This window comes from Acidovorax sp. LjRoot117 (assembly GCF_964252695.1).
Lineage (GTDB): Bacteria > Pseudomonadota > Gammaproteobacteria > Burkholderiales > Burkholderiaceae_C > Acidovorax.
This window is the reverse complement of the sequence record NZ_CAXUPO020000012.1, coordinates 54474-109179: the sequence shown is the minus strand read 5'-3', so window position 1 is coordinate 109179 and position 54706 is coordinate 54474. Positions and strand designations below refer to the sequence as shown.

The window sequence follows — 54706 nt, the reverse complement described above, 5'->3', positions numbered from 1 at the left end:
CGGTGACGATGAGCACGGGGGTGGCCGGGTCGGGCAACACGCTTGGTGAAGCGGCGCTCGCTGCCGGGCTCAGCCGCAGCCGCCGCAGCAGCTCGCTGCCGTCCCCGTCCACGAGGCCCAGATCCAGCAGCACGGCATCGAAACGTTCGGCCCGCAGCGCACTCCAGGCACTGGCCACGCCGTCGCTGACATCCACCGCGTAGCCCCGCTGCTGCAGGTTGCTGCGCAGGCCGGTGGCAATGCCTGCATCGTCTTCGACCACGAGTATTCGCATGCGGGCATTGTCGCAGCGCCCATCGACTTGCGCCCCATTAAGACGACGTTAAGTGCGGCGCCCTATCGTGCCGGCCATGCTCTCCAGACCGGCTCCTTCACCTGCGACACCCCCGCGCCCGCACCACCATCTCTTGTTCTGGACCCTCGCCGCGCTGGCAGGCGTGGTGGCCTGGGATGCAGGCGGGCGCGACCTGGCCTGGGCCCAGGCCTTCGGCTCGTCGGCGGGTTTTCCGATGCGGGACCATTGGTTCTTCGTCCAGGTGCTCCATGAAGACGCACGCCGCCTGGGATGGCTGCTGGTGCTCTTGCTGGCCCTGAGCGTGTGGTGGCCCAAGGGCATCCTGCGGCGCATCGACGCCAGGGAGCGGCTGCAGATGGCCGTGAGTGCCCTGTTGGCACTGGCGCTGATCAGCATCGTCAAGAACCTGAGCGCCACCAGTTGCCCCTGGGATCTGGCGCAGTTCGGCGGCGTGGCCCGCCACGTCTCCCACTGGGCGCTCGGAGTGCTCGACGGTGGCAGCGGACGCTGTTTTCCCGCAGGCCACGCGTCCGCGGGTTTTGCATTCCTGGGCGGCTACTTCGCGCTGCGCCACAAGGCACCCGCGGTCGCACGCTGGTGGCTGGCGGGTTCGCTGCTGGCGGGGTTCGTGCTGGGCGCGGCGCAGCAGGTGCGCGGCGCGCATTTCATGAGCCACACGCTGTGGACGGGCTGGTTGTGCTGGACCACCGGCTGGCTGTGCGACCTGGCGGCCGCTGCGTTGCGCCCCCGTTTCCCGTCCTTTGCGTGCAGCACGCCCCCCGAAGAGGCGCCCCATGCTTCCGCTTGACCTGGCCCTGTTCCACGCGGTCAATGCAGACGCGTCGACCTGGCCTGCGGTGGTCACCGCCGCGCGGTGGGCGTCCCAGGAGCTGCCCATCGCCATGGGGGGAGTGCTGGCTGGCGGCCTTGTGGTCGGCAGCCCTGCCCAGCGGCGTGACCTGGTGCTGGCGCTGCTCTCGATGGCACTGGCCTGGGTGGGCGTGCAGCTGCTCAGGCACGCCATCGCGGCGCCGCGACCCGCCCAGCTGGGGATAGGGGTGCAGTGGATCGAGCATGCGGCGCGCGCCGGGTTTCCCAGCATGCACACGGCCGCGGCCTGTGCCCTGGCGGCCAGCTTGCAGGCCTCGCGCCCCGCACGCTGGCTCGCCGCACTGTGCTGGGTGGCAGCGCTGGCCATCGCGTGGAGCCGCGTGTGCCTGGGCGTGCACTTTCCGTTCGACGTGCTCGCGGGCATGCTCACCGGCGCACTCAGCGCAGGGGCCGTGCACGCGCTGCGTGCAGCCCCGCGGCCTGCTAACCGGCCACGCAGATTTTCAGCATATTGGTCCCGCCAGGAGCGCCCATCGGCTCGCCACAGGTGATCGCGTACACATCGCCCTTTTGCACGATGTTGCGGTTCTTCAGGTGGCGCTCGGCCTGCTCCAGCGCGGTGTCGCGGTCTGCGCTCGTGTCCATGAGCAGCGGGCGCACGTTGCGGTACATGGCCATCTTGCGCTGCGTGGCCACCTTGGGCGTCAGTGCGTAGATCGGGATGTCGATGCTGTGGCGGCTCATCCACAGTGCCGTGGCACCGCTGTCGGTCATGGCCACGATGGCCTTGGCGCCCAGGTGGTGCGCGGTGAACAGCGCACCCATGGCGATGGACTGGTCGATCCGGCCAAAGGTCTGGCCCGTGAAGTCGGCATCGAGCTGGTGGTCTTCGGCCGCTTCGGCGGCGGCGCAGATGGTGGCCATTTCTTCCACGGTCTCGAGCGGGTAACGGCCGGCAGCCGTTTCGGCGCTCAGCATCACGGCGTCGGTGCCGTCCAGCACCGCATTGGCCACGTCGCTCACCTCGGCGCGCGTGGGCACGGGGTTGGTGATCATGCTCTCCATCATCTGCGTGGCGGTGATCACGACCTTGTCCAGCTCGCGCGCCATGCGGATCATCTTCTTTTGCAGCGCCGGCACGGCCGCGTTGCCCACTTCCACGGCCAGGTCGCCGCGGGCCACCATGATGCCGTCGCTCACGCGCAGGATGGACTCCAGGTGCGGGATGGCCTCGGCACGCTCGATCTTGGCGATCAGGCCCGGCTTGTGGCGGTACTCGGACGCGGCCACGTTGCACAGCTGGCGCGCCATCTCCATGTCGGTCGCGTTCTTCGGAAAGCTCACGGCCACGTAGTCGGCCTGAAAGCTCATCGCCGTGCGGATGTCCTCCATGTCCTTGGCCGTGAGGGCCGGCGCCGTGAGGCCCCCGCCCTTCTTGTTGATGCCCTTGTTGTTGGACAGCTCGCCGCCCACCTTCACGGTGGTGTGGACTTCTTCGCCGCGCACCGCATCCACCGTGAGGACGATGAGGCCGTCGTTGAGCAGCAGCAGGTCACCCGCCTTCACATCGCGCGGCAGCTCCTTGTAGTCGAGGCCCACGCCTTCGATGTCGCCCGGCTCGGTGCGCGATGCATCGAGCACGAACTTGGCGCCGTGCTCGAGCTGCACCTTGCCCTCGGCGAACTTGCCCACGCGGATCTTGGGGCCCTGCAGGTCGGCCATGATGGCGACCTCGCGGCCGGCGCGCTGGGCGGCGGCGCGCACCGTGGCGGCGCGGTCGATGTGGTCCTGCGCCTTGCCGTGGCTGAAGTTCAGCCGCACCACGTTCACGCCCGCGCGGATCATGGCCTCCAGCAGTGCCGGGTCGCTCGATGCGGGGCCCAGGGTGGCAACAATCTTGGTGGCGCGGCGGGTACTGGGCATGGGCTTGTCTCTTTCTTGGTGTGGCGGATGTAATCGAATTTCAATTCTCACACGAAGCGGTTACAGGCCGGTTACCTCTCGGCAACCCCCGCCGGGCCGTGCGGAGTTACAGCAGCGGGTGCGAGAGCAGATGGGCCAGCACGTGCGCGATGACCGCAGCCTCCAGGCCTCGGCGCGCAAAGAGCCAGCCCGCCACCAGCCCGAACGCCGTGTTGCCGACCAGCACGAAGGCGATGACCGGCACGGTCAGCGCCCCCGCCATGGCCTGCGCTGCGGGCAGGTGGCCCATGGCAAACAGCAGTGCGCTGACAACCACCGCAACACCCACCACGCCGGCGCCCGGCCGGCCCTGTCCGCGCTGCGCCAGGCGCCAGCCCAGCCACAGCAGCAGCGTCATCACGCCCCAGCGCACCAGCAGCTCTTCGGTCACACCGCCGTACAGCAGCTTGACCACCAGGGGCATCGCGCTGCCCGGGTCCGACGGTTTGAGCGCTTCCGGCGCCAGCCGCGACAGCGCCCAGAGCCAGGCGGCGCCGGCCACACCGCCCAGCACGCCCGGCAGCCACTGCGCGCGCAGCACCGGGCCCACGGATTGCCCGGCCAGCCATGCCGATACCGCCGGTGCCTTGAGCCCGACACGCGGCGCCAGCCACACGCCCACGCCCACGGCCAACGCCAGCAGCACCGCGGTCTGCAGCCCGCTGAGCAGCACGATGGCCCACAGCGGCAGCGGAAACATCGCCGCGTTGGCGGCCAGGGGCGGCAGCAGCGCCCACACCACGGCCACTACGCCGGGTAGGCCCAGCAGCCACAGGGCCCCGGCCAGCCGCCACCTGGAGGCTTTCGAAGACGGCTCCGGCGGCCCCGCCGGCACGTCGTCGCGCGCGGTACTGCCGAGCGGTTGCGGGTTCACGCGCTGTCGCGCATCAGCGCTTCGATCTCGTCGGCCTTCACGGGCACGCCGCGGGTGATCAGCTCGCAGCCCGCGTCATTGACGATCGCATCGTCCTCGATGCGGATGCCGATGTTGTGGAACTGCGCGGGCACCCCGTCGGCCGGGCGCACGTAGATGCCGGGCTCGATGGTGAGCACCATGCCCGGGCGCAGCACGCGGCTCGGGCGATTGGTGATGGTCTCGCCGGACAGCGGGTCCCTGCGCTCACTCACCTGGCCCACCTCGCCGGGCTCCACGTAGCTGCCGCAGTCGTGCACGTCCATGCCCAGCCAGTGGCCGGTGCGGTGCATGTAGAACTGGAAGTACGCACGCGTGTCGATCACGTCCTGCGCACTGCCCACCTTGTTGCGGTCCAGCAGGCCCAGGTCCAGCATGCCCTGCGCCAGCACGGACACGGTGGCGTCGTGCGGGTCGTTGAAGCGTGCGCCCGCCTTGGTGGCCGCCACGGCCGCGTCCTGGCTGGCCAGCACCAGGTCGTACAGCGCGCGCTGCGGCCCGGTGAAGCGGCCATTGGCCGGGAAAGTGCGGGTGATGTCGCTGGCGTAGCCGTCGAGCTCGCAGCCCGCGTCGATGAGCACCAGCTCGCCGTCGCGCACCGGGGCGGCATCAGCGCGGTAGTGCAGCACGCAGGCGTTGGCCCCGGCCGCCACGATGGAGCTGTACGCCGGGTACTGCGAGCCCTCGTCGCGGAACGCGTGCAGCAGCTCGGCATCCAGGTGGTATTCGCGCACGTCCTGCCCGGCACGCAGCATGCGGGCCGAGCGCTGCATCGCGCGGATGTGCGCCCGGGCACTGATGTCACTGGCGCGGCGCATGATGTCCTGCTCGTGCGCATCCTTGATGAGCCGCATCTCGTCGAGCAGCGTGCACACATCGTTCTGCTCGGCCGGGCACAGCGCGCCGTAGCGCACCCGCGCCCGCACCGCGTTCAGCCAGCCTTCCACCCGCGCCGCCAGGCCGGCGTGCGTGGCAAAGGGGTACCACACGCAACTGCGGTTTTCCAGAAGCCGGGGCAGCTTGGCATCGAGCTCGGCAATGGAATGCGCCGCATCCACGCCCAGTGCACCGGGTGCCGCCGCAGGGCCCAGCCGGTAGCCGTCCCAGATCTCACGCTCCAGGTCCTTGGGTTGGCAAAACAGCGTGCTGCGGCCATCCGCCGCCACCACGAGGCAGGCGCCGGGCTCGATGAAACCGGTCAGGTAATAAAAGTAGCTGTCGTGCCGGAACAGGAAGTCCGTGTCCCGGTTGCGCGGCCGCTCGGGCGCCGTGGGGATGATGGCGATGCCCCCGGCGCCCAACTGGGCAGCAAGGCGCGCGCGGCGCTGGGCGTAGATGGAATGCGAGGACGTTGAGCTCATCCGCTATTTTTATCGCGAAACCATGGCCGGACGCGGGGCAGTGACATCCGCCCATCCAACAATTCCAAAAATCCGTCCGCACCTCCTGCCTGTTGACAAACGAATTCAAATGAATACCATCGCATTCAATACTGCCTGAGGTCCACACATGTCCGCCACGCCCACCACCACCATGGAGCCCCTCTCCGCCCGGATACCGAGCGACCTTTACCTGTGGCTGGCCCAACTGCAGGTCGAGGGCGCCACCACCAACAGCGACAAGCTGCGCGTGCTGCTGGGCCAGCTCAAGCGCCACCACGACGGTGCGCTGGACTATGTCGCCGCCCATGCCTGGGCGCGGGATATCACGGGGCGGCTGCGCGAGTCGCTGGTCCGCACCGAAGGCCAGACGGGGCGGCATTCCGATGTGCTCAACGCCATGCTGGACCATGTCACCACCTGCCTGGCGATCATCGTGAGCAACGCCCCGGCCTCCGAGCAGGAAGCCGCCCGGCTGGAAGACCTGCTGGTGCGCCGGGGGTTCGCGCTCAGTGAGATGCTGCTGCGCCAGGCGACCACGAGCCAGGCCAGCGCCTACGATCCAGCCGTCGTGCAGCGGCATGCGGCTGCGACACTGGAGCTGGCCCACACCATTCACCCCCCTGTTTCAAAAGGAGCTTGAGATGGCAGATTCCCTGAAGACCCGCGTTGGACGCGTGATCACCGGCAGCGTCCACGCACTGGTGGACCACCTGGAGAACCAGGCCCCCGTGGCCGTGATGGAGCAGTCGCTGCGCGAGGCCGATGCCGTCATCGGCGATGTCCGCCACGAGCTGGGCCTGGCCAGCGCCAACCGGCACCTGGCCCAGCAGCAACACGCCAATCTCAATGGCCAGCACGGCAAGCTCGGCGAGCAGATCGAGCAGGCCCTGGCCGCCGGCCGCGAGGATCTGGCGCGCGCTGCGGTGGCTCGGCAGCTCGACATCGAGGCGCAGATCCCCGTGCTGGAGACCACGCTGGCAGAACTTGCGCGGCAGGAGAGCGAGCTCACCGGCTACGTGGCCGCGCTGCTGGCCAAGCAGCGCGAGATGATGGAAGCGCTCGAAGCGTTCCGCAAGAGCCGCGCCAGCGCCGTGCCATCCGCGGCTGCACAGCCCGGCGGTGCCAACCCGGCGCAGCGCATGGACGCCGTGGCTGGCGCGTTCGACCGCGTCTACGCCCGCCAGACCGGCCTGTCGGGCACGGACCGCAGCAACACGCTGGACCAGGCGGCCAAGCTCAAGGAGCTCGATGACCTGGTGCGCGACAACAAGATCGCCGAGCGCATGGCACAGCTGAGGGCCGTCAAGCCGTGATCGTCGGCCTGTTCACCGCCCCGGAGACCTGGCCCTTCGGCGTGGCGTTTGCGCTCATCGTCGGCATTGCGCTGATTGAGGGCCTGGGCATGCTGATCTCGCTGAGCCCCAGCAACTGGATCGACGACCTGCTGCCCGACGTGCATGGAGAAAGCGGCCTGGACCGGGTGCTGGGCTGGCTGCACCTGGGCAAGGTGCCTTCGCTGGTGCTGATGGTGCTGTTCCTTGCGGGCTACGCCGTGTTCGGCTACAGCCTGCAGAAGGTCGCGCACGGCCTGCTGGGGTTTTACCTGCCGGTGTGGGTCGCAGGCCTTGCGGCCGTGGCCCCGGGCATGGCCACGGTGCGCAGCCTGGGCGCGCTCATCGCCCACATCATCCCGCGCGACGAGACCTCGGCCGTGAGCGAGATGTCGCTCATCGGCCGCCCTGGCGTCGTCTCCGCGGGTGCGGCGCGCCGCGGCCTGGCCGCGCAGGCCCGCGTGCGCGACACGCATGGCCGCACCCACTACCTGATGGTGGAGCCCGATGTGGATGACGAGGTCTTCGACGAAGGCGCGCAGATCCTCATCGTGCGCAAGGTGGGCGCGTTCTACCGCTGCATCGCCAACCCGCATCCGGCGCTGATGTAGACCCGCCGATACACCCAAATCCAACAGACATCCAAAGAGGGAGAACCTAGAAAATGACCAACCTGATCGAAATGGGCACCATCGCAGGCATTGCCTTGCTGGCCCTGCTGACCATCGGCATCGTTTTTTCGCGCCTGTACAAGCGCTCCACCAAAGAGACGGCCTTCGTGCGCACGGGCCTGGGCGGCCAGAAGGTCATCATGGACGGCGGCGCCATCCTGCTGCCGGTGTTTCACGAGCGCGTGCTGGTGAACATGAACACCCTGAAGCTCGAAGTGGTGCGCCGCGCCAAGGAAAGCCTGATCACCAAGGACCGCATGCGCGTGGACGTGACCGCCGCCTTCTTCGTGCGTGTCAAGCAGACCGAAGAGGCCGTGAGCATCGCCGCCCAGACGCTGGGCGCCCGCACCATGAGCCCCGAGGAGCTCAAGGCGCTGGTGGAAGACAAGTTCGTCGACTCGCTGCGCGCCACCGCCGCCACCATGACCATCCAGGAGCTGCAGGACAAGCGCCGCGACTTCGTGCAGGCCGTGCAGAACGCCGTGGCCGAAGACCTGGAGAAGAACGGCCTGGAGCTTGAATCCGTCTCGCTGACCAGCCTGGACCAGACCGAAAAGCAGTTCTTCAACCCCAACAACGCCTTCGACGCCGAGGGCCTGACGCGCCTGACCGAGCAGACCGAGGCGCGCCGCAAGCAGCGCAACGACGTGGAGCAGGACACCGAGGTGCAGGTGCGTACCAAGGACCTGGAAGCCACGCGCCAGAAGCTCACCATCGAGAAGGACCAGGAGTTCGCCTCGCTGTCGCAAAAACGCGAGATCGAAAACTCCCGCGCCGAGCAGGCCGCACTCATCGCCACGCAACAGGCCGAGCGCAACCGCGAGGCCGAGGCCGCCAAGATCGAAGCCGAGCGCCAGGTGAGCCAAAAGCGCATCGAGGCCGAGCGCGAGATCAAGGCCGCCGAGATCGAGAAGAACCTGGTCATCCAGACGCGCGAGATCGAACTGGAGCGCCACACCGAGACCAAGCGCGCCGAGCAGCGCAAGCAGGTGGAAATCGCCCGCCAGGACACACAGATCGCCATTGCCACCAAGTCGCGCGAACAGTCGGACGCGGACGCCGCCGCCAACCTGGCCCGCGCCGAGGCCGTGAAAGCCGAAGAAGCCGTGAACACCGCGCGCCAGGTGGCCGTGGCCGAGCGTGACAAGAGCATCCAGCTGATCGAGGCGTCGAAAGATGCCGAGCAGAACGCCATTTCCGTTCGCGTGTCCGCGTCGGCCGAAAAGGAAGCGGCGATGGACCGCGCCGAAGCGATCACCATCGAGGCCCGCGCGCGCCAGGCGGCGGCCCTGGCCGAGGCCGAAGGCAAGCGCGCGCTGAACGAAGCGCTCAACACCTTGTCTGCAGCGCAGGTGGACCTGCAGGTGCGCAGCCTGCTGCTGCAGCAACTGCCGCAGATCATCGAGCAGGCCGTGCGCCCCATGGAGAAGATCGACTCGATCCGCATCGTTCAGGTGGGCGGCATGCCCGGCAGCCAAGGCGGCCAGGGCCCAGCGGCAGGCGGCAATGGCGCGCAGGGCACCTTCCCTGAGCAGGTCATGAACTCGGCCCTGCAGTACCAGATCGCCAAGCCCATCGTCGATGCGGTGATGAAGGACGCGGGCTTGTCCAACGAAGGCATCACCGGCATGGCGCAGAGCCTGGCAGGCATGCTGGGCGGACAGCCGACGGCCGAGCGCGCTGCCGCCCGGCCCGCAGAGTAAGCGGCAAGGTCAGAAGCCGCGGACGCTGCCCGCCGCCGACCGAGCAGGCCGGGCGGCCCGCGGCTCATGGCAGACTCGACGCCTCACGATGCGCCGCCGCCCCGGGCGATGGTCTCGAAGGCGCCCTGCTCTGCCACTTTCCCTGCAACCATGCTCAACCTGCTCAATGCCCTGCTGCACCTCATCGTGGCCGTCCTGCTGCCGCTGCTCGGCCTGCTGCTGACGAGTGCGCTGCTGATCTATGCGATGTATGTGCGCTGGGTCGACATCCCGAACAAGTGGCTGCTCACCCGCCGGGGCCTGGTGATCGCCTGCGCGGTGGCGGCAGCCTGCAACCTGCTGCTGATAGCACAGCTCTTCCTGTCGCACAGCGCCAAGCAGGCGCGGCAGGATGGCGCGGTGGTGCGTGCGAGCCGGGAGAAGTTCGTGCTGCCGCAGGACTTTCAGTATGGCGAACTGCTGATCCCTGCGGGCAGCCTCATCAACCGCAACGACCCGTTCGACAAGGGCGCACCGGGCCGTCCTTTGGCGCTCTACGGGCTGGAGGCCGTGCGGTTCGCGGAACCGGTGCAGGTGGCCTCGGTCTGGGCCAGCGCGCTGCAGGTGGTGCCGATGCGCGTGGAGCTGGCCCAGGACCAGCAGATCGGGCCGCTGTACCGGTACGACAACGCGAGCCAGGCATGGGTGCCCCACAAGCTGATTCCGGCCATGGCGTGCAAGAAGGGCCAACTGGCCCTGTTCCAGGTGCCGCACATCCCCTACGACGTGCAGGCGGAGGTGGGCAAGCCCGCGCCCGACGGCCCGGATGCGCGCTTCATTCCCAGCCAGTGGCTGTTTCGCGGGTGTGAAAATGGCCCTGCCATTGCGGTGCAGCCTGCCTACTCCGGCCCCGCCACGGCCACGCAGTGACCGCGCCTGCGCCGCCGCGTCAGCGGTTGAGCTCTGCCAGCCGCTCGGGCGTGCCCACGTCCGTCCAGCGGCCGGGGTAGATCTCTGCGCTGACACGGCCCTGGTCCATGGCGCGGCGCAGCAGCGGGGCCAGCGGCGCCTGAATGCCCTGCGGGTTGCCGGCCGGAATGTCGCACCAAGGCAGCGCGAACAGCTCTGCGCGCAGCAGGGCGATGGTGCTGTAGGTGTAGCGGGGCGCAGGATCGCCGGGTGCGAGGTTCAGCGCCAGCCCCTCTGGCGACAAGCCGAAGTCGCCCCGCGGATTGTGCGCCGGGTTAGGCACCAGCCACAGGTGCGCCAGGCGGTCGCTGGCGGCAAAAGCCTGCACTGCGCCGCTGTCGAACACGAAGTCGGGCGCAAAGACATCGCCCGCCGCCAGCCAGAACACCGGCCCCAGCTGGGGCAGCGCGCGGGCGATGCCGCCGGCGGTTTCAAGCGCACCACCGAAGTCCACACCCTCGTGGGAGTATGAAATTGATAGCGGCTTGCGCCCGTCCAGCAAGCGGTGGAGGCCAAAAACATCCGTAAACCGCTCGCTGATCTGCGACCCGAGCCAGGCGGTGTTGATGACGGCCCGCTGCACGCCCGCATCCTGCAACGCCTGCAGATGCCACTCCAGCAGCGGCAGCCCTTGCACCGCGAGCAGCGGCTTGGGGGTGCTGTCGGTCAGCGGGCGCATGCGCTCGCCGCGGCCGGCGGCCAGCAGCAGCGCGGGGACCTGGGAAGGGACGGCCGGGTTCATCGCGCTCATGCCGCCAGCTCCGGCACGGCGCCCCGTTGCAGCGCGTGGCGCTGCACCGAAGACGGCTCGAACAACGCCAGCAGCGCATCCATCAGCGCCCGCGCCTTGTCCGAATGGTCGGCGCCGAAATTGCACACGTAGACATCGAGCGTGACGGCGCGCTGCTCGGGCCAGGTGTGCACGCACAGGTGCGACTCAGCTAGCAAAATCGTAGCTGTCACCCCGCCCGGGCCGTGCGCTGTGGCCGGGAATTCATGAAACACCTGGCCCACGGGCTGCAGCCCGGCGTGGCGCACGGCGTCGGCGCAGGCCTGGCCCAGCGCGGCGGCGTCCAGCAGCCACACGGGGGCACAGCGGCAGTCCCGGAGATCGGCGGTGAGGTGCAGTCCTTGCATGGCCCGCACTGTAGTGCATCGCAGCGCCGGCGCTGCTTCGCCAAGGGTTCGGCCCTGCCGGTTCGGGCGCGGGAAAGCAGGGCCGGTAAAATGCCGGGTTTCCCCCTGAAATCCCACCCCTCCCACCCGAACCCGCACACCCCATGGCCCATACCCCGCAGCAATCCCAACAGATGGCAAATGCAATCCGCGCATTGGCCATGGACGCAGTTCAACAAGCCAACTCCGGCCACCCCGGCGCCCCCATGGGCATGGCCGACATGGCAGCGGCACTGTGGGGCCGCCACCTCAAGCACAACCCCGCCAACCCCCAGTGGTTCGACCGCGACCGCTTCGTGCTCTCCAACGGCCACGGTTCCATGCTGCTGTACGCGCTGCTGCACCTCACCGGCTACGACCTGCCGATCGAAGAACTCAAGAACTTCCGCCAGCTGCACAGCAAGACCCCCGGCCACCCCGAAGTGGGCTACACCGCCGGCGTCGAGACCACCACCGGCCCGCTGGGCCAGGGCATCACCAACGCCGTGGGCTTTGCGCTGGCTGAAAAGCTGCTGGCCAGCGAGTTCAACCGCGAAGGCCACGCGGTGGTGGACCACAACACCTACGTCTTCCTGGGCGACGGCTGCCTGATGGAAGGTATCAGCCACGAGGCCGTGTCCCTGGCCGGCGCCTGGAAGCTCAACAAGCTGATCGCCCTGTACGACGACAACGGCATCAGCATCGACGGCCAGGTCGCCCCCTGGTTTGCCGACAACACCCCCCTGCGCTTTGTGGCCAGCGGCTGGAACGTGATCGGCCCCATCGACGGCCACGACGCCGACAAGGTGGCCGCCGCGATTGCCGAGGCCAAGAAGCAGACAGAGCGCCCCACCCTCATCGTGTGCAAGACGCACATCGGCAAGGGCAGCCCCAACCGCGCCAACACCGCCAAGGCCCACGGCGAGCCGCTGGGCGCCGAGGAAATCAAGCTCACGCGCGAAGCCCTGGGCTGGAGCAGCGAGCCCTTCGTGGTGCCTGAAGACGTGTACGCCGACTGGGACGGCAAGGCCAACGGCCAGAACGTCGAAGCCGCCTGGAACGAGCGCTTTGCCGCCTACACCGCGGCCTTCCCCGAGCTGTCGGCAGAACTGACGCGCCGCATGGAAGGCAACCTGCCCGCCAACTTCGCGCAAGTGGCCGTGGACACCGTGGTCGCTGCCCACACCAAGGGCGAAACCGTGGCCAGCCGCAAGGCGAGCCAGCTGGCGCTGGAAGCCTTCACCGCGGCCCTGCCCGAGCTGCTGGGCGGCAGCGCCGACCTGACCGGCTCCAACCTCACCAACACCAAGAGCACCCCCAACCTGCGCTTTGACATGCAGGGCAACGTGGTGCAGACCGAAGTCGAAGGCGGCCAGAAGATCGGTGGCCGCCACATCAACTACGGCGTGCGCGAATTCGGCATGGCCGCGATCATGAACGGCATCGCGCTGCACGGCGGCTTCATCCCCTACGGCGGCACGTTCCTGACCTTCAGCGACTACAGCCGCAACGCCATCCGCATGGCCGCGCTGATGAAGCAGCGCGTGATCCACGTGTTCACGCACGACTCCATCGGCCTGGGCGAAGACGGCCCCACCCACCAGTCCATCGAACACGCCGCCAGCCTGCGCCTGATCCCCAACCTGGATGTGTGGCGCCCCGGTGACACGGCCGAAACCGCCGTGGCCTGGAGCGTGGCCCTGTCCAACCGCAACAAGCCCACCGCCCTGCTGCTGTCGCGCCAGAACCTGCCCTACGCCCCCAAGCGCGACCTGGGCGACATCAGCCGCGGCGCGTATGTGCTGTCCGAACCCGCCGACGTGGGCCTGAACAAGAAGGCCGTGGCCGTGATCATCGCCACCGGCTCCGAAGTGCAACTGGCCCTGAAGGCCCAGCGCCTGCTGGCCGACAAGAAAGTGGCTGTGCGCGTGGTCTCCATGCCCAGCACGACCACGTTCGACCGCGAAGATGCCAAGTACAAGAGCAGCGTGCTGCCCGCCGGCGTGCCCCGCGTGGCCGTGGAAATGGGCGTGACCGACGGCTGGTGGAAGTACGGCTGCGCCGCTGTCGTCGGCATCGACACCTATGGCGAATCGGCTCCCGCGCCCGTGCTGTTCAAGCACTTCGGCTTTACCGAAGAGAACGTCGCCGACGCGGTGCTGGTTGCCGTCGGCGCCGCACGGCTCAAGCCCGCCAAGAATGCACGCTGACCCGTCCAGCCCGCTGCGCGCCCTGCCGCCGGGGGGCGCGTTGCGGCAGATTCCTGATTTTTCGACTTTGCAACCTTGGAGAGATGACAAGCTATGACGATCAAGATTGGTATCAACGGCTTCGGCCGCATCGGCCGCAACGTGCTGCGCTCCGCCGTCCAGAACTTCAGCGACATCGAAGTCGTGGGCATCAACGACCTGCTGGAGCCTGACTACCTGGCGTACATGCTGCAGTACGACTCGGTGCACGGCCGCTTTCAGGGCACCGTGTCGGTCGAGGGCAATACCCTGATCGTCAACGGCAAGAAGATCCGCCTGACGCAAGAGCGCGACCCTGCCAACCTCAAGTGGAACGAAGTCGGCGCCGATGTGGTGATCGAATCCACCGGCCTGTTCCTGGACAAGGTCACCGCGCAAAAGCACATCGATGCCGGCGCCAAGAAGGTCATCCTGTCGGCCCCGTCCAAGGACGACACGCCGATGTTCGTGTTCGGCGTGAACCACGACACCTACGCCGGCCAGGCCATCGTGTCCAACGCCTCGTGCACCACCAACTGCCTGGCCCCCGTGGCCAAGGTGCTCAACGACAAGTGGGGCATCAAGCGCGGCCTGATGACCACGGTGCACGCCGCCACCGCCACGCAAAAGACCGTGGACGGCCCGTCCAACAAGGACTGGCGCGGCGGCCGCGGGATCCTGGAGAACATCATCCCTTCGAGCACCGGCGCTGCCAAGGCCGTGGGCGTGGTGATCCCTGCCCTGAACAAGAAGCTGACCGGCATGTCCTTCCGCGTGCCCACCTCCGACGTGTCGGTGGTGGACCTGACCGTGGAGCTGGACAAGGCCGCCACGTACGATGAGATCAAGGCCGAGATGAAGGCCCAGTCCGAAGGCGCGCTCAAGGGCGTGCTGGGCTACACCGAAGACAAGGTGGTGGCCACCGACTTCCGCGGCGACACCCGCACGTCGATCTTCGACGCGGATGCCGGCATTGCGCTCGATGGCACCTTCGTGAAGATCGTGTCCTGGTACGACAACGAATGGGGCTACTCGAACAAGTGCCTGGAGATGGTGCGCGTCGTCGCCAAGTGATGGCAAACGGACACAGCCGGTTGAGAAAGAAGCGCTAAGTCTGCAACTACCCGTTCAGGCCGGCTATCCGCAAGGGTCGCCGGCCTTTTTTTGGAACCCTGCAGCTGCTCGTGCCCCGTAATGAATGACCCAACACCGAAGCTGCCAGGATGGGTGAAGGGCCTTGTTCTCGCGTGCCTGATCCTGCCGCCGACTGCCCTGCTGGGCCTGTGGATGCTGTTCGAAGTCAGCGACGTCAGGCCAGGATGGCCGCTGTACTACGTCGGCGTGCCTGAAAGCGTCCGCGATGCCACGCCCACCTTTGCAGAATGCCGCCCCGCGCGCTTTCACTGGAAGGGGCGCGATGGCGAAGGCGTGCCGTATGTCGCCATGGACTACGGCAGCTACATGGACCCCGATGTCGCGTTGCTAAAGCACGCTGCCGCCATGGCGCCACTGGCTTGCAGTGGAGACCCGGCCCAGGTTGCGGGCGCCGGGTCTCACTTTCGCCACATGCGCTGCGAGCACCCCGATGTGTGGAGCGCCGATATCAGCGTGGAAGCACACGGCCCCTGTCGCGAGGTCAGGATCGGTTTTGTGTTGAACGACTGAGGACCTCGCCGGCCCCTCCCGGCTCCACATGCTCTACCTGTTCCGCCTGCCGCGCTTCTGCCGCCACGCTCGCGGCAGCCGCAGGCCGGTCTCGCGCAATGTGGACCGTGCTCGTCGGAAACGCAAACGCCACCCCCATGGCCTTGAACTCCCGCATCAGCGCCAGGTTGATGGACTGCTGCAGGTCCATGTACAGGTTGAACGCCGGGTCCTGCACGATGTAGACCACTTCGTATTGCAGAGAACTCTCGCCGAACGACTTGAAGTGCACGCGGTCCAGCCGCAGCTCAGGGTGCGCCTCGATGAGCCTGCGCACCACGCCGGGGATCGCCTCGGCCTGCTCGGGCGTGGTCGCGTACGACACGCCGAACTGGAAGACGATGCGCCGCTTCTCCAGCATGCGGTAGTTGCTGATGGTCTGCTTGAGCAGGTCGGTGTTGGACATCACGATCTGCTCGCCCTGCAGGCTGCGGATGCGCGTGGTCTTGAGGCCGATGACCTGCACCGTGCCCGACACATTGCCCACCACGATGAAGTCGCCCACCTCGAAGGGCTTGTCCACCGCGATGGCCAGCGATGCGAACAAGTCGCCCAGGATGTTCTGCACCGCCAGCGCCACCGCAATGCCGCCCACACCCAGGCTGGCGATGAAGGCAGTGATGTTGACCCCCAGGTTGGACAGGATGGCCAGCGCCACCACGCTCCACAGCAGCGTGCGCAGGCCCCAGGACAGCAGCGTGGCCGACGCGCTGACCTGCGTCATGCCGCTGGAGCTGTGCCGCTGCACGTAGCGGCCCACACCCAAGCCAATGGCGCGCATGCCCCACAGGCCCAGCTGCAGCGCCACCGCTACGAACCACAGCTGGCTCAGCCGCGTTTCCCAGCGCAGGGGCAGGTCCAGAAAGTTGGCCCCCACCAGCAGTGCGACCAGCAACACCAGAAGCCGGCTGGTGCCGGCGAGCACATCGGCCACCGTGTGCGCGGTGGCGCTACCTGAGCGGCTGGCCCAGCTGCGGGCACGCCGCGTGAGCAGGTGCAGCACCACCATGATCGCAAAGTAGGTGGTGACGGCTGCGGCCAGTGCCAGCAGCAGGCTCCACAACGGAATGCCGATGACGGTGGTCTCGCGGACCCAGGTCATGAAGGGGAAATCTTGCATGCTCAACGCTGCTCCTTGCATTGGATCGGCACAGGGCCCGCGCTGCACGCGCTGCAAGCGCTGCAAGCGCTGCAAGCGCTGCACCTGGCCGATGTTCACGAAAAGCGAAGAGCGCCCGCAACTGCCAGCACCACCACCAGACACCGCACACGGCGCCATCGCAGGCTGGCTCAGCCGACCTACAGGCATGGTCCAGCAAGAAAGCCCGGCCGAGACGTCAGGTGCTGGCGTGCAGAACAAGCCCGTTTGACAAACAGTGTCAACGGTCTTTCGAGCCCACTGGCACGGCTTTCAGCATGGTCCGCGCACGATTGGGCGCGGCACATCGCTGGCCGCCCGCAGCACACCTTCGCTACCAAGTGACTAGCGTGCCATGTTGATGCCCGTCAAGCCGTAGGACTCAGCCGCGCACTCCTGCGCCACCCATCAACGCAAAGCCGCAAATGCAAATGTGAATGTGAATGTGAATGCAGCAGCGCATGCAATTGCAAGAGTTCGTAAGACTTCGCCCACAGGAATACAGAGGCAGTACCTACGCCCCCTCCACGGCCCGCCGCCAACAATGCAGGCACACCAGGGCCACCCCTGGTCTCCGGTGCCAGCACCGCACAACGTGCCCTCGCGGCACAGCCGCTGGCCACCGTCACTACACCACTTCCAGCAGGAGTTCACTACACCATGCACTCGACCGCACTCATCCGAACCACCGCTGCAGCCCTTGCGCTGGGCGCCCTGGCGGCATGCTCTTCCACCCCCGCCCCCACCGAGCAGATGGCCGTGACCCGCACCACGGTCAACCGTGTCGCGGCAGCGCCCACCGTGGCCGCCAATGCACCGGTCGACCTGCAGCGTGCGCAGGAAAAGCTCATCCAGGCCGAGAAGTCCATGACCCAGGGCGACTACAAGAACGCCCGCCGCCTGGCAGCCGAAGCAGAAGTCGATGCCCGCGTGGCCGAGACCCGTGCCGATGCGGCCCGCAACGCGACCAACCTGGCCCAGGTGCAGGACAGCATCCGTGCGCTGCAGGAAGAAATCAACCGCCGGTCTCCCCGCTGAGCGCCGTCGCACGCCTTGCGCCGCGCCTCGCCACTGACCGCCTGAACGACATTTGAAGGGACATCCCACCATGCGCCAATTGATCCACCGTACCACCGCCCTGTGCTCCAGCCTGATCGCCGTGGGCCTGCTCGCCGCCTGCGCCAGCACCGCACCCCTGCCCGCCCTGGAGCAAGCCCGCTCTGCCGTCACCGCCGCTGCGGGCGACCCCGCCGTGAACCAGTACGCCGCCGTGGAGCTCAAGCAAGCCACCGAAGCCCTGGCCCGCGCCGACCGTGAATGGGCCGACGACCACGACGAATCGGAAACCAACCACCTGGCCTACATCGCCCGCCAGCGTGCCGAGATCGCGACCAACACCGCCCGCGCACGCCAGCTCGATGCCAACATCCAGCAAGCCGGCAGCGAGGCCGACCGCATCCGCCTGCAGGCCCGCACCCAGGAGGCCGACCAGGCCCGCCTGCGCGCCCAGCAGGCCCAGGCCCAGGCCATGAGCGCCGAGCAACGCGCCGCCCAGCAGCAGGCCAATGCCACCGCCGCCATGGCCCAGGCCAATGCCGCCCAGGACCGCGTGCGCGCGCTGGAAGCCCAGCTGCGCGACATGGAAGCGCAGCAGACCGAACGCGGTCTGCTGGTCACGCTGGGCGACGTGCTGTTCGCCTTCAACAAGGCCGAGCTCTCACCCCAGGCCGCACCGCGCCTGGAAAAGCTGGCCAACTTCTTGAAGCAGTTCCCGGACCGCAAGCTGCTGATCGAGGGCTACACCGACAGCGTGGGCTCCGACAGCTACAACCAGGACCTGTCCGACCGTCGCGCCCAGGCCGTGCGCGACGCTCTGGTGGTGCGCGGCGTGGACACCAGCCGCATCACGGCCCGCGGCTACGGCAAGGCCCACCCCGTGGCCGACAACGCATCGCCGGAGGGCCGCGCGATGAATCGTCGCGTGGAGATCGTGATTGCGGATGACAAGGGGAATCTGCGCGGACGTTGAGGTTTTCAACAACCCAAAGGCAAGGGCCCGGAGCAGTGATGCTCCGGGCCCTTGTCTTTTCAGCACCCGCTACGCCGCGCGGCTTTCGAATGTCTCGGTATCCACCTCACCCGCACTCTGCGCGCTGTACCGCGGGCCCACCACCGTGCGCTCATTGATCAGCGCATCGAGCCGTGCGATCACCGCCGCATCCAGCTGCACGCCGGCCGCGCCCACATCGTCCAGCAGGTGCTCCACGCTCGTCGTTCCGGGGATGGGGATGATTTGCTCGCCCCGGTGCAGCAACCACGCCAGCGCCAGTTGCGCGGGGGTGCAGCCCACCTCGCGCGCGATGGCCTGGTAGCCGGTCAGCAGTTGCAGGTTGGCAGCATAGGCATCGGGTGCAAAACGCGGCATGGCGCGGCGGATGTCCTTGGCGTCCAGCGTGCTCACGTCCGTGAGTTCGCCGCAGAGGAAACCCCGCGCCACGGGGCTGAAGGCGACGAAGGCGGTGCCCAGCTCGCGGCAGGCGTCGAGCACGGCGATCTCGGGGTTGCGGGTCCACAGCGAATACTCGGTCTGCACCGCCGCGATGGGGTGCACCGCGTGCGCGCGGCGCAGGGTGGCGGCAGACACTTCGGACAGGCCGATGCTGCGGATCTTGCCCGCGCGCACCAGGTCTGCCAAGGCACCCACGCTGTCTTCGATGGGCACCTTCTTGTCCCAGCGGTGCAGGTAGTACAGGTCGATCACGTCGGTCTGCAGGCGGCGCAGGCTGTCTTCGCAGGTCTGGCGCAGCGTGGCGGGGCGGCCGTCGATCACGCGCACCAGCTTGCCGTCGCCGGCCACATCCACGCCCTGCATGCCGCATTTGCTCGCCAGGGTGAAGCGGCTGCGGTGGCTCTTCATCACGCGGCCCACCAGTGTTTCGTTGGCGCCGAAGCCATACAGCGTGGCGGTGTCGAACAGCGTCACGCCGGCATCGAGCGCGGCCAGCAGCACGCGCTCGCCCTGCTCGGCCGACACCGGCGCGCCGTAGGCGTGCGAGAGGTTCATGCAGCCCAGCCCGATGGCCGAGACGGAGAAAGGTCCAAGGTTTCTTTGTTGCATGGCGCAAGCTTACGACAAGCAGGCGCCCTCAAGCCTTGGCAGCCAATGCCGCGGCCCGCCCCGTCCACAGGTCGATCCGTTCGCCCGCTTGCGAAGCGGCCAGCAATTGCGCAAACCGCGAATCGCGGGTTTCGGCACGCTTGGCCGATGTCACCCAGTGCAGCATCGATTTGCGATATCCCGCCGGTGCGGCCTCGAAGAACTGCCAGGCCTTCTTGTGGCGTTGGAACTCGCGCAACTGCGGCGCGGGCAGCTCGGCGGCTGCGGCCTGCTCGTGCGAGTAGATGGCGGACTTGTCGGACTTGCGGTGGCTGAAGGCCGCCAGGCCCGCGGGCGTCATGCGGCCAACCGCCTGCAACTGCTCCATCTTGGCGATGTTCACCGCGCTCCAGATGGACGATGGCTTGCGTGGCGTGAAGCGGATGGAATAGCTGTGCTCGTCGATGCGCCGGCGCACGCCGTCGATCCAGCCAAAGCACAGCGCCTCGTCCACCGATTCGGACCATGTCATGCAGGGGCGGCCCGAGCCGACCTTGTGAAAGCCCACCAGCAGCTCGGTGGACTGCGCGGCGTGCTGCTGCAGCCATCGGCGGAAGGCGGCGGGCGTGGCGAAGAAAGTGGGGGCTGGCATGGCGGGCCATTGTTGCCAACATCTGCGCGCCTGTACAGGCGGGCAGCACGCAGGCCGCACCCCTGCGCGCCCGCCAGAGATACATTACGCAAGGCCGTTCGCGGCCCCATCGCCCCGCCGCAGCGAGCCCGCCCTGCCCAGGAGAAGTGCCATGCCCTCCGCGATCTACCCCGCGCTGTTCTTCACCGTGGCCATGCTGGTCAACACGGGCTACTTCCTGCTGGGGGGCCTGCCGCTTTTGATACTGCGGCACGACGAGCCGCTGGACGCCCGGTTCGTGCGCGGCTTCTTCAACGTGTACTACCAGGCGGCTTTCTGGGTGGCACTGGGCGCTGCGGTCAGCTATGCGCTGTGGGGCCGGTGGGCGTTTGCAGTGGGTGCCGCCGTGCTGGCTGCCACGGCCACGCTCTTGCGCCGGCGTCTGCTGCCGGTGATGCTGCATCTGGGCAGCCGGATCGAAGCGGGCCATGCGGGGGCGGTGCAGCAGTTCCGCCGCATCCATGCCACGGCGCTGCTGCTCAACCTGGTGCAGCTGGTGGTGGCGGTGTGGGGGCTCATCGTGCTGTCGAGGGACCTGTCGAACTGACTAACGCGCAGGCGCGTCGGGGCTCCGCGGCTCGTGCGTGCGGTCCAGGAGCAGGGGCTTGCGGAACACGCAGTTGCGCTGCTCGACGATGAATCCGCAGTCTTCATAGATGCCCCGGGCACCATGGGCGTTGGTGCTGTCCACGCCCAGCCCGGACTCGTGCATGCCCGCGCCGGCCTGCGCCCGCAGGCTGCGCGAGATCAGCGCACGCGCCAGGCCCCGGCGGCGCCAGCGCTCGTCCACGCTGATGAACTCCGTCCAGCCGCGCTGGCGTGCGTTGCCCGCATTCCACGTGGTGTCGATGTACGCGCGCACCTGGCCCGCCACTTCGTTCGTGGCCACATCCCAGGCCACCTGCCACAGGTGCGGCTGAAAGACGGGGCTGTCCAGCCAGCGTTCGTAGTCATCGTCGTCCGGCGGCGCGACACCCCAGTGCGACCGGAACGCACGGTGGTGCGCCTCGCGGATGGCGCGGTAGTGGTCGGGCTGCACCGCGCGCACTTCCACGCCGGCAGGCAGCGCGAAGTCGGCGATGTCGTTCAACGTGGGGCGCACCATGGTGAAGAAATAGCGCTCGGGCCGGTAGCCGGATTTTTCCAGCAGCGCCGCGCGCGCGCTTTCGCCTTGGGTGACGAAGGCGTGGTGCGCATGCGGGCCGGGGTGGCCCCGGGCCGCGGCCATGGCGCGCTGCCGCGCCTCCAGCCACGCATGCAGTTGCGTGCCGATGCCGCGCCGGCGCCACGGCGGTGCGACCACGGCGAACTGCCCGTACAGCTGCAGCCCGTCGACCTGCTCCCAGTGCCAGGCGCGCACATAGCCGGCGATGTTGTCTCCCGCCTGCGCGATCCACACGTCGTGCTGCGGCACGCACGCGGTGAATGCGGCGTAGTCGCGCGCCACGTCGTCCACGGTGCGGAAGAACCGGGTCTCATCGAGCGCAAAGCTGGCGTTGGCGCAGGCGACCATGGCCGGAAAATCCGACGGCCCGGCGAAGGGGCGAAAGGTCACGGGAGGCGATGAACCCATGGGTGGCTGGTCCTGGTGTTGCGGTGGCGTGCGTGGGCCGCAGAGGCAGCGGCACGGCGGACCGCCCATTGTGGTCAACCCATGCTGTGCGTCATCTTAAGACGTCGCTACACGTTTTATATATAATTCGTATACGTTTTATGTAGAGACCAATCCATGGGTATCGTCAAAATTTCCGACCAGATGCACGAGAACCTGCGGGTCGCAGGCACGGCACTGAGCCGCTCCATCAACGCGCAGGCCGAGCACTGGATGCGGGTGGGCATGCTGACCGAGATGCACCCCGAGCTCGACCACCGCGAGATCTGCCAGCTGCTGGTGCGGGCCGAAATGGCGGGCGGCCTGGACATCGCCATGGCGGTGGACGGCCTGCCGGACAAACCCCGCGCCGTGGGCAACGGGAAGCACTGATGGCGCGCAGCGTCCCCATCAAGTCGGCAGACGAACTGGCCCTGTCGCGCCGCGCCGCGCAACTGGCCGCCGAGGTGCTGCACAGGATCGAGCCCCACGTGGTGCCCGGCGTGAGCACCGAAGAACTGGACCGCATCTGCCACGATCACATCGTGAACGTACAGGGCGCGGTGCCGGCCAACGTGGGTTACCTGGGGTACCCCAAGACCATCCTCACCTCGGTCAACCAGGTGGTCTGCCACGGCATTCCGTCGCACGACAAGATCCTGAAGAAGGGCGACATCGTCAACATCGATGTGGCCGTGATCAAGGACGGCTGGTACGGCGACACCAGCCGCATGTACTTCGTCGGTGCGCCCAGCACGCTCGCCCGGCGCCTGGTGGAAACGACGTACGAAGCCCTGTGCGCAGGCATCCGGCAGGTGCGGCCCGGGGCCACGCTGGGCGACGTCGGTCACGCGATCCAGACGGTGGCGCAGCGCGAGCGCTTCAGCGTGGTGCGCGAGTACTGCGGCCACGGCATCGGGCAGATTTATCACGACGTACCGAACGTGTTGCACTACGGCCAGCGCGGCACCGGCCTCACGCTGGAGGCCGGCATGGTCTTCACCATCGAGCCCATGCTCAACGCCGGCGGGCGCGAAACCAAGGAGCTGGCCGACGGCTGGACCGTGGTGACCAAGGACCGCTCGCTGTCCGCCCAGTGGGAGCACATGGTGGCGGTGACGCCCGACGGGTACGAAGTGCTCACGGCCTGGCCAGGCGGCACGGGCAGCTACGCGCCGATCTGAACCATCTGATCGACGGCGCGCCTTGCGTCCAGGCGCTGCGCAGGTGGCGTACGTCGGCCAATAAAGAGCAGCTATTGATTTGATAGCTGCTTGCGCCCGTCAGATGCGCAGCAGGGGCCTTTGGGGGCATAAATATTGAGCGACGACCGTACCAAGAGCGCAATGACCGGCCGGCGGCTCCGTCATGGTTGTTCTTCAATTCGCCCAACTCGCCCAACTCGCCTTTGCCCGCTCATTCATTCCCGCCCCCCAACTCCTCCACGGCCCTGTGCAAGAAAGCCGCCATCTCCTCCGTGCCTGGTAGCTGCACCTGGTAGCGCGACACAAAGAGCTTGTTGCTCATGTCTGCCAACGCGTACTGCACCAGCTCGGTGTTCTTGCGCGTGCACAGCAATATGCCGATGGGCGGCTGGTCGCCCTCGGTCATGTGGTTGTGCTTGTAGTAGCTGACATAGGCGTTCAGCTGCCCCAGGTTTTCGTGTTTGAAGGCATCGTTCTTCAGCTCGATGAGCACATGGCACTTGAGCACACGGTGATAGAAAACCAGATCCACAAAGAAGTGTTCGCCGCCCATCACCACGCGCTTTTGCCGTGCCTCAAAGCAAAAGCCGTGACCCAGTTCCAGCAAAAAAGCTTGCAGCTTGTCGAGTAGCGCATCCTCAAGCTGGCCTTCGGTCACGGTCTCCTGAGGCTTCAGGCCCAGAAATTCAAAGACGTAGGGATCGCGGATGATTTGCTGAGGATCGGCCCGCTCGGCTTTGGCGTGGGCCCGCTGTGACAGGGTCGTCTTGTCGGTGGAGAGGCCGCTGCGCTGGTAGTACAGCGTGCTGATCTGGCGCTTGAGTTCGCGCACCGACCAGTTGCCGCGCAATGCCTCGGTTTCGTAGAAGCTGCGTTGCGCCGGGTCTTCCAGGCCTACCAGCTCCTCGATGTGGCTGTACGACAGGCGGGTGAGCAACTGCAATGGGTCGCCAGCGCCCGCTTCCGTCCCCAAAAGTGGGGACGCTGTCCCCACTTTTACTTGCGCGTTGGCTGTAGGTGGCTGCAACTCGGCGAATTGTGGGGACAGCGCCCCCACAATGCCTGGATAAAGGCGATAGAAGCGCAAATAGCGGTAGAGCTGGCGCCGGTCGCAGTTGCTGACCTTGCCTTGTGTGAGTTGCTCGGCCAGTTTGTGAAGCAGCTTGTCGCCGTAAGTGGCGCGGTCCGCGCCCTGTAGTTCGTAGTGATGGATGTGCGCACCGATCAGCCAGTTGCGAAACGTCAGGCTGATGTTGACGGCACGTGTCGCCTGCGCGGCGCACTGTGCGTGCACATGACGGATGTCGGCCACCAGTGCCGAAAAGCTGCTGGGCGGTGGTTCGCGCTTGCTGAGACTGCGTTTAGATGCCATATCCCAGTCCCACCCTGCTTTCGCGAATCTCGGCTTGCGCCGGTGGTCTACCAAGCTTGCCGGGACGTTGTTGTCCACGAATGTTCACGCCATGTTCCAAAAGCCGCCTCCGCAGTGCCCATAAAAAAGCCCACCCCGCTGACCGAATCATTCTATTCGGCGGGGTGGGCGATGGGCCCCATGGCGAGAACCGGGCGGCTCTAGCCGTTGAGCTGCTGCTCCAACCCGTGCAGCACCTCATAGCACGCCAGCACGCGGCCCACGCTGGAGTTGGGTTCGCGGCCTTCGCGGATGGCGGCGAAGAACTCGCGGTCCTGCAGCTCGATGCCGTTCATCGACACGTCGACATGGCTCACGTCGATCTTCTCGTCCTTGCCGTTGTACAGGTCGTCGTAGCGCGCCAGGTAGGTGGCGGTGTCGCCGATGTAGCGGAAGTACGTGCCCAGCGGGCCGTCGTTGTTGAACGAGAGCGACAGCGTGCAGATGGCGCCGTTCTCTGCCTTGAGCTGGATGCTCATGTCCATCGCGATGCCCAGCACCGGGTGGATGGGGCCCTGGATGGCGTTGGCTTTGACGATGGGACTGCCCGCCTGGTAGGCGAACAAATCCACCGTGTGCGCGGCGTGGTGCCACAGCAGGTGGTCCGTCCAGCTGCGGGCCTGGCCCAGCGCGTTGGTGTTGGTGCGGCGAAAGAAGTAGGTCTGCACATCCATCTGCTGGATGTTGAACTCGCCTGCCTGGACCTTCTGGTGCACGTACTGGTGGCTGGGGTTGAAACGGCGCGTGTGGCCGCACATGGCCACCAGGCCTTTGTCCTTTTGCGTGGCGACGACTTCCTGCGCGCCCTTCAAGCTATCTGCCAGCGGGATCTCCACCTGCACGTGCTTGCCGGCCTTCAGGCAGGCGATGCTCTGCTCGGCGTGCATCTGCGTGGGGGTGCACAGGATCACGGCGTCCACCTCCTGGATGGCCAGCGCATCGTTCAGGTCGGTGCTGACGTGCTGGATGCCGTACTTGTCGGCCACTTCCTGGGTCTTGGCCAGGTCGCGGCTGATGAGGGAGATGACTTCGACGCCGTCGATGTTTTTAATGCCGTCCAGATGCTTGATGCCGAAGGCGCCAGCGCCTGCGAGTGCGACTTTGATGGTCATGTCGGGTTCCTTGAATTTATTGGTTCTCGAGGATCAGGTGCCCCACTGCCGTATTGCTGGCGGGCACGTGGAAGAAGCGGTGCGCCACCTTGGGCGCGGGGCCGGTGCCGGCTACATCGCTCATGGCGCCCCGGGCGATGAGCCACATCACGAGCTCGATGCCTTCGCTGCCGGCTTCGCGCACGTATTCGATGTGCGGCACCTGGGCCAGTTCGGCGGGCTCGGCGATCAGGCGGTCCAGGAACTTGTTGTCCCAGTCCTTGTTGATGAGGCCGGCGCGCGGGCCCTGCAGCTGGTGGCTCATGCCGCCCGTGCCCCAGATCTGCACGTTGAGGTCTTCATCGAACGACTCGATCGCCTTGCGGATGGCCTTGCCGATCTGAAAGCACCGGTTGCCCGACGGCACGGGGTACTGCACCACGTTGACCGCGAACGGGATGACCTTGCAGGGCCACTGCTCGGGCTGGCCGAACATCAGCGACAGCGGCACGGTGAGGCCGTGGTCCACATCCATGCGGTTGACGATGGTGAGGTCGAAGTCGTCCTGGATGACCGACTGCGCGATGTGCGCGGCCAGCTCGGGGTGCCCGTACACCGTGGGCACGGGGCGCGGGCCCCAGCCCTCGTCGGCGGGCTGGTAGGACGCGGCCGTGCCGATGGCGAACGTGGGGATCATGTCCAGGCTGAACGCGGTGGCGTGGTCGTTGAAGACCAGGAACACGACGTCGGGCTTGTTGGCCTTCTCCCATGCCTTGGAGAAGTCGTAGCCCTTGAAGAGCGGCTGCCAGTAGGGCTCGCCCTGCTTGCCCAGGTCGAGCGCCGCGCCGATGGCGGGCACGTGCGAGGTGTAGACGGATGCGGTGATCTTGGCCATGTCAGTGTCCGGCCGGCTTCTTGCCGGCGGCTCCTTGGGGTTGTCGGTGCGCCTGTGCGTCGCCGTCTTCGCCGACGTAGCGGTTGCCCTCGGCCGAGCGGCCGCCGCCGATCATCATGTTGCGGTATTCCTCTTCCGTCATGCCGGTCATGGAGCCGGCCATCTGCTGGAAGGACCGTCCGTCGGTCGCGCCGATCTTGGCCAGGAAGTAGATGTTGCCGCCCAGCGCGATGCAGCGGTTCAGGTCGCGTGCGAGCACGGCCAGCTTCTGGTCTTCGGTCATGGGCCACTCGTCCAGGTAGCCGCGCTCGTTGGCCAAAAACCGCGCGCGGTTCTCGGCCTTCATGAGCGACATGCAGAACTGGTTCAGGTGGTAGCCCAGGCGCGACTGCTCGGCGTCGAAGATGGTCGTGCCGGGCACGTCCTTGTAGGGTTTGTGCAATGCCATGGTGTGCTCCTTCAGCCCTGGGCCAATTCGGGCCAGTACAGGCGCGTGGGATTGTCCACCAGCAGCTTCTTTTGCAGCTCGGCCGTGGGCGCGATGTGCGGGATGAAGTCCACCAGCAGGCCGTCGTCGGGCATGTGGTCCTTGAGGTTGGGGTGCGGCCAGTCGGTGCCCCAGAGCACGCGGTCGGGGAACTCCTCGACCACCTTGCGCGCAAACGGCACCACGTCCTGGTAGGCCGCCTGCTCGCCGTTCAGTGCCTTGGGGCCGGCCACCGACAGGCGCTCGGGGCAGCTCACCTTGCTCCACACGTTGGGGTGCTCACGCATGAATTTCAGGAACAGCGCGAACTCGGGGCCATCCACCGGCTTGCTCACATCCGGGCGGCCCATGTGGTCTACCACCACCGTGGTGGGCAGCTGGGTGAAGAAGTCCCACAGCTCGGGCAGGTCCACCGCCTCGAAGTAGATCACCACGTGCCAGCCGAGCTTGTGGATGCGGCCGGCGATCTCCATCAGCTCGTCCTTGGGCGTGAAGTCCACCAGGCGCTTGACGAAGTTGAAGCGCACGCCGCGCACGCCGGCGTCGTGCAGTTCCTGCAGCTCGGCATCGGAGATGCTGCGTTTGACCGTGGCCACGCCCTTGGCCTTGCCGTGGCTGGCTTTGAGCGCATCGACCATGGCGCGGTTGTCCGCGCCGTGGCAGGTGGCCTGCACCACCACGTTCTTGTCGAAGCCCAGGTGGTCGCGCAGCGCGAACAGCTGCGCCTTGGAGGCATCGCACGGCGTGTACTTGCGCTCGGGTGCGTAAGGAAATTCGGCGCCGGGGCCGAACACGTGGCAGTGCGCATCCACCGCGCCTGGGGGCAGCTGGAACCGGGGCCGGGTCGGGCCGGTGTACCAGTCGAGCCAGCCAGCGGTCTTCTCGAAAGGGCCGGAAGTGGGTTTGCTCATGATGTTTGAACCTTCATGGTTAAAAGACGCCAGACTGGGCCAGTGCACCCGCGGAACCGGCTTCGCCGGGCCGCCGGGTGCGCCCCCTGGAGGGGGAGGCGCCGCAGGCGCTTCGGGGGGGAGGCATCAGTCCAGCGAAACGTTGGCCTTCTTGATCACGTCGCCAAAACGCTGGCTCTCGTCCTTCACGAACTGCGCGAACTGGGGGCGCGTGGTGGGGAACTGCTCGTAGCCGAAGGTCTTGAACTTCTCGGCCACATCGGGGCCGGTCAGGGCCTGCTCGATGTCGCGCTTGATCTTGTCGGTGACGGCCGCAGGCAGGCCGGGCGGCACGGCGATGGCGTTCCAGCCGGTCACGGCAAAGTCCTTGGGGCCACCCGCTTCGCCCACGGTGGGCACGTCGGGGAACTCGGCCGAGCGCTGGGGGCCGGCAAAGGCCAGCAGGCGCAGCTTGCCCGCGCGGTACAGCGGGCCGGCGGTGGCGGCGCTGCCCAGCGCGAAGTCGATGTCGCCGGTGGCGACCGAGGTGTACAGCTGCGTGGTCTCCTTGAAGATCACGTGCTCCATCTGCGTGCCGGTGGCGGACTCGAACAGCTCCGAGCCCAGGTGCACCGGGTTGCCCACGGACCACGAGCCGTAGTTGAGCTTGCCCGGGCGGGCCTTGGCGTCGGCCACGATGTCGCCCACGGTCTTGTACTTGCTGCCCGTGCCCACAGTGAAGAAGAAGTGGGTCTTGAACAGCGGCAGCAGCGTGTCGAAGTCCTTGGCCACGTCGTAGGGCAGCTTCTTGAACAGGCTGGGGTAGGCGGCCAGGTGCACGTTGTCCAGCACGATCAGGTCATGCCCGTCCTTGGCGCCGCGCTTGAAGGCGTCGATGGCGATGAAGCCGTTGCCGCCGGGCCGGTTCTCGACCACCACGGGCTGGCCCCAGCTCTTGGACAACTTGTCGGCTACCAGGCGGGCCACGCCATCAGGGCCGCCACCCACCGGGAAGGGCGTGATGATGCGCACCGGCTTGGTGGGGAAGGCCTGGGCGTGTGCGCCGTGGGACGCGAGGCCCAGGGTGGCGGCCAGGCCGAGCGAGACAACGGACGCCAGGCCAACGCTGCGGCGCAGGGGGGAGAAGGTGCGAGAGGTCATGGAATGCAAAAAAACAAATGCTATAAATTCGATAGCTGCTACCGCTTGCCAGTCAAGCGGTAGAGGCCTGAAATATTCAAGGCTGCCTGATCTAGTCGATGTACCTGAGGCCCGCCTTCTCCAGGCCGGGGCGCATGTTGTACATGTCCAGGCCCAGCACGCCCGAGGCCAGCTTGGCGCGTTTCTCGCCTTCGAAGCTCTCGCGCTTTTGCGCGGCGGCCAGGGTCTCGGCTGCACGGGCGGCGGGCACGCAGACCACGCCGTCGTCATCGGCCACGATCACGTCGCCCGGCTTGACGAGCGCACCGGCGCACACCACGGGGATGTTCACCGAGCCCAGCGTGGCCTTGATCGTGCCCTTGCTGCTGATGGCGCGGCTCCACACGGGGAAGTTCATCTCCTGCAGCGTCTTCACGTCGCGCACGCCGGCGTCGATGATGAGCGCACGCGCACCGCGCGACTGGAAGGAGGTGGCGAGCAGGTCGCCGAAGTAGCCGTCGGTGCACTCGGACGTGACCCCCGCCACCACCACGTCGCCGGGCTGGATCTGCTCGGCCGCCACGTGCAGCATCCAGTTGTCGCCCGGCTGCAGCAGCACGGTCACGGCGGTGCCGCTGATCTGCTGGCCGCCGTAGATGGGGCGCATGTAGGGCTTGAGCAGGCCGACGCGGCCCATGGCCTCGTGCACGGTGGCCGAGCCCAAAGCGGCCAGGCCGTCGGCGGCCGCGCGGTCGGCGCGGGTGATGTTGCGGTAGACAACGCCTAGTTCGTACATGTTTGTCTCTCTCCGTTGGTGTGGGTGGTGTCGGGACTTTGATCGCGCCGCATCGCATCGCATTGCATCGCGTTCGATCCGTTCCCATCCGTTCGGGCTGAGCTTGTCGAAGCCTGGTGCCGCGCTTCGACAGGCTCAGCGTGAACGGCCGGGGTTGGGGGTGATCTAGGCCGGCAGCAAGGTCACAGCCCCTTGGCCTTCAGGCGCGCATCCAGGCGCGGGAACACGCGGCGCACATTGGCTTCGTAGACCTGGTGCTTGTCGTCAGCGCTCAGGATCTTGCTGGCCTCGATGTAGCGCTTGGTGTCGTCGTAGTAGTTGCCGGTGGTGGGGTCGATGCCGCGCACCGCGCCGATCATCTCGCTGGCGAACAGCACGTTCTTCACCGGGATCACCGTGTTCAGCAAATCGATGCCGGGCTGGTGGTAGACGCAGGTGTCGAAGAACACGTTGTTCATCAGGTGGTCGTCCAGCAGCGGCTTCTTCATCTCCTGCGCCAGGCCGCGGAACCGGCCCCAGTGGTAAGGCACTGCGCCGCCGCCGTGCGGGATCAAGAACCTGAGCGTGGGGAAGTCCTTGAACAGATCGCCCTGGATCAGCTGCATGAAGGCAGTGGTGTCGGCGTTCAGGTAGTGCGCGCCCGTGGTGTGAAAGCACGCGTTGCAGCTGGTGCTCACATGGATCATGGCCGGCAGGTCGTACTCCACCATCTTTTCGTAGATGGGATACCAGTGCTTGTCGGTCAGCGGCGGGCTGGTCCAGTGGCCGCCCGAGGGGTCGGGGTTCAGGTTGATGCCCACGGCGCCGTATTCGTGCACGCACTTTTCCAGCTCGGGGATGCAGGTGGCGGGGTCCACGCCGGGGCTTTGCGGCAGCATGGCCACGGGCACGAAGTGGTCGGGGAACAGCGTGGAGACCCGATAGCACAGCTCGTTGCAGATGGCGGCCCAGGTGCTGGACACCTCGAAGTCGCCGATGTGGTGGGCCATGAAGCTCGCGCGCGGGCTGAACAGCGTGATGTCGCTGCCGCGCTCCTTCATCAGCCTGAGCTGGTTGGTCTCGATGGACTCGCGCAGTTCGTCGTCGCTGATGGTCAGGTCTGCCACCTTGGGCATCTGGGCGGGGTCCTTGATGCCGGCGATCTGCGCGTTGCGCCAGTTCTCCAGCGCCTTGGGGGCCGTGGTGTAGTGGCCGTGGCAGTCGATGATGAGGCTCATGGGGTGGTGCTCCTGAAAGATGTTCTTGTCGAAGTGCTTGTGCTGTGGCGCAGGCCGGTCACGCGGGGTCCATGCCCTGCTTGCGCTTGGCATCCGCTGCTTGCGGCGACGCCATGTAGGCCAGCAGTTCGCGCGCGGCATCGGCCTGCTGCGACTGCGCGCCGATGCCGGCGGAGAACGTGGTCGTGATCTGGATGGCGGGCGGCAGCGGCCCGACGATGGCGATGCCCTGCACGTGCAGCAGCTCGCTCAATTGCTGAAAACCCAGCGCCACCTCGCCCTTGGCCACCAGCGAGCCCACGGGCACGCCGGGCGGGGCCTGCACCATGCGGCCGGCGATCTCGCCGGCGATGCCCCAGCGTTCGAACAGTTTTGCCAGCGCCACGCCGCTCGGGCCGGTGGAGTAGCTGATGCTGCGCGCGGCCAGCACGGCCTGGCGCACGGCGTCTTCGGAGCCGATGTCCGGCTGCGGCGCACCGGCGGGCACGGCCACCGCCACGCCCGAATGCACCAGGTCGACCACGCTGCCGGGCACGATGCAGCCCGCGGCCAGCAGCTTGGCGATGGCGTCGGCCGCGAGCACCACCACGTCGAAGGCCTCGCCGGCCCTCACGCGCTGGGCGGCGTCCACACCGCCCACGGCCTCGATGCTGGCGCGGTGGCCCGTGGCCTGCTCGAAGCCCGCAGTCAGCTCGGCCAGCACCTGGCGGGTGGCCATGGACGAGATTCCGCGAAGGTGTTGGGACATGGTGGCGTAAAGGTGGAAGGCAGACAAAAGGGCCAGGGCGCCCAGCCCGCACGGAGCCTTGGAGCGCTGTCTAGGCCGGATTCTGGGCGAAGCCGAGCTATACAAAAAGTAGCTGCACCGTCTAGCAGGTATATCATTTACCGATAGGAAACACTTTTGCCGAGCCCCCGCTTCGCGCCTCTCTGATGGACCTCAAGCAGCTGGAATACTTTGTGCGCGTGGCCGAGCTGGGCAGCTTCACCCGCGCGGCCGCGGCGCTGGACGTGGCGCAGTCGGCGCTGAGCCGCCAGATCCGCCTGCTGGAGGTGGAGCTGCGCCAGAACCTGCTGGTGCGCAATGGCCGGGGCGCCACGCCCACCGAAGCGGGCAAGCTGCTGGTGGAGCACGGGCGCGGCATCCTGCACCAGATGGCGCGGGCGCGGGAGGACATGGACCGCATGCGCGGCGGGCTGTCGGGCCGCGTGGCCATCGGCCTGCCCAACAGCGTGGCGCGGGTGATGACGGTGCCGCTGACCCGCGCCTTCCGCCAGGAGCTGCCCGAGGCGCGCCTGTCCATCAGCGAGGGGCTGTCGGGCGCGATTCTGGAAGGCCTGGTCAGCGGGCGCCTGGACATCGTGGTGCTCTACAACGCCCAGCCCTCGCGCGATATCGATGTGGCGCACCTCATCGACGAAGACCTGGTGCTGGTGCGCGTGCGCCCGCCCGGCCTGGCCGAAGACCCGCCGCCCGGCCCCATCCCGCTGGCCGAGGTGGCGCGGCTGCCGCTGATCATCCCGTCGCGGCCCAACGCGATCCGCATGCATGTGGAATCGGAGATGGCCAACATCGGCTGCCGGCCCGAGGTGGCGCTGGAGATCGACGGCGTCTCCGCCATCCTGGACCTGGTGGCCGACGGCGCGGGCTGCGCCATCCTCTCGCGCAACGCGCTGCTCAACTCGCCCCGGCCTTCGGCCTACACGGCCCAGGTCATCGGCACGCCGGGCAAGCCGCCGCTGCGCATCGCGCTGTCGCTGGCGACCAGCCTGCAGCGGCCGGCCACGCAGGTGCAGAAAGCGGCGCTGGAGCTGATCCAGCGCACGGTGCCGCTGGTGTTCGAGCACCCGTGAACGTCGCCGGGTATCACGCTGCTTATGGAAGTAGAAAAACGGTTCACCTTCTACCGTTCACGCTGAGCCTGTCGAAGCGCGGCACCAGGCTTCGACAAGCTCAGCCCGAACGGCAAGGGGTGCGGTAAAGGGGTGCGGTACGGGGGCAGTCAGCCCGACCGGTATCGGGCCGGCTGATTGAACGCGAACCCTGCCTACTGCCGCGCGATCTTGGCCCGCGTGATCACATCGCCCCAGCGCCGCACATCGGCCGCCAGGTGTTCGGCGGCCTGCGCGGGCGTGCTGCCCTGGGCCTGCAGGTTCAGCTCCAGCAGGCGCTTTTTCACGTCGGGCTGGGCCAGGGCCGATTGCACCTCGCGCGACAGGCGCTCCACCACGGCGGGCGGGGTGCGTGCGGGCACGGCCAGGCCGTTCCAGGACGTGACGTTGAAGCCGGCCAGGGGGCCGCCGCTCTCGCGCACCGTGGGAACCTCGGGCAGCTGTGGCGCGCGCTGGGCGCCCAGCACCGCCAGCGGGCGCAGGGCCCTGGAGCCGATCTGCGGCATCAGCCCGCCGAGGATGTCCACCATGGCGTCGATCTCGCCGCCGCGCAGTGCGGTGATGACCGGCGGCGTGCCGTTGAAGGGCACCACCTGGGCGTCGATGCCGGCGGTCACCTTGAAGAGTTCGGCCGCCAGGTTCTGCGTGGTGCCGATCTGCGGCGTGCCGATGTTGAGCTTGCCCGGGTTCGCGCGGCCATAGGCCAGCAGCTCTGCCAGGGTGCCGAAGCGCCCGCCTTCGCGCACGACGATGGCCAGGTCGAACGTGGCCAGCAGCGACACCGGCACGAAGTCCTTCAGCGTGTCGAACGGCAGCGTATTGAACAGCGCGGCGCTCACCGCCGTGCCGCTGCTGATGAGCAGCAGCGTGTGACCGTCGGGCTCGGCGCGTGCGACCTGCTCGCCGGCCACCACGCCGCCCGCGCTGGGTTTGTTCTCGATCACCACGCTCTGCCCCAGCGGGCCCGCGATCTTCTGGCCCACCGTGCGCGCGGTGATGTCGGCCGCGCCGCCCGCCGCATTGGGCACCACGATGCGGATCGGGCGCGAGGGGAACGCGGGCTGCGCGTGGGCGGCGGCCGCGCCCCAGGCTGCGGCCAGGGCCAGGAGGGTTCTGCGGTGGATGGTGAGGTTCATGCGCATGCCTTGGCCCCTGTCAGCGCGACACGCCCAGCAGGCGGTCCAGCAGCGCGGGCTGCGCGCTCAGCTCTGCCGCTGTGCCCGCGTGCACCACCGTGCCCCGGTCCAGCACGGCGGCCTGGTCCGAGATGGCCAGGATGGCCTGCGGGTGCTGCTCCACGATGATGGCCGACAGGCCTTCTTCGCGCGTGATGCGGCGGATGGCGCGCAGCAGCTCTTCCACGATGATGGGCGCCAGGCCTTCGAGCGGCTCGTCCAGCAGCAAGAGGCGCGGGTTGAGCACCAGCGCGCGGCCCACGGCCAGCATCTGCTGCTCGCCGCCCGACAGCTGCGTGCCCAGGTTGGTCTTGCGTTCTGCCAGCCGCGGGAACATCTCGTACACCCGCTCGGGCGTCCATGGGCGCGCGGTAGAGCCCTTGCGGCCGGGGCGCGCCACGGCCGTGAGGTTCTCGTGCACGGAGAGCGACTTGAAGATGTTGCGCTCCTGCGGCACCCATCCGATGCCGGCGGCCGCCCGCTCGTGCGAGGGCAGCTTGTGCAGCGCCGCGCCGCCCAGCATCACCGTGCCGCCGTGCTGGCGCGTGGCGCCTGCGAGCGTGTTGATGAGCGTGGTCTTGCCCGTGCCGTTGCGGCCCAGCAGGGCCAGGGTGTCGCCTTCGGCCAGCGACAGGGAGATGCCTTGCAGCACCACGGCTTCGCCGTAGCCCGCGCTAAGGCCTTCGATACGCAGCAGTTCGTTCTTAGACATGAAGACCTCCTGCCCCCACGCTCCCCGCTGCGCGTGGTTCGCTGCCCCCCAAGGGGGCCCTCGCGCCTTGGGGCGGCCCGGCGTCGCTCGATCCCTCCCCATGCCCCAGATACACCGCCTTCACCTGCGGGTCGTTGGCAATCGTGTCCGGGTCGCCCTCGGTCAGCACCGTGCCGTTGACCAGCACCGTCATGCGGTTGGCAAAGCTGAAAACCAGGTCCATGTCGTGTTCGATCAACAGCACCGAGACATCGGCGGGCAGTGCCGCCACGGTTTGCAAAAGTTCTTCGCGCTCGCCCGCCGGCACGCCGGCCACGGGCTCGTCGAGCAGCAGCACGCGCGGCTCGCAGGCCAGGGCAATGGCGATCTCCAGCAGGCGGCGCTTGCCGTAGGCCAGCACCCGCGTTTCCTCGGCCATCACCGAGGTCAGGTGGAACTGCTCGAGCAGCTGCTCGCAGCGCTCGGTGACGGCGCGGCGCGCGCCCAGCGGCTGCCACCACTTGCCGCCCAGGCCCTGGTGCTGCGACACGGTGAGCGCCAGGGTCTCCAGCGGCGTGAGGCTGTCGAACAGCTGGTTGATCTGAAACGTGCGCACCATGCCGCGCGCCACACGCTGGTGCGGCGCCAGGCGCGAGATGTCCTGGCCCTCGAGCACGATGAAGCCTTCGGTGGGCTCCAGCACGCCGGTCAGCAGGTTGATCAGCGTGGTCTTGCCCGCGCCGTTGGGGCCGATGAGCGCATGGCGTGCGCCCTTTTTCAAGTCCAGCGTGACGTTGTTGGTGGCGGTGATGCCGCCGAAGCGCTTGACCAGGCCCTGCGCCGACAGCACGGTGGTGGAGGTTGTCGTGTTCATGTCAATGGCCTCCCGCGCTGGAGCTGGCACCGGGCTTACGCCCGGCCCCGAACCAGGTCCAGGGGCGGAACAGGCGGTCGCGCCCGACCAGCACCAGCACCACCAGGAACAGGCCGATCCAGAACGTCCAGTACTGCGGCGTGACGGACGAGATCACGTCCTGCAGCAGCTTGAAGCCCACGGCGCCCAGGATGCCGCCGTAGAGCCAGCCGACGCCGCCGATCACCAAGATCAGCATCACGTCCGCCGAGCGGTGGAACTCGAACAGGTCGAGCGATGCAAAGCCCGTGGTCTGCGTGAGCAGCGCGCCCGCAGCGCCTGCCAGCGCGGCCGCCAGCGTGTACACCTGCGCCAGCTTGGCCGTGACGGGGATGCCGATGGCCATGGCGCGCAGCCGGTTGTCGCGGATGGCCTTGAGCGTGGCGCCGAACGGCGACTGCACGATGCGCCGCGCTATGAGGAAGAACACCAGCAGCACCGTGAGCGAATACCACGCCGCCGTGCGGCCGTACAGGTCGAACTCGAATTGGCCGAGCACTGGGCCCATCACCACGCCCTGCAGGCCGTCGGCGCCGCCCGTCAGCCAATCGAGCTTGTTGGCCAGCTCCAGCATGATCAGGCCCACGCCCAGCGTGACCATGAGCCGCGTGAGGTCGGTGCCGCGCATGATGGTGAGCGACGCCACCGCCCCCAGCACCGTGGCCGCCGCAATGCCCACCGCCAGGCCCACCAGCGGGTCGGGCATCACGTGCTTGGCGAACAGCGCCGCCGCGTAGCCGCCCATGCCGAAGAAGGCCGCGTGGCCCAGCGACACGATGCCGGTGTAGCCCAGGATCAGGTCCAGCGAGATCGCGAACAGCGCCACGATGGCGATCTCGTTGATGATGAGCGCGTGGCTGGGCAGGGCCAGCGGCGCGACGAAGGCCAGGACCCAGAAGATGGGTTCCCACCAGCGAAAGCGCCGGGCCTTCAAGAGGATGGAGGTCTGAGCGTTCATCTCATTTCCCTCCTTTGCGAACGAAGAGGCCTTGCGGGCGCCAGATGAGGATCACGATCATGAGGCTGTACACGATGAAGGCGCCCAGCTTGGGGATGTAGTACTTGCCCGCCACGTCGGCAATGCCCAGCAGCAGCGCGGCCAGCAGCGGTCCGGTGATGGACGAGGTGCCGCCCACCGCCACGACGATCAGGAAATAGATCATGAACTTGAGCGGAAAGCTCGGGTCCAGGCCCAGCACCTCGGCCCCCAGCGCACCGCCCAGCCCCGCCAGGCCCGAGCCGAACGCGAAGGTGGACAGGAACACGATGTTCACGTTGATGCCCATGCCCGCGGCCACGCGCTGGTCGTCCACCGACGCGCGCAGGCGGCTGCCGAAGCGCGTCTTGGTCAGCACGTACTGCAGCCCCACCGTGAGCGCCGCGCACACCGCGATGATGAACAACCGGTAGTGCCCCATGCCCAGCATGAAGGCGCCGCTGCCGATCTCGGTGCGGCCCTTGAGCCATTCGGGCAGCTGCATGATCTGCTGCGTGGAGCCTACGAAGTAGTCCACGCTGGCCACAGCCATGAAGACCAGCCCGATGGAGAACAGCACCTGGTCCAGGTGCGCCTTGTTGTAGAGCGGCCGGTACAGCGTGCGCTCCAGCACCGCCCCCAGCAAAGCCGTGCCCACGAACGCGATAGGCAGGCACACGAGAAACGGCACACCCAGCCGCTGCATCAGCAGCACCGTGATGTACCCCCCCGCCATGGCAAAGGCCCCGTGCGCCAGGTTGATGAAGTTCATCAACCCCATGGTCACGGCCAGGCCCACTGCCAGGATGAACAGCAGCATGCCGTAGGCAACGCCGTCGAAAAGAATGGTCAGCATGAAATCACTTCAATGAAGACGAACAAGAGTCATGGGTCCGTGCGTGGCGCCCTGGCTTCGACAGGCCCAGCCCGAACGGTAGTGCCCCAGCTTCAACTGCCTCAGCCCAACCGGTGACGCTCTGGCTTCGACAAGCTCAACCCGAACGGATGGTGGAAGAAAGCCTCCCCCCGAAAACTGGCGCGCCCCGCCACTGATTAGAAACACCCGCCCGCAAAAACCGGCGCGCCCCAAGGCCAGCGCCACCGTGGAACTGGCTTCGCCAGGCCACGGGTGGCGTCCCCCTGTAGGGGGAAGGCGCGCAGCGCCTCAGGGGGTTACTTAGTCTTGCCGGGGTCCTTCACATCCTTGATCACATCGAACTCCACGTTGTACAGCTGCCCGTTCACGCGCTCCACCTTGCGCAGGTACACGTTCTGCACGATGTCGCGCGTTTGCGCGTCGATGAACACGGGGCCGCGCGGACTTTCGAACACCTGGCCCTTCATCGCGGCCAGCAGCGCATCGCCGCCGCCCGCGCCCTTGGTGGTGCGCAGCGCTTCATAGATCACGCGCATGCCGTCGTAGCCGCCCACGGCCATGAAGTTCGGGCGCAGGCCCTTGTTGGCTTTCTCGAACGCGTCGACGAACTTCTTGTTCAGCGGCGAGGGGTGCGCGGCCGAGTAGTGGTGGGAGGTGACCACGCCCAGCGCGCCGTCGCCCATGTCGTTGAGCTGGTCGTCATCGGTCACGTCGCCGGTGGCGATGAGCTTGATGCCGGCCTTGTCCAGGCCGCGCTCCAGGAACTGCTTCATCACCGCCGCGCCCGCGCCCGAGGGAACGAAGACGAACAGCGCGTCGGGCTTGCCGTCGCGCACCTTCTGCAAGAACGGGGCGAAATCGGGGTTGCGCAACGGCACGCGCAGGGCCTCGGTCACCTGGCCGCCGTTGAAGGTCAGGCGCTGGTTGAAATACTTTTCGGCGTCGATGCCGGGGCCGTAGTCGCTGACCAAGGTCACGACCTTCTTGATGCCGTTCTTGGGCGCCCAGTCGGCCAGGGCCACCGACACCTGGGGCAGCGTGAAGCTGCTGCGCACGACGTAGGGCGATGCCTCGGTGATGCTGGACGTGGCCGCGGCCATCACCACCAGCGGGGTCTTGGACTGCGTGGCCAGCGGCGCAGTCGCCATGGCCGACGGCGTGATGCCCATGCCGGCGAGCACGTTGACCTTCTCGTTCACCACCAGCTCCTGCGCCAGGCGGCGCGTCACGTCGGGCAGGCTGGTGTCGTCCTTGATGATGAGCTGCACCTTCTTGCCAGCCACGGTGTCGCCGTTCTGCGCCATGTAGAGCTTGGCGGCCGCTTCGATCTGGCGACCGGTGGTGGCCTGCTGGCCCGTCATGGGCAGGATGAGGCCGATCTTGAAGACGTTGCTGTCTTGCGCGGCGGCGGGCAGTGCGGCCAGGCCGCTGATCAGCACCAGGGCCGCAGCCGCGGAGGCACGAAGAAGGTGGCGTTTGGTGGGCATCGATGTCTCCTGGGGATGTCGTTGTATACAGAACAATGCTGGCCGCAGTGTGAATCGCGCTGGAGACTTCGACAAGCGGGCTTTCCCACTTTTAGATATCTCAGAACGGGATATCACCCCCTGAGTCGCCTGCGGCGCCTTCCCCCTCTCTCGCGCTGCGCGCGGGAGGGGGACGCAGCCAGCGGCCTGGCACAGCCAGTTCCGCGGCTACCTGGCGGAAGCCACGCCCTCTTCCTCCGCCGCCCGGCATCCGCCGACAGCGACCCGCTCGGAAGCCTTTTTTGGATGCAGATCACCCGCGTTCACGAATGAGCCCGACACCCGGCAAGCCCTGCACCTGGGCCGCCTGCACCGCAGCCAGCAGGTTGCGCCGCGTGATGCGGGAATGCTCGCGCAGGATGGCTTCGGCCCGGGCGCCCTCGCGGCGCTCGATGGCGTCGAGGGCCTGGCGGTGCTGGTCTTGCGCCACGATGAGCATGTCGCGCGCTTCATGGGAATGGGTCTGCACCACGACGAAGGCCGAGGGCGATGCGAACGGCAGGCCCTTCACCCGGTCCAGCTCGCGGGCGATCACGTCGCTGCCGACCATGCGGCTGAGCAGCAGGTGAAAGCGCGCGTTCAGCTCCACGTAGCGCGAGAAGCCCTCGTCGTCCAGCGTGCGGGGTGCGAGGGCCGTGTCGATGGCGTCCAGGCAGGCGTGGGCTTCGGCCAGCAGCGCGGCCTCCACGCCGCGCTCGGCCGCCAGGCGCGCCGCCAGCCCTTCCATGGTGCCGCGCAGCTCGATGGCGTCGGCCACGTCGGTCTCTGAAAACGTGCGCACCGCGTAGCCACCGCCGGGAAGGCGGTGCAGCAGCCCCTCCTGCTCCAGCCGCATCAGCGCGGCGCGGATGGGGGTGCGTGAGACACCCAGCTTTTCCACCAGCGTCAGCTCGGCAATGCGCGCGCCGCCGGGCAGCTCGCCCGCCAGGATCATCTCGCGCAGGCGCAGCTGCGCCTTGACGGCCTGCGAGGTGGCGGCGTCGCCAGCGGGCGCTGAAAGGGTTGCGATCTGCGGATCGTCGGTCAGGTGCATGGCTGGCGGGACGGGTGGACGGAGGGAGGACGGCAGCCTGGCTGGGCCGCAACGAGCCCCGAATGTATACACAAACCCGCATCCAATCCAGGCGCCGCAGATGCAATCCGATTTAAAACAATGACTTACAAGCTATGCCGGCGTGCGATAGCTGGTTTTCAGTATTTTTATGTATACAGCGCCGCACTCCTTTCGCACAATCCGCTGTATCCCAGTGCGCGGCTTTCCGGGCGCGCACTGGCCCCACGAACAAGCCATCGACACCCACGAGACAACCACTATGTATCCCAAGAACGCCTGGTACGTTGCCTGCACCCCCGACGAGATCGCCGACAAACCCCTGGGCCGCATGGTCTGCGGCGAGAAGATCGTGTTCTACCGCCCCGCCCCTGACAAGGTGGCTGCGCTGGAGGACTTCTGCCCGCACCGGGGCGCACCGCTGTCGCTGGGCAAGGTGTGCGACGGCGAGCTGATGTGCGGCTACCACGGCCTGCGCGTGGGCTGCGACGGCAAGGCGGTGTCCATGCCCGGCCAGCGCGTGCAGGGCTTTCCGCGCACGCGCAGCTTTCCGGTGGAGGAGCGCTACGGCTTCATCTGGGTGTGGACGGGCGATGCCGCCTTGGCCGACCCCGCCAAGATCCACCCTTTGCCCTGGGCCGAGAGCGACGAGTGGGCCTACGGCGGCGGGCTGTACCACATCGCCTGCGACTACCGCCTGATGATCGACAACCTGATGGACCTCACGCACGAGACGTATGTGCACGCCACCAGCATCGGCCAGAAAGAGATCGACGAGGTGCCCTGCAAGACCCGGGTGGAGGGCGACGAGGTCATCACCAGCCGCTTCATGGAAGGCATCCAGGCGCCGCCGTTCTGGCAGATGGCGCTGCGCATGAACGGCCTGCCCGACGACCAGCCGGTGGACCGCTGGCAGATCTGCCACTTCTCGCCACCGAGCCATGTGCTCATCGAGGTGGGCGTGGCGCTGGCCGGCCACGGCGGCTACGACGCGCCTGCGGACAAGAAGGCATCGAGCATCGTGGTGGACTTCATCACGCCCGAGACCGACACCTCCATCCACTACTTCTGGGGCATGGCCCGCAACTTCAAGCCGCAGGACCCTGAACTCACCGCCAAGATCCGCGAAGGCCAGGGCGGCATCTTTGCCGAGGACCAGGAGATGCTGGAAAAGCAGCAGCACAACCTGCTGCGCTACCCCGACCGCAAGCTCTTGATGCTCAACATCGATGCGGGCGGCGTGCAGTCGCGCAAGGTGCTGGACCGCGTGATCGCCGCCGAGCGCGCGCCTGCAGCCCCGCAGCCGGCGGTGACCGCATGACCGCGCAGGAGACGTTCCAGGTCCGCGTCGCCAAGAAGACCGCCGAGGCCGAGGGCATCGCCAGCTTCGAGCTCGCGCGGCTCGACGGCCAGCCGCTGCCGCCGTTCAGCGCGGGCTCGCACATCGACGTGCATGTGCCCGGCGGCACGGTGCGCCAGTACTCGCTGTGCAACGCATCGCACGAACAGCACCGCTACCGCATCGCCGTGCTGCGCGACCCCGCCTCCCGCGGCGGCTCAGTGGGCATGCACGACCGCGTGAACGAAGGCGACGTGATCACCATCAGCACGCCGCGCAACCACTTTGCGCTGCACCCCGCGCAGCACACGCTGCTGCTCGCGGGCGGCATCGGCGTGACGCCACTGCTGTGCATGGCCGACCGCCTGGCGCGCACCGGCGCGGGCTTTGCGCTGCACTACTGCACGCGCTCGGCCGAGCGCACCGCGTTTGCCGGCGAGATCACCGCCTCGCCCATGGCACCGCACGTGCACTTTCACTTCGATGCGGGGGCGCCCGAGCAAAAGCTCGACCTGGCGTCCGTGCTGGCAGCGCCGGGAGACGACAAGCGGGTGTATGTGTGCGGCCCGGCGGGCTTCATTGACCATGTGGTGAGCACGGCCCAAGCGATGGGCTGGGCACAGGACCGCATCCACCTGGAATACTTTGCGGCGCCCGCGCAGGACACCTCGGGCGATGAGGGCTTCGAGGTGCGCATCGCGAGCACCGGCAAGACCTATGCGATTGCGCCGGACATTTCGATCGTGGACGCGCTGCGCGGCCAGGGCATCGACATCATGACCTCGTGCGAACAGGGCGTGTGCGGCACCTGCATCACCCGCGTGCTGGAGGGCAAGGTGGACCACCGCGACATGTACCTGACCGATGAGGAAAAGGCGAGCAACGAGCAGTTCATGCCCTGCTGCTCGCGCGCGCGCAGCAAGCTGCTGGTGCTGGATCTGTGAGCGCTGCGGCGGCGATGGCGATGGCCGCAGGCTGAGGTGACTGCGCCGGCGCCATGCCGCACGGCGCGGGGTGGCTGTGTGACGGGCTGCGCCGCGCGCCAGCCCCAGCCAGCGAAGGCGCGCCCGCGCAATGCAGGCGCCGCCTTCGGTTGCTATCGTTCACATAGCAACAAAATGATGAACGGAGAGCGGTAGCGGGGCATGCGGTGCACCATTCAAGGTCAACCCGCGGCGGCGGCATCCGACGCGTCCAGCGTCCGGATGGTGTCACGCCCGTGGCGGTCTTTGGCGCGGCCCAGGTCGGTGTCGAGCGCGCGGGTCAGCTTGTCGACCGAGGAGATGAACGCCCGGCCCATTTCGCTGGCATCGTCGGCCACGGAGATCGGCTGGCGGCCGGTGACGCGCGCCTCGATGCGGCAGCGCTTGTCGTTGGCACCGGACTTGCCGGCGTCGAGGTCACTCAAGAACACATCCAGCCGCGTCACATGGTCCTGAAAGCGCGACAGCCGGCTCTTGGCTTCGGTGGCGATCCACTCGCTGAGGGATTCGCCGCCTTCGATGTGGTCGTCCGTATTGACTTGTACTTGCATGGTGGTGCTCCTTGAAGAATTCAAGCGAAGGACCCTGCCCTGCCGTGTCTTGCGTCCCGGCTGGGCAGCCGTCCCGTGAACCCCCATGGTCGCACCTTCGGGGCGCTGCGCCCGTAAGAACCTGTTAGTCGCCGGGTCTTCCATGTCCCTGCGGTGCAGAGGTCTTTGCAATGTGGCGGGCTGATGACGGGCGACCCGGCTGGCGCAGCGGCTTGCTCGCTCGCTCAGAGCTTGTCGAGCGCCACGGCAGGCGACCACGCAGAACCCTCGGGCAGCAGGCGCGCAGCGGCCACGCGCTGCTGCAGGCGCAGCGCCGCCGCATCCCCAGGAAGCCGTTCGAGTATGGCTGCCAGATGCGTGTCGGCGGCCTGCCAGTCGCGCGCATGGAACGCGTCGAGCGCGCCCTGGCTCGCCTGGCAAGCCGCAGCGTCATCGCAGGGCGTGAACACACGCACCGGCTCGGTCTTGCCTTTCACGATCACATCGTCCAGCGGTCGCAGCGCCATGCCTGGCGGCAGCTGCGCAGCGGTGGCGGCGGACAGCAGGATCCCGGTGCCAAACGCCTTGTTCGCGCCTTCCAGGCGCGCGGCCAGGTTCACCGCGTCGCCGATGGCGGTGTAGGAAAAGCGCTGCTCCGAGCCCACGTTGCCCACCACCACGCGGCCGGTGTGCAGGCCGATGCGCATGTGGATGGGCGGCAGGCCCCGCGCGCGCAGGTCGGCCACCAACGGCGCCATGGCCTGCTGCATGGCCACGGCCGCGTGCACGGCGTGCTCGGCATGCTGCGCGTCGGGCAGCGGCGCGCCCCAGAACGCCATCACCGCATCGCCGATGAACTTGTCCACCGTGCCGCCCGTGGCGTGGACGATGGGCGTCATCGCGTTGAAGTAGCCGGTGAGCACCTCGACCGTCTGCTCGGCCGTGAGCTGCTCGGACAGCGTGGTGAAGTGGGCCAGGTCGGTGAACATGAGCGTGACCTCGCGCGCCTCGCCACCCAGGCGCAGCAGCTCGGGCTGCGCGATCAGCCGCGAGACGACGGCCGGCGGCGTGTACTGGGCGAACATGGCGCGGATCTGCCGCGCCCGCTGGCGCACGGCGGCATAGCCCACCAGTGCCGCCGCGCCGTAGATGGCCAGGGCACCGGCCACCGGCAGCATCGGCGGCCACCACAGGCGCCATTGCGCAAACAGCCACCACGACACACCTGCGATCACAACCACCACGCCGGCGGCCAGCGCTGCAGCGCCTGCGGTGTGCAGCCTGCGGTTGGCCCACAGCAGCAGCGGCAGCAGCGCGGCGATGAGGGCCAGGCTCCAGCCCTCAGGGACACTGCGCAGCCCGCCCCCCGCCAGAAAGTTGTCGACGAGCGTGGCCTGCAGCTCCACGCCCGGGAACAGCCGCTCGCCCCCGGCCGTACCGAACGGCGAGTTGAACAGGTCGGCCTGCGCACGCGACAGCTCGGTGGCCGTGCGTGCGGATCGGCCGACGAGCACGATCTTGTCCTTGAAGAACCCGGGCGGCAGCAGGCCCGGCTCCAGCGCCTGGTAGTACGAGCGCGTGTCGAAGGTGCCGCGCGGGCCCCGGTAGCCGATCCAGTCGAAGTGGCGCAGCACGGGCGTGGCGCCGCGTGCCTCGGCCGCGCGCTGCGCGAGCCGCAGGGCAAACCCGTCGGGCGCCACGGGGGCACGCCGCACCACAAAGTCGTCGTCGGGCTCCACGCCTGCATCGCCTGATTCGGCGCCGGCATCGAGCAGGCGCTGCAGCGGCAGGATGTCCATCCACACCGACGCGTTGCCGCTGTCGACTTTGTCGCGCGTGGAGGCCAGCACCACCGGGCCCGCGTCGCCGATGGCGCGGGCCAGCGCGGCATCCTCGGCCTCGGACGTGGGTTCGGCAAACACCACGTCCAGGCCCACGGCGGCAGCCCCTTCGGCGTGCAGGCGCTGCAGCAGCGCCGCATGCACGCCGCGCGGGAAGGGCCAGGCCTGCTGCAGCTCCTGGAAGGTGGGCTCGTCGATCGCCAGGATCACCACGGGCAGCGTGGTGCGGTGTGGCGCCGTCAAGGTCGTGAGCACGTCGAAGGTCTTGAACTCCAGCGCGTGCCAGGTGCGGCTGAAGGTGGCGGCCCACAGCAGCAGCAGTGCGGCCGCGCACGCGCCCAGCACCCAAGCCGCCTGCCGCCGCGCGCCCTTAGAAGCGGTAGCGCGCATCGATCACATAGCGCACGGACTGGCGGTCGGTGCGGTCGCCGAACAGGTTGAGAACGCCGGCGCCCAGCACCCAGTGCTTGTCCTGCGTTTCCCAATAGCCCACCAGGTCCATACTCCAGCCAGGGGGCCGGCGCGTGAGGTTGGTCTTGTCCTCGAACCGCTCGGACCGGTAGACCACGCGCGCGCTGGCATACACCCGCTGCCCGCTGGCCCAGGTGGCGCCGAGCACGGCCGTGTGGCGCGGTATGTAGGGAATACGCAGGCCGCGGACGATGTCGTGGCCCACGCTGTCCATGTAATCGCTGCTGCTGCGCTGGTACAGGTACTTGGCGTAGCCCGACCACTGCCGGCTGAACATGCGGTTGACGCCCGCGCCCAGCACCCGCAGGGTGCCCTGCTCGAACCCTGGTGTGCCCTCCATCACATCCGTGGTCGAGAGGTTGATGAGCTGCGCATTGCGCATCTCCTCCAGGAACGGCATGCTCGGCACGCGCAGATCTACGCCGATGGTGCCCGGGTTCTGCACGCGCAGATGGTCGGCACGCAGGCTCACGAAGGTGCGCTCATCCACCTCCGTGCTCCACTGCGCCGCCGTGCGCCGTTGGCGCCCGCCAGCCTCCACCAGGCGATCTTCCACCGGAATACCGGCCGTCTCCACGCTGGTGAGCGTGGAGGTGCTCAGCGGGCGGACCCAGTCCTGGTAGGCCAGCCGCACGGTGTGACCGGCAACGGGCGTCAGCACCACGCCGATGCGGGGCGTGACCGTCCTTTCGGTGTCGTTGCGACGCTCCAGCGTCTCGTCGTAGCCGCCGCTGAACACCAGGCTCACCGCATTGGCGCCCACCACGCGGTGCCGGATCTGCTGCAGGCCCAGCGCAGCGTCCACCAGCGCGCCGGATGTGACCTGCTGGCTGCCCGCCAGCGTCAGCGCCGTGTAGCGACGGTCAATGCGATTGGCGCCGCCGAACGCGAGGATGTCGAGTCCCCCGTTATTTCTGTTAAGCACCGGGCCTGAACCTTCCACGCCGCCAAACTGCTTCTCGGCCACATGCTCCAGCGCCACGCTCAGGCGCGTGCCCGGCTGCGGGTCCAGGGTGTGGCGCACTTGAAATTCGTTGAACGCCTTGCGCGCGAAAACGTCCAGGCCGATCAGCGATGCCAGCGGAGGTGCCAAAAACAGCGTCGGGTAGTCGCTGGCTCGCAGGTCTTCCATGCTGCGGCCCAGCTTGAGCCAGGTCTGCTCCACCGGGCTCCAGCGGTAGGAGAGGCCGGCCATGCCCTGGCGAACGCGGTTGCTGCTGGCCGTCTGTGGCGAATCCTCGCCCGTACCGAACAGATCGACCAGGTTGTGCCCTTGGGTCGACACGTTGAACTGGTTGGCATACGCAAACAGGTTCAGCCGCTCCGTGGGCAGCATGCCCAGGCCCAGCGTGAACGCCTCCGCCCCCACGTTTGCCGTACCGGACGCATCGTAGAAGGCTGGCGAGTTCGAGACGCCTACGTCGATCGGAAACCGCGTTGCGTTGGCCCGTTGCGCCTTCACGAACCAGGACACCGGCACGTGGCTGTTGTTCATGCCGTTGAGCGTGACCGAGGGCACGCTCATGCGCGAGAACTCGCGGTCGTGCGTCAGACCCAGCACACCGTGGCTGCCCGGCTGCTGCAGCAGCGGCGAGTAGCGCTGGCTGGCACCGAAGGCCATGGGGTCGGTCAGGAAGCCCTGGAACAGGGCCGAGTTCTTGTTGAACTCGCCCTGGTACCGGTCCGCCAGGAAGAGGTGGCTGCCGCCCCAGTAGGGCGTGAAGCTCTGCCGCGCCAGCTCCTGCGCCCACTCCTCCATGCCGAAGAACGCGAGCGACGCGCCCAGGTTGGCGCTGCCCTTCTGGTCGTTGGCCACCTGGTTGAGCGACTTGAGGTACGGCATGCGCTCGACCGCAGCGCGCGCGGCCTCCACCGCCTCGCCGGGCTGGAACAGGTCGGTGTGGATCTGCGCGAGCAGCATGTAGGGCACCGGGTCCTTGTCGTCCAGGCGGCTGGCCTGGTGCAGCGTGGCCAGCGCGTCCTGGTGGCGGCCCAGCTGGTAGTACGCGACGGCCGTCCACGTCTTGGCGCGGGCGTAGCGCGGCTCCATCACGCCGGCACGCAGGAAGTCGTCGAGCGCCTGCTGCGGCTGGCCTTGCTTGAGATGCAGCAGGCCCTGGCCGGTGAGGGCCACGTAGTCCGCCGGGTTGTCGCCCAGCGCGGCGGCAAACGCCGCGCCGGCTTCGGTGAACTGGTTGACGAAGGTCTCGAGCGTGCCCAGCTCGCCGTAGGCGCCAGGCGCGTCGCGCGTGATCGACAGCGCGCGCTGCAGGTTCTCGCGGGCGGGGCGGGTGTCTTCGCGCTCGGTGTGCGCGCTACCCAGGCCCTGCCAGCCGCGGGCGTCGCCGGGCGCCAGCTGCGTGGCTTCGGTGTAGGCCGCCAGGGTGGCGGGGGCGTCGCCGCGGCGGCGGGCCAGCTCGGCGCGCACCAGGGCGATGTCGGCATGCGCCGTGCCTTGCGTTGCGGCGAGCGTGGCGGTGGCGTCGTCCATGCGGTCGCTCAGCATCTGCACGCGCGCCAGCTGGGCCACCAGGGCCGGGTGCGCGGGCCAGTGCTGCAGGGCCGTGCGCAGTGTCTGCACGGCGGCGGGGCCGTCGCCGTCCATGAGCTGCAGGTCGGACTGCATCAGCCAGGCAGGCAGGGGCGCGGCTGCGGGGGTGTTCAGCGCCACCTGGCGCGCAAGCTGCTCGCGGGCCGCCAGCGCCTCGCCGGACTGCAGCGCGATGGCGGCCTCCATCACGGGCACCCAGGGTGCGGGCGCACTGCCGCGGCCCTGCGCCAGGGCTGCGCGTGCCGCAGCCAGGTCCCGGGCCTGCAGGGCGGCGCGCACGGGGGCGACTGCGTCGGGCAGGGGCTCGGCGGCCACCAGGTGCGGCACGGGGTCGGCGCGCAGGGCGTTCACCCACTGGATGCGGTCGCGCGGCTGGCTCAGTACCAGCTTGACCGGCGCCTTGCCCACGTCGGCGACGGCGGCTTCGTTGGCACCGACCAGCACCCGGCCCTGCACATTGAAGAACTCCACCGTGCCGGAAAGCACCGTGAGCAGCGTTCGGCCGTCGTCGTCCACCGCCAGGTCCCAGTCGGTGCCGCGGATCGCGGCGGTGGCGGCGGGGGTCTCCAGGTTCAGGCGGCTGCCATCAGGCCGGCGGGTCTGCGTCCAGGCGCGGCCCGCGTTGAGCAGCAGCGTGGTCACGGGCTGGGCGGGCGTGGCCACGCCCTTGACCTGCAGCACTGTGTTCTGGTGCAGGCGCAGCTGCGTGTCGTCGGCGAACAGCAAGGCCATCTTGGCAGCCTGGCGCGTGCGCACGAAGTCGCCCGTGGCCAGGGCCTGGGCGGGGCGGGCGGGCTGCCAGTCTGCGGCTGCTGCGTTGCGCTGGTCGCCTGCGCCCTGCAGGCTGATGATTTCTGCGGCGGCGCCTGGGGGCACGGCGGCCTGCGACAGCAGCGGCCAGGCGATGCTGGTCAGGGCCGCCATGGCGGTGAGCGCGGGCCAGCGGTTCTTTTTGTGTGGCATTCGTGGGCTTTCCGGGAGATGCGAAACGGACGCTTCACCGGTCGCCCCTCCCTGGCGCCGGGTGAGCAAAAATTATCGCGAGGCGCGCAGAAAATGCGGCACCCGGGCAGCGGCGCGGCAGAACATTTCATGAAGAAAGCCACATTTTGTTGCGCCGCGTTACCAGAGCGGGGGGCGCTCAGGGGTGCACGCCACTCTCCTACAGACGCCCTGCATGCCGCAGTGCTACAACGGAGCAGACCTTTTCATCGCATCTGCAGCACCGTGTCAGCGTGCTGCCCGGAGCCTCCGTCCATGCCCACTGATCGCCGCCTCAAGATTGGTTTGTCTGCCTGTTTCCAGCACGCCGACCCCACCCGCCCGCTGTTCACCAACAAGACCCTGCAGTACGTCGAGCAGTCCATCGCGCACTGGATCATGTCGGCCGGTGCGATGGTGGTGATGGTGCCCTGCCCCACCGGCGAGACGGCGCGCGGCGACGTGACGCTGGCGCACTATGCCGAGTGGCTCGACGGCGTGGTGATGCACGGCGGCGCGGACGTGTGGCCGGGCAACTACGGCGAAGAGCCCCTGCGGGAAGAGTGGATCGGCGACCGCGTGCGCGACCTGTACGACCTGGCGGTGGTCAAGGCGTTTGCCGAAGTGCGCAAGCCCATCTTCGGCGTGTGCCGCGGCCTGCAGCTGATCAACGTGGCCTTTGGCGGCGCGCTCTACCAGGACCTGCAGACCCAGCACCCGGGCGCGCTGCAGCACCGCAATGCATCGACCTACGACCAGCACTTCCACGACATCCACATCGTCGAAGGCACGCGCCTGGCGCAGCTGTACCCCGAGAAGGCCCGGGCCCGCGTCAACAGCATTCACCACCAGGGCATCAAGACCGTGGCCCCCGACTTCGTCGTCGAAGCCCTGAGCGAGCCCGACGGCGTGCCCGAGGCCATCCGCCTGCAATCAGCACCGGGGCGCGGCTACATCGCCGCCACGCAGTGGCACCCCGAGTTCCACAAGGTCGGCACCGACACGCTCGACGACACCGCCATCCTGCAGGACTTTCTGGCGGCCTGCGCAGAAGCCAAGGCTAACCCGCCGGCCGTGAGCCACCCCCCCGGCATGCGCGACCGCGCCACCCGCCTGCTGCGCCAGGCGCTGCGCCGGGACCGTAGCCGGGCCCAGTCGTGACACTGCCCGGCTGAGAGGCGTCAGCCGCGCATCGACCGCCGCATCAGCGGCACTGGGCCAGCGCTTCCTTCTCGGTCTTGACCTCGACGCCTCGACAGAAGTAATAAGGCACGGCGCACTGCAGATACTTGCGCCCGATGTCCTTTGACACGGCGGTGCTGGCCACCAGGGCCGGCGTGGACGGGGCCTGAGACACCGTGCAGGCATCTGCCCGGCGGGCGATCTCGCGCAGGCATTCCTCGTTCGACAGGTTGAAGCGCTTGCGCGCATCCGCGCACTGCTGCAGGGCGACCTCGCGCCACAGTTGCAGGATGTCGTCGCGGGGAATCGGGCGTGCTTCCACGGTCTTGAGGCTGTAGGGCGCCTGGGCAATGGCGCCAGCCACCAGGCCGGCCAGCACCAGGGCCACGCCAGAGGAACGCAAGGATCTGCAAGATGTCATGAGCGGGCTCCTTGGGGATGCAGGGACATGCAAAGAGACTGCATTGTGCCCAGCCAGGCAGCGCGCAGGCGCGGCTTTGGGCACAGCGAAGCCGTCGGCGATGGATTTTCATGCTTTTTTTGGCCTCCAGCGCTTATCCAGCCAGCGCAACAAGCTACATATTCAATAGCAAATCCCAGGAGCGCAGATGCCCCCACACTCGCCTTGCAGCGGAAAATACTGTAAATTCATCCAGTGCAATTACAGTCCAAACTCGCCATCCTGGCCGACGCCGCCAAGTATGACGCCTCGTGCGCATCCAGCGGCGCAGCGCCGCGCGACTCGGTGGGCGGGCGGGGCATGGGCTCCACCGAGGGCATGGGCATCTGCCACAGCTATGCACCGGACGGGCGCTGCATCTCGCTGCTCAAGATTCTGCTGACCAACTTCTGCCAGTACGACTGCCTGTACTGCGTAAACCGGGTCACCAGCAACGTGCCGCGCGCACGCTTCACCGTCGATGAAGTGGTGCAGCTCACGCTCGACTTCTACCGGCGCAACTGCATCGAAGGCCTGTTCCTGTCCAGCGGCATCATTCAGAGCCCCGACTACACCATGGAGCAGGTGGTGGAGGTGGCCCGCGTGCTGCGCGAAGACCACGACTTTCGCGGCTACATCCACCTCAAAACCATCCCGGATGCGTCGCCCGAGCTGATGGAGCGTGCCGGCCGCTATGCCGACCGCTTGAGCATCAACGTGGAGCTGCCCACGCCCGAAGGCCTGGCCGCCCTGGCACCCCAGAAGGACGGCGCGGCGATTGAACGGTCCATGGCGCGCATGGCGGTGCGCATCGAGGACGCGCGGCAGGCGCGCAGGGAGCAGGCCGCCGCCAAGGTGGTGTCGATGCCCGCCACCACACGCACCCTCACGCGGCGCGCTGCGGCGCCCCACTTCGCGCCGGGCGGGCAGAGCACGCAGATGATCGTGGGCGCCGACGCCACCGACGACCGCACCATCCTGGCCACCAGCGCGGGCCTGTATGGCGTGCACCGGCTGCGGCGCGTGTACTACTCGGCCTTCAGCCCCATCCCCGATGCGGCGCGCGCGCTGCCGCTCATCGCCCCGCCCACCGTGCGCGAGCACCGGCTCTACCAGGCCGACTGGCTCATGCGCTTTTACGGCTTCACCCACGGCGAGATCGTGCCCGCCAGCCAGGGCGGCATGCTGGCGCTGGACATGGACCCCAAGCTCGCCTGGGCGATTGCGCACCGCGAGCGCTTCCCGGTCAACCTGAACACCGCCCCGCGCGAGTTGCTGCTGCGCGTGCCCGGCTTCGGCGTGCAGACGGTGGACCGCCTGCTGGCCGCCCGCCGCGTGCGCCGCCTGCGGCATGCTGACCTCACCCGTCTGCATGTGCCGCTCAAGAAGGTGCTGCCGTTTGTGGAAGCGGCCGACTACCGCCCGGGCCGCGCGCTCGATGCCGCGGACCTGGCCGCCCGCCTCGCGCCGCCGCCCGCGCAGCGCAGCCTGTTTTGAGGGACCGATCGATGCCCCGCTGCGCCAGCAAGACCCTCCCTGCGCCCTCGGGCCCCGCCCGGGCCACGTTCTGCGGCAGCACCCTGGCTTCGACGGGCTCAGCCCGACCGGTCCGTGGCGCGCATTACCACGTGCCTCGATAAGCCATGGCACAACACACTGTGACGCTCGACCACCCGACCGACTGGGCCGGTTTTCGCCATGCCGCGCGCACGCTGGTGCAGGCCGGCGTGCCGCCGCAGGCTGTCGACTGGTTCACCACGCAGGACGTCGCGGAAGACTTGTTCGCCAGTCCAACTGCTGGCTTTGGCACCGATGCTGATGCTGCCGCATCGACGCCGCTCGACCTGGCCGCACTGCAGCCCCGCACCGACCGCCCAGCGCCGCGCGTGCCCGAGGATTTCGTGCGCCTGTGCGAGCGCCTGGTCTTGCACCGCAACCCCGCGCGCTTCGCGCTCATGTACCGGCTGCTGTGGCGCCTGGCGCACGACCGCGCGCTGCGCCACGACCCGCTGGACGCCGACCGCATGCAGGCCCACCACATGGTGCGCGCCGTGGCACGCGACATGCACAAGATGCACGCCTTCGTGCGCTTTCGCCCGGTGACCGACAGCGACGGCCACACCGTGCAGGTCGCCTGGTTCGAGCCCGACCACTACATCGCCGAGGCCAACGCGGGCTTCTTCGTGCGGCGCTTCACGCAGATGCACTGGGCCATCCTCACGCCCGACGCCAGCGTGCGCTGGGACGGCACGGCGCTGCATGTGGGCCCCGGCGGCCAGCGCAGCGACGCCCCGCCGCCCGACGCCGGCGAGGCGCTCTGGCTCACCTACTACCGCCACATCTTCAACCCCGCGCGGCTCAAGACCACGATGATGAAAAAGGAAATGCCCACCCGCTACTGGCGCAACCTGCCCGAGGCCGCGCTGATCACCGAGCTGTCGCACGGTGCGCACGAACGCAGCGGGCACATGGTGGAGGCCGAGGCGAGCACGCCGCGCAAGCGGATCGCGCCGATGCGGCGGCACGGATAAACCCTGGTGGGGCATGCCGGGGCCAATGTCACGCCCTACCCCACCCTACCCCCCCTACCCCGCTGCCCGTGCCCGCAGCACCCCGAACTGCGGCGCAGCCTGCGCCGCCGTCCACCGCCACGGCAGCGCATTGGCCCGCCACACGCCCCCCAGCACCTGCAGCCGGAGCACGCGCTGCGCACCGGGCCAGGGCGCGCGGGCGGTGTCGTCCCACAGCAGCTCGGACCGGGCCGCGACGTGCAGCAGGCCGCCGCCGTCATAGTCCACCCACAGCAGCCCCGCCAGCGGGTGCAGGGCCAGGTTGCCCAGCGTGTTGAAGAATAGATTGCCCGGGTAGTCGGGCACCGACAGCACCACGCCGCCCTCCTCCCTGTGCGCGATGTGCACGAAGCCCGGCTCGCCGCCGCGGTGCGATACGTCCACGCCTTCGTTGCGCGCTGCGCCGGGGCGCGCGGCCGAGGCGCTGGCGATGAACAGCGTGTCGCTGCGGGCGATGAGCGCGAGCGCGGCGGCGTCGAGCTGCGGGCCCAGGGCCTGTGCGGGTGCGGGCGGGGTCACCACCTCCCGCAGGCCGGGCGCGCGCGCCTGGATGTACTTGGGGCAGTTGCCGAAGCTCTGCACCACGTCCACCGCCAGGCCCTGCGCACCGAAGGCGGCCACGCGCCCGTTCATGCGGTTGCGGCGGCGCGTGTGGGGCTCCAGGCCCAGCACGCCCACGGGGGTGCCGGGCGCGAGCTGCGCGAGCGCCGGGTCCGCCGCATCGGGCGGCACCGCGACCTGCATGCTGTGCGCATCGGGCGTGTGCACAAAGCCCGGGGGCCCCGCCACCATGGTGGCCCAGGGCTGGCCGTCGGCGTCGAGCGCACCCAGCAGCAGCGTGGGCAGCTTCTCGAACAGCTCGCGGTGCTGGTCGGGCATGTGGTCGCGCAGCACCATGGGGCCGATCTCGCCCATGCGTTCGCGCACGCCCACGCGGTCCTGCAGGGCCTGCTCGCCCGCGTGGAAGGCCGGGGCTTCAGGGGGCCGCAGGCCGGCGCTCATGCGGGTACCGCTGCAGCGGCCTCGGGCAGGCGGTCGGCCAGCGGCACGTAGCCCGGCAGGGCCTCCATGCGCGCCACCCACGCGGCCACGCGCGGGTGGGCGGCCAGCGGCAGTCCGCCGATGGGTGCCTGCGAGATATAGCTCACCATGGCAATGTCGGCCAGGGTGGGCGCGTCGCCGTCCAGCAGCCAGGTGCGGCCTTGCAGCTCGCCCTCCATGAAGGCCAGCAGCCGCTGGCCGATGGCCTGGGAGGCTGCGTTCAAGGGCTTGCCTGTGATGGCGGCAAAGCGCGGCACCGCCACGCCCGGCGCCAGCAGGCCGGCGGCCAGGCTGAACCAGCGCTGCAGGCGCGCCTGGCCCACCGGGTCCTGCGGCATCCAGGCGCTGCCGGGGGCGTAGCGCTGCACCAGGTAGACCAGGATGGCGGTGCTGTCGCTCAGCACCACGGTGCCATCCACGATGACGGGCACCTGGCCCAGGGCGTTCAGGGCCAGGTGCTCTGCGCGCTGGTGCTCGCCCTGCAGCAGGTTCACCTCGGCCAGCTGGTAGGGCAGGCCCAGCAGGGACAGCATCAGTTCGACGCGGTGGCAGTGGCCGGACACGGACATGCGGTACAGCGTGATGGGTGGGGTGGGGGCCATGGTGTCGTGTCCTTGGTGTCAGAAGTTGTGCAGGACTCGACCTTATCTATTGCGCGCCACGGCGTGAATAGCGATAGTGCGACTTTCAAAATTGCACGAATCGAAACAATGGACCATCTGGAGACCCTGCGCTGCTTTGTGGCGGTGGCCGATGCGGGCGGCTTTGCGGTGGCGGGGCGGCGGCTGGGCTGCTCGGCGGCGGCGGTCACGCGCGCCATCGCGGCGCTGGAGGCGCGCCTGTCGGTGCTGCTGTTCCAGCGCAGCACGCGCATGGTGCGGCTGACCGAGGCGGGCGAGCGCTT

Annotated in this window: 54 protein-coding genes (2 of these 54 only partly in view); 22 read left to right on the top strand and 32 right to left on the bottom strand. The window is 68.1% G+C overall.

Annotated elements, in window-relative coordinates:
- A protein-coding gene (locus ACSQ3D_RS23145; RefSeq protein ID WP_056411372.1) for a response regulator transcription factor crosses the window boundary here: on the bottom strand, positions 1-274 show its start. Its footprint begins 431 nt before the window's first position; 274 of the gene's 705 nt are visible here — the first part of the coding sequence; the start codon lies at positions 272-274; its stop codon lies beyond the left edge, outside the window.
- Positions 275-350: 76 nt separating this feature from the next.
- On the opposite strand from ACSQ3D_RS23145, the gene ACSQ3D_RS23140 reads away from it, so the two are divergent.
- Entirely contained in the window at positions 351-1103 is a 753-nt protein-coding gene (locus tag ACSQ3D_RS23140; protein ID WP_436128485.1) for a phosphatase PAP2 family protein, read from the top strand.
- Positions 1090-1677 carry a phosphatase PAP2 family protein gene (locus tag ACSQ3D_RS23135; RefSeq protein WP_436128484.1) on the top strand — a complete coding sequence of 196 codons (588 nt, stop codon included), beginning with the start codon at positions 1090-1092 and terminating at the stop codon, positions 1675-1677. The genes ACSQ3D_RS23140 and ACSQ3D_RS23135 overlap by 14 nt, the downstream gene beginning before the upstream one ends.
- Here the strand turns inward: ACSQ3D_RS23135 and pyk are convergent.
- The 3 genes from pyk to ACSQ3D_RS23120 form a co-directional block, all read right to left on the bottom strand.
- Positions 1610-3049 carry a pyruvate kinase gene (gene pyk / locus ACSQ3D_RS23130; RefSeq protein WP_056411369.1) on the bottom strand — a complete coding sequence of 480 codons (1440 nt, stop codon included), beginning with the start codon at positions 3047-3049 and terminating at the stop codon, positions 1610-1612. The two genes, ACSQ3D_RS23135 and pyk, sit on opposite strands and share 68 nt — an antisense overlap.
- 106 nt (positions 3050-3155) lie before the next feature.
- The gene (locus tag ACSQ3D_RS23125; RefSeq protein WP_436128483.1) at positions 3156-3962 is read right to left on the bottom strand and encodes a CPBP family intramembrane glutamic endopeptidase; all 807 of its coding nucleotides are present in this window, start codon (positions 3960-3962) and stop codon (positions 3156-3158) included.
- Positions 3959-5362 (bottom strand): aminopeptidase P N-terminal domain-containing protein, encoded by a 1404-nt coding sequence (locus ACSQ3D_RS23120; protein ID WP_436128482.1) that lies wholly within the window; start codon positions 5360-5362, stop codon positions 3959-3961. Before ACSQ3D_RS23120 ends, ACSQ3D_RS23125 begins: the two co-directional genes overlap by 4 nt.
- 148 nt (positions 5363-5510) lie before the next feature.
- Here ACSQ3D_RS23120 and ACSQ3D_RS23115 point away from each other — a divergent pair, with 148 nt between their 5' ends.
- The 5 genes from ACSQ3D_RS23115 (at position 5511) to ACSQ3D_RS23095 (ending at position 9997) form a co-directional block, all read left to right on the top strand.
- On the top strand, positions 5511-6023 hold the full coding sequence (locus ACSQ3D_RS23115; RefSeq protein ID WP_056411365.1) for a hypothetical protein: 513 nt from the start codon (positions 5511-5513) through the stop codon (positions 6021-6023).
- Between the two features lies 1 nt (position 6024).
- Positions 6025-6696, top strand: coding sequence for a PspA/IM30 family protein (locus ACSQ3D_RS23110; RefSeq protein WP_056411363.1), 672 nt, complete (start codon positions 6025-6027; stop codon positions 6694-6696).
- Positions 6693-7325, top strand: coding sequence for a YqiJ family protein (locus tag ACSQ3D_RS23105; RefSeq protein WP_056170875.1), 633 nt, complete (start codon positions 6693-6695; stop codon positions 7323-7325). The genes ACSQ3D_RS23110 and ACSQ3D_RS23105 overlap by 4 nt, the downstream gene beginning before the upstream one ends.
- 53 nt (positions 7326-7378) lie before the next feature.
- The gene (locus ACSQ3D_RS23100) at positions 7379-9088 is read left to right on the top strand and encodes a flotillin family protein (RefSeq protein WP_056170878.1); all 1710 of its coding nucleotides are present in this window, start codon (positions 7379-7381) and stop codon (positions 9086-9088) included.
- 150 nt (positions 9089-9238) lie between these two features.
- Complete coding sequence (locus ACSQ3D_RS23095; RefSeq protein ID WP_436128481.1) at positions 9239-9997, top strand: hypothetical protein; 759 nt, start codon at positions 9239-9241, stop codon at positions 9995-9997.
- Between the two features lie 19 nt (positions 9998-10016).
- Here ACSQ3D_RS23095 and ACSQ3D_RS23090 read toward each other — a convergent pair whose 3' ends face one another.
- Together ACSQ3D_RS23090 and ACSQ3D_RS23085 are read right to left on the bottom strand one after the other, a co-directional pair.
- Positions 10017-10778, bottom strand: a complete 762-nt coding sequence (locus ACSQ3D_RS23090) for a nucleotidyltransferase family protein (RefSeq protein WP_436128513.1) — start codon at positions 10776-10778, stop codon at positions 10017-10019.
- 5 nt (positions 10779-10783) lie between these two features.
- Positions 10784-11173 (bottom strand): S-adenosylmethionine decarboxylase family protein, encoded by a 390-nt coding sequence (locus tag ACSQ3D_RS23085; RefSeq protein ID WP_436128480.1) that lies wholly within the window; start codon positions 11171-11173, stop codon positions 10784-10786.
- 143 nt (positions 11174-11316) lie between these two features.
- Between ACSQ3D_RS23085 and tkt the strand changes: the two genes are divergently transcribed.
- From tkt to ACSQ3D_RS23070, 3 genes are all read left to right on the top strand, one after another.
- The gene (tkt, locus tag ACSQ3D_RS23080; RefSeq protein WP_436128479.1) at positions 11317-13401 is read left to right on the top strand and encodes a transketolase; all 2085 of its coding nucleotides are present in this window, start codon (positions 11317-11319) and stop codon (positions 13399-13401) included.
- A 93-nt stretch (positions 13402-13494) separates the two neighbouring features.
- Complete coding sequence (gene gap / locus ACSQ3D_RS23075) at positions 13495-14493, top strand: type I glyceraldehyde-3-phosphate dehydrogenase (protein ID WP_436128478.1); 999 nt, start codon at positions 13495-13497, stop codon at positions 14491-14493.
- Positions 14494-14646: 153 nt separating this feature from the next.
- Positions 14647-15084, top strand: a complete 438-nt coding sequence (locus ACSQ3D_RS23070) for a hypothetical protein (RefSeq protein ID WP_436128477.1) — start codon at positions 14647-14649, stop codon at positions 15082-15084.
- On the opposite strand, the gene ACSQ3D_RS23065 is transcribed toward ACSQ3D_RS23070, so the two are convergent.
- The gene (locus ACSQ3D_RS23065) at positions 15056-16243 is read right to left on the bottom strand and encodes a mechanosensitive ion channel family protein (protein ID WP_436128476.1); all 1188 of its coding nucleotides are present in this window, start codon (positions 16241-16243) and stop codon (positions 15056-15058) included. The two genes, ACSQ3D_RS23070 and ACSQ3D_RS23065, sit on opposite strands and share 29 nt — an antisense overlap.
- A 678-nt stretch (positions 16244-16921) precedes the next feature.
- Between ACSQ3D_RS23065 and ACSQ3D_RS23060 the strand changes: the two genes are divergently transcribed.
- Together ACSQ3D_RS23060 and ACSQ3D_RS23055 are read left to right on the top strand one after the other, a co-directional pair.
- Entirely contained in the window at positions 16922-17299 is a 378-nt protein-coding gene (locus ACSQ3D_RS23060) for a DUF4398 domain-containing protein (RefSeq protein WP_056411349.1), read from the top strand.
- A 70-nt stretch (positions 17300-17369) separates the two neighbouring features.
- Complete coding sequence (locus ACSQ3D_RS23055) at positions 17370-18290, top strand: OmpA family protein (protein WP_436128475.1); 921 nt, start codon at positions 17370-17372, stop codon at positions 18288-18290.
- Positions 18291-18359: 69 nt separating this feature from the next.
- Here ACSQ3D_RS23055 and ACSQ3D_RS23050 read toward each other — a convergent pair whose 3' ends face one another.
- Both ACSQ3D_RS23050 and ACSQ3D_RS23045 read right to left on the bottom strand, forming a co-directional pair.
- Positions 18360-19379: an aldo/keto reductase gene (locus ACSQ3D_RS23050; protein ID WP_436128474.1), complete on the bottom strand. Its 1020-nt coding sequence runs from the start codon at positions 19377-19379 to the stop codon at positions 18360-18362.
- 28 nt (positions 19380-19407) lie between these two features.
- Positions 19408-20010, bottom strand: coding sequence for a YdeI/OmpD-associated family protein (locus ACSQ3D_RS23045; RefSeq protein ID WP_436128473.1), 603 nt, complete (start codon positions 20008-20010; stop codon positions 19408-19410).
- A 151-nt stretch (positions 20011-20161) separates the two neighbouring features.
- Here ACSQ3D_RS23045 and ACSQ3D_RS23040 point away from each other — a divergent pair, with 151 nt between their 5' ends.
- The gene (locus ACSQ3D_RS23040) at positions 20162-20596 is read left to right on the top strand and encodes a hypothetical protein (RefSeq protein WP_056411341.1); all 435 of its coding nucleotides are present in this window, start codon (positions 20162-20164) and stop codon (positions 20594-20596) included.
- On the opposite strand, the gene ACSQ3D_RS23035 is transcribed toward ACSQ3D_RS23040, so the two are convergent.
- Positions 20597-21622 (bottom strand): N-acetyltransferase family protein, encoded by a 1026-nt coding sequence (locus ACSQ3D_RS23035; RefSeq protein WP_436128472.1) that lies wholly within the window; start codon positions 21620-21622, stop codon positions 20597-20599. It abuts the gene before it with no gap.
- 156 nt (positions 21623-21778) lie between these two features.
- On the opposite strand from ACSQ3D_RS23035, the gene ACSQ3D_RS23030 reads away from it, so the two are divergent.
- Together ACSQ3D_RS23030 and map are read left to right on the top strand one after the other, a co-directional pair.
- On the top strand, positions 21779-22033 hold the full coding sequence (locus tag ACSQ3D_RS23030) for a ParD-like family protein (protein WP_056411337.1): 255 nt from the start codon (positions 21779-21781) through the stop codon (positions 22031-22033).
- On the top strand, positions 22033-22824 hold the full coding sequence (map, locus tag ACSQ3D_RS23025) for a type I methionyl aminopeptidase (RefSeq protein WP_056411336.1): 792 nt from the start codon (positions 22033-22035) through the stop codon (positions 22822-22824). The genes ACSQ3D_RS23030 and map overlap by 1 nt, the downstream gene beginning before the upstream one ends.
- A gap of 232 nt (positions 22825-23056) precedes the next feature.
- On the opposite strand, the gene ACSQ3D_RS23020 is transcribed toward map, so the two are convergent.
- The 9 genes from ACSQ3D_RS23020 to ACSQ3D_RS22980 form a co-directional block, all read right to left on the bottom strand.
- Entirely contained in the window at positions 23057-24295 is a 1239-nt protein-coding gene (locus ACSQ3D_RS23020; protein WP_436128471.1) for a PDDEXK nuclease domain-containing protein, read from the bottom strand.
- 122 nt (positions 24296-24417) lie between these two features.
- Positions 24418-25368: a Gfo/Idh/MocA family oxidoreductase gene (locus ACSQ3D_RS23015; protein WP_436128470.1), complete on the bottom strand. Its 951-nt coding sequence runs from the start codon at positions 25366-25368 to the stop codon at positions 24418-24420.
- Positions 25369-25384: 16 nt separating this feature from the next.
- Positions 25385-26242, bottom strand: coding sequence for a class III extradiol dioxygenase subunit beta (locus tag ACSQ3D_RS23010; protein WP_056411331.1), 858 nt, complete (start codon positions 26240-26242; stop codon positions 25385-25387).
- A gap of 1 nt (position 26243) precedes the next feature.
- Positions 26244-26690 (bottom strand): protocatechuate 4,5-dioxygenase subunit alpha, encoded by a 447-nt coding sequence (gene ligA, locus ACSQ3D_RS23005; RefSeq protein WP_436128469.1) that lies wholly within the window; start codon positions 26688-26690, stop codon positions 26244-26246.
- A gap of 11 nt (positions 26691-26701) precedes the next feature.
- Positions 26702-27640 carry an amidohydrolase family protein gene (locus ACSQ3D_RS23000; RefSeq protein ID WP_436128468.1) on the bottom strand — a complete coding sequence of 313 codons (939 nt, stop codon included), beginning with the start codon at positions 27638-27640 and terminating at the stop codon, positions 26702-26704.
- Between the two features lie 126 nt (positions 27641-27766).
- Positions 27767-28780, bottom strand: a complete 1014-nt coding sequence (locus ACSQ3D_RS22995) for a Bug family tripartite tricarboxylate transporter substrate binding protein (RefSeq protein WP_056411328.1) — start codon at positions 28778-28780, stop codon at positions 27767-27769.
- A 91-nt stretch (positions 28781-28871) separates the two neighbouring features.
- Complete coding sequence (ligK, locus tag ACSQ3D_RS22990) at positions 28872-29555, bottom strand: 4-carboxy-4-hydroxy-2-oxoadipate aldolase/oxaloacetate decarboxylase (protein ID WP_396505710.1); 684 nt, start codon at positions 29553-29555, stop codon at positions 28872-28874.
- 182 nt (positions 29556-29737) lie between these two features.
- The gene (locus tag ACSQ3D_RS22985) at positions 29738-30772 is read right to left on the bottom strand and encodes an amidohydrolase family protein (RefSeq protein WP_436128467.1); all 1035 of its coding nucleotides are present in this window, start codon (positions 30770-30772) and stop codon (positions 29738-29740) included.
- Positions 30773-30830: 58 nt separating this feature from the next.
- On the bottom strand, positions 30831-31520 hold the full coding sequence (locus ACSQ3D_RS22980; RefSeq protein WP_436128466.1) for a substrate-binding domain-containing protein: 690 nt from the start codon (positions 31518-31520) through the stop codon (positions 30831-30833).
- A gap of 185 nt (positions 31521-31705) precedes the next feature.
- Here ACSQ3D_RS22980 and ACSQ3D_RS22975 point away from each other — a divergent pair, with 185 nt between their 5' ends.
- On the top strand, positions 31706-32626 hold the full coding sequence (locus tag ACSQ3D_RS22975) for a LysR substrate-binding domain-containing protein (RefSeq protein WP_056170950.1): 921 nt from the start codon (positions 31706-31708) through the stop codon (positions 32624-32626).
- A 194-nt stretch (positions 32627-32820) separates the two neighbouring features.
- On the opposite strand, the gene ACSQ3D_RS22970 is transcribed toward ACSQ3D_RS22975, so the two are convergent.
- The 7 genes from ACSQ3D_RS22970 to ACSQ3D_RS22940 form a co-directional block, all read right to left on the bottom strand.
- Entirely contained in the window at positions 32821-33801 is a 981-nt protein-coding gene (locus ACSQ3D_RS22970; RefSeq protein ID WP_436128465.1) for a tripartite tricarboxylate transporter substrate binding protein, read from the bottom strand.
- A 19-nt stretch (positions 33802-33820) separates the two neighbouring features.
- Entirely contained in the window at positions 33821-34552 is a 732-nt protein-coding gene (locus tag ACSQ3D_RS22965) for an ABC transporter ATP-binding protein (protein WP_436128464.1), read from the bottom strand.
- Positions 34545-35405 (bottom strand): ABC transporter ATP-binding protein, encoded by an 861-nt coding sequence (locus ACSQ3D_RS22960; protein ID WP_436128463.1) that lies wholly within the window; start codon positions 35403-35405, stop codon positions 34545-34547. The genes ACSQ3D_RS22965 and ACSQ3D_RS22960 overlap by 8 nt, the downstream gene beginning before the upstream one ends.
- A 1-nt stretch (position 35406) precedes the next feature.
- Entirely contained in the window at positions 35407-36402 is a 996-nt protein-coding gene (locus tag ACSQ3D_RS22955; protein ID WP_436128462.1) for a branched-chain amino acid ABC transporter permease, read from the bottom strand.
- A 1-nt stretch (position 36403) separates the two neighbouring features.
- The gene (locus tag ACSQ3D_RS22950) at positions 36404-37276 is read right to left on the bottom strand and encodes a branched-chain amino acid ABC transporter permease (RefSeq protein WP_056170957.1); all 873 of its coding nucleotides are present in this window, start codon (positions 37274-37276) and stop codon (positions 36404-36406) included.
- Between the two features lie 317 nt (positions 37277-37593).
- Positions 37594-38784 carry an ABC transporter substrate-binding protein gene (locus tag ACSQ3D_RS22945; protein WP_436128461.1) on the bottom strand — a complete coding sequence of 397 codons (1191 nt, stop codon included), beginning with the start codon at positions 38782-38784 and terminating at the stop codon, positions 37594-37596.
- A gap of 292 nt (positions 38785-39076) precedes the next feature.
- Positions 39077-39856: a GntR family transcriptional regulator gene (locus ACSQ3D_RS22940; RefSeq protein ID WP_056411313.1), complete on the bottom strand. Its 780-nt coding sequence runs from the start codon at positions 39854-39856 to the stop codon at positions 39077-39079.
- Positions 39857-40136: 280 nt separating this feature from the next.
- Here ACSQ3D_RS22940 and ACSQ3D_RS22935 point away from each other — a divergent pair, with 280 nt between their 5' ends.
- Both ACSQ3D_RS22935 and ACSQ3D_RS22930 read left to right on the top strand, forming a co-directional pair.
- Entirely contained in the window at positions 40137-41195 is a 1059-nt protein-coding gene (locus ACSQ3D_RS22935; protein WP_436128460.1) for an aromatic ring-hydroxylating dioxygenase subunit alpha, read from the top strand.
- Positions 41192-42157 carry a PDR/VanB family oxidoreductase gene (locus ACSQ3D_RS22930; protein WP_056411312.1) on the top strand — a complete coding sequence of 322 codons (966 nt, stop codon included), beginning with the start codon at positions 41192-41194 and terminating at the stop codon, positions 42155-42157. Before ACSQ3D_RS22935 ends, ACSQ3D_RS22930 begins: the two co-directional genes overlap by 4 nt.
- A gap of 221 nt (positions 42158-42378) precedes the next feature.
- Here the strand turns inward: ACSQ3D_RS22930 and ACSQ3D_RS22925 are convergent, their stop codons facing one another.
- The 3 genes from ACSQ3D_RS22925 to ACSQ3D_RS22915 all read right to left on the bottom strand — a co-directional run bounded on the left by ACSQ3D_RS22925 (position 42379) and on the right by ACSQ3D_RS22915 (position 48552).
- Positions 42379-42747, bottom strand: coding sequence for an HPF/RaiA family ribosome-associated protein (locus ACSQ3D_RS22925; protein WP_056411311.1), 369 nt, complete (start codon positions 42745-42747; stop codon positions 42379-42381).
- Positions 42748-42971: 224 nt separating this feature from the next.
- Positions 42972-44957 carry a CHASE2 domain-containing protein gene (locus ACSQ3D_RS22920; protein WP_436128459.1) on the bottom strand — a complete coding sequence of 662 codons (1986 nt, stop codon included), beginning with the start codon at positions 44955-44957 and terminating at the stop codon, positions 42972-42974.
- A complete protein-coding gene (locus tag ACSQ3D_RS22915; RefSeq protein ID WP_436128458.1) occupies positions 44938-48552 on the bottom strand; it encodes a TonB-dependent receptor domain-containing protein in 3615 nt (1204 codons plus the stop codon). Before ACSQ3D_RS22915 ends, ACSQ3D_RS22920 begins: the two co-directional genes overlap by 20 nt.
- A gap of 294 nt (positions 48553-48846) precedes the next feature.
- On the opposite strand from ACSQ3D_RS22915, the gene ACSQ3D_RS22910 reads away from it, so the two are divergent.
- Positions 48847-49731, top strand: coding sequence for a gamma-glutamyl-gamma-aminobutyrate hydrolase family protein (locus ACSQ3D_RS22910; RefSeq protein ID WP_436128457.1), 885 nt, complete (start codon positions 48847-48849; stop codon positions 49729-49731).
- Positions 49732-49774: 43 nt separating this feature from the next.
- Here the strand turns inward: ACSQ3D_RS22910 and ACSQ3D_RS22905 are convergent, their stop codons facing one another.
- The gene (locus ACSQ3D_RS22905; RefSeq protein WP_156370425.1) at positions 49775-50173 is read right to left on the bottom strand and encodes a hypothetical protein; all 399 of its coding nucleotides are present in this window, start codon (positions 50171-50173) and stop codon (positions 49775-49777) included.
- Between the two features lie 234 nt (positions 50174-50407).
- Between ACSQ3D_RS22905 and ACSQ3D_RS22900 the strand changes: the two genes are divergently transcribed.
- Positions 50408-51688 (top strand): putative DNA modification/repair radical SAM protein, encoded by a 1281-nt coding sequence (locus ACSQ3D_RS22900; RefSeq protein ID WP_436128456.1) that lies wholly within the window; start codon positions 50408-50410, stop codon positions 51686-51688.
- A 146-nt stretch (positions 51689-51834) separates the two neighbouring features.
- Positions 51835-52722 carry a TIGR03915 family putative DNA repair protein gene (locus ACSQ3D_RS22895; RefSeq protein WP_436128455.1) on the top strand — a complete coding sequence of 296 codons (888 nt, stop codon included), beginning with the start codon at positions 51835-51837 and terminating at the stop codon, positions 52720-52722.
- Between the two features lie 54 nt (positions 52723-52776).
- On the opposite strand, the gene ACSQ3D_RS22890 is transcribed toward ACSQ3D_RS22895, so the two are convergent.
- Both ACSQ3D_RS22890 and ACSQ3D_RS22885 read right to left on the bottom strand, forming a co-directional pair.
- The gene (locus ACSQ3D_RS22890) at positions 52777-53763 is read right to left on the bottom strand and encodes a flavin-nucleotide-binding protein (protein WP_436128454.1); all 987 of its coding nucleotides are present in this window, start codon (positions 53761-53763) and stop codon (positions 52777-52779) included.
- Positions 53760-54404 carry a glutathione S-transferase family protein gene (locus ACSQ3D_RS22885; protein ID WP_436128453.1) on the bottom strand — a complete coding sequence of 215 codons (645 nt, stop codon included), beginning with the start codon at positions 54402-54404 and terminating at the stop codon, positions 53760-53762. Before ACSQ3D_RS22885 ends, ACSQ3D_RS22890 begins: the two co-directional genes overlap by 4 nt.
- A 108-nt stretch (positions 54405-54512) precedes the next feature.
- Between ACSQ3D_RS22885 and ACSQ3D_RS22880 the strand changes: the two genes are divergently transcribed.
- A protein-coding gene (locus ACSQ3D_RS22880) for a LysR family transcriptional regulator (RefSeq protein WP_436128452.1) crosses the window boundary here: on the top strand, positions 54513-54706 show its beginning. The gene runs 748 nt beyond the window's last position; the window shows 194 of its 942 coding nt (coding positions 1-194); the start codon lies at positions 54513-54515; its stop codon lies off the right edge, out of view.

Excerpts from the sequence above, each read along its gene's own strand:
- ACSQ3D_RS23140 (WP_436128485.1), top strand. The coding sequence starts at position 351 with ATGCTCTCCAGACCGGCTCCTTCACCTGCGACACCCCCGCGCCCGCAC.
- ACSQ3D_RS23135 (WP_436128484.1), top strand. The coding sequence starts at position 1,090 with ATGCTTCCGCTTGACCTGGCCCTGTTCCACGCGGTCAATGCAGACGCG.
- pyk (WP_056411369.1), bottom strand. The coding sequence starts at position 3,049 with ATGCCCAGTACCCGCCGCGCCACCAAGATTGTTGCCACCCTGGGCCCC.
- ACSQ3D_RS23120 (WP_436128482.1), bottom strand. The coding sequence starts at position 5,362 with ATGAGCTCAACGTCCTCGCATTCCATCTACGCCCAGCGCCGCGCGCGC.
- ACSQ3D_RS23115 (WP_056411365.1), top strand. The coding sequence starts at position 5,511 with ATGTCCGCCACGCCCACCACCACCATGGAGCCCCTCTCCGCCCGGATA.
- ACSQ3D_RS23110 (WP_056411363.1), top strand. The coding sequence starts at position 6,025 with ATGGCAGATTCCCTGAAGACCCGCGTTGGACGCGTGATCACCGGCAGC.
- ACSQ3D_RS23100 (WP_056170878.1), top strand. The coding sequence starts at position 7,379 with ATGACCAACCTGATCGAAATGGGCACCATCGCAGGCATTGCCTTGCTG.
- ACSQ3D_RS23095 (WP_436128481.1), top strand. The coding sequence starts at position 9,239 with ATGCTCAACCTGCTCAATGCCCTGCTGCACCTCATCGTGGCCGTCCTG.
- ACSQ3D_RS23090 (WP_436128513.1), bottom strand. The coding sequence starts at position 10,778 with ATGAACCCGGCCGTCCCTTCCCAGGTCCCCGCGCTGCTGCTGGCCGCC.
- ACSQ3D_RS23085 (WP_436128480.1), bottom strand. The coding sequence starts at position 11,173 with ATGCAAGGACTGCACCTCACCGCCGATCTCCGGGACTGCCGCTGTGCC.
- tkt (WP_436128479.1), top strand. The coding sequence starts at position 11,317 with ATGGCCCATACCCCGCAGCAATCCCAACAGATGGCAAATGCAATCCGC.
- gap (WP_436128478.1), top strand. The coding sequence starts at position 13,495 with ATGACGATCAAGATTGGTATCAACGGCTTCGGCCGCATCGGCCGCAAC.
- ACSQ3D_RS23065 (WP_436128476.1), bottom strand. The coding sequence starts at position 16,243 with ATGCAAGATTTCCCCTTCATGACCTGGGTCCGCGAGACCACCGTCATC.
- ACSQ3D_RS23060 (WP_056411349.1), top strand. The coding sequence starts at position 16,922 with ATGCACTCGACCGCACTCATCCGAACCACCGCTGCAGCCCTTGCGCTG.
- ACSQ3D_RS23055 (WP_436128475.1), top strand. The coding sequence starts at position 17,370 with ATGCGCCAATTGATCCACCGTACCACCGCCCTGTGCTCCAGCCTGATC.
- ACSQ3D_RS23050 (WP_436128474.1), bottom strand. The coding sequence starts at position 19,379 with ATGCAACAAAGAAACCTTGGACCTTTCTCCGTCTCGGCCATCGGGCTG.
- ACSQ3D_RS23045 (WP_436128473.1), bottom strand. The coding sequence starts at position 20,010 with ATGCCAGCCCCCACTTTCTTCGCCACGCCCGCCGCCTTCCGCCGATGG.
- ACSQ3D_RS23040 (WP_056411341.1), top strand. The coding sequence starts at position 20,162 with ATGCCCTCCGCGATCTACCCCGCGCTGTTCTTCACCGTGGCCATGCTG.
- ACSQ3D_RS23035 (WP_436128472.1), bottom strand. The coding sequence starts at position 21,622 with ATGGGTTCATCGCCTCCCGTGACCTTTCGCCCCTTCGCCGGGCCGTCG.
- ACSQ3D_RS23030 (WP_056411337.1), top strand. The coding sequence starts at position 21,779 with ATGGGTATCGTCAAAATTTCCGACCAGATGCACGAGAACCTGCGGGTC.
- map (WP_056411336.1), top strand. The coding sequence starts at position 22,033 with ATGGCGCGCAGCGTCCCCATCAAGTCGGCAGACGAACTGGCCCTGTCG.
- ACSQ3D_RS23015 (WP_436128470.1), bottom strand. The coding sequence starts at position 25,368 with ATGACCATCAAAGTCGCACTCGCAGGCGCTGGCGCCTTCGGCATCAAG.
- ACSQ3D_RS23010 (WP_056411331.1), bottom strand. The coding sequence starts at position 26,242 with ATGGCCAAGATCACCGCATCCGTCTACACCTCGCACGTGCCCGCCATC.
- ligA (WP_436128469.1), bottom strand. The coding sequence starts at position 26,690 with ATGGCATTGCACAAACCCTACAAGGACGTGCCCGGCACGACCATCTTC.
- ACSQ3D_RS23000 (WP_436128468.1), bottom strand. The coding sequence starts at position 27,640 with ATGAGCAAACCCACTTCCGGCCCTTTCGAGAAGACCGCTGGCTGGCTC.
- ACSQ3D_RS22995 (WP_056411328.1), bottom strand. The coding sequence starts at position 28,780 with ATGACCTCTCGCACCTTCTCCCCCCTGCGCCGCAGCGTTGGCCTGGCG.
- ligK (WP_396505710.1), bottom strand. The coding sequence starts at position 29,555 with ATGTACGAACTAGGCGTTGTCTACCGCAACATCACCCGCGCCGACCGC.
- ACSQ3D_RS22985 (WP_436128467.1), bottom strand. The coding sequence starts at position 30,772 with ATGAGCCTCATCATCGACTGCCACGGCCACTACACCACGGCCCCCAAG.
- ACSQ3D_RS22980 (WP_436128466.1), bottom strand. The coding sequence starts at position 31,520 with ATGTCCCAACACCTTCGCGGAATCTCGTCCATGGCCACCCGCCAGGTG.
- ACSQ3D_RS22975 (WP_056170950.1), top strand. The coding sequence starts at position 31,706 with ATGGACCTCAAGCAGCTGGAATACTTTGTGCGCGTGGCCGAGCTGGGC.
- ACSQ3D_RS22970 (WP_436128465.1), bottom strand. The coding sequence starts at position 33,801 with ATGAACCTCACCATCCACCGCAGAACCCTCCTGGCCCTGGCCGCAGCC.
- ACSQ3D_RS22965 (WP_436128464.1), bottom strand. The coding sequence starts at position 34,552 with ATGTCTAAGAACGAACTGCTGCGTATCGAAGGCCTTAGCGCGGGCTAC.
- ACSQ3D_RS22960 (WP_436128463.1), bottom strand. The coding sequence starts at position 35,405 with ATGAACACGACAACCTCCACCACCGTGCTGTCGGCGCAGGGCCTGGTC.
- ACSQ3D_RS22955 (WP_436128462.1), bottom strand. The coding sequence starts at position 36,402 with ATGAACGCTCAGACCTCCATCCTCTTGAAGGCCCGGCGCTTTCGCTGG.
- ACSQ3D_RS22950 (WP_056170957.1), bottom strand. The coding sequence starts at position 37,276 with ATGCTGACCATTCTTTTCGACGGCGTTGCCTACGGCATGCTGCTGTTC.
- ACSQ3D_RS22945 (WP_436128461.1), bottom strand. The coding sequence starts at position 38,784 with ATGCCCACCAAACGCCACCTTCTTCGTGCCTCCGCGGCTGCGGCCCTG.
- ACSQ3D_RS22940 (WP_056411313.1), bottom strand. The coding sequence starts at position 39,856 with ATGCACCTGACCGACGATCCGCAGATCGCAACCCTTTCAGCGCCCGCT.
- ACSQ3D_RS22935 (WP_436128460.1), top strand. The coding sequence starts at position 40,137 with ATGTATCCCAAGAACGCCTGGTACGTTGCCTGCACCCCCGACGAGATC.
- ACSQ3D_RS22930 (WP_056411312.1), top strand. The coding sequence starts at position 41,192 with ATGACCGCGCAGGAGACGTTCCAGGTCCGCGTCGCCAAGAAGACCGCC.
- ACSQ3D_RS22925 (WP_056411311.1), bottom strand. The coding sequence starts at position 42,747 with ATGCAAGTACAAGTCAATACGGACGACCACATCGAAGGCGGCGAATCC.
- ACSQ3D_RS22920 (WP_436128459.1), bottom strand. The coding sequence starts at position 44,957 with ATGCGCGCTACCGCTTCTAAGGGCGCGCGGCGGCAGGCGGCTTGGGTG.
- ACSQ3D_RS22915 (WP_436128458.1), bottom strand. The coding sequence starts at position 48,552 with ATGCCACACAAAAAGAACCGCTGGCCCGCGCTCACCGCCATGGCGGCC.
- ACSQ3D_RS22910 (WP_436128457.1), top strand. The coding sequence starts at position 48,847 with ATGCCCACTGATCGCCGCCTCAAGATTGGTTTGTCTGCCTGTTTCCAG.
- ACSQ3D_RS22905 (WP_156370425.1), bottom strand. The coding sequence starts at position 50,173 with ATGACATCTTGCAGATCCTTGCGTTCCTCTGGCGTGGCCCTGGTGCTG.
- ACSQ3D_RS22895 (WP_436128455.1), top strand. The coding sequence starts at position 51,835 with ATGGCACAACACACTGTGACGCTCGACCACCCGACCGACTGGGCCGGT.
- ACSQ3D_RS22890 (WP_436128454.1), bottom strand. The coding sequence starts at position 53,763 with ATGAGCGCCGGCCTGCGGCCCCCTGAAGCCCCGGCCTTCCACGCGGGC.
- ACSQ3D_RS22885 (WP_436128453.1), bottom strand. The coding sequence starts at position 54,404 with ATGGCCCCCACCCCACCCATCACGCTGTACCGCATGTCCGTGTCCGGC.